The sequence below is a fragment of the Sphingobacterium sp. UBA7855 genome, from assembly GCA_002500745.1.
Lineage (GTDB): Bacteria > Bacteroidota > Bacteroidia > Sphingobacteriales > Sphingobacteriaceae > Sphingobacterium.
The window spans coordinates 115343-172750 of record DLST01000014.1; the positions used below are offsets into that span (position 1 = coordinate 115343).

54 protein-coding genes and 1 tRNA gene (1 of these 55 running past the window's edge) are annotated in these 57408 nt (G+C 38.3%); 27 read left to right on the forward strand and 28 right to left on the reverse strand.

Annotated elements, in window-relative coordinates:
* From B2107_RS12295 to B2107_RS12315, 5 genes are all read right to left on the reverse strand, one after another.
* Nucleotides 1-338, reverse strand: the start of a protein-coding gene (locus B2107_RS12295; protein WP_293955920.1) for a DUF6929 family protein. The gene continues 481 nt to the left of window position 1, outside the view; 338 of the gene's 819 nt are visible here — the first part of the coding sequence; it begins with the start codon at nt 336-338; the stop codon falls past the left edge of the window.
* Nucleotides 332-1024, reverse strand: a complete 693-nt coding sequence (locus B2107_RS12300; RefSeq protein ID WP_293955921.1) for a pseudouridine synthase — start codon at nt 1022-1024, stop codon at nt 332-334. The genes B2107_RS12295 and B2107_RS12300 overlap by 7 nt, the downstream gene beginning before the upstream one ends.
* A 1-nt stretch (nt 1025) precedes the next feature.
* Nucleotides 1026-1394 (reverse strand): hypothetical protein, encoded by a 369-nt coding sequence (locus tag B2107_RS12305; protein WP_293955922.1) that lies wholly within the window; start codon nt 1392-1394, stop codon nt 1026-1028.
* 145 nt (nt 1395-1539) lie between these two features.
* On the reverse strand, nt 1540-2031 hold the full coding sequence (locus tag B2107_RS12310) for a DUF4112 domain-containing protein (RefSeq protein WP_293955924.1): 492 nt from the start codon (nt 2029-2031) through the stop codon (nt 1540-1542).
* A 2-nt stretch (nt 2032-2033) separates the two neighbouring features.
* Complete coding sequence (locus B2107_RS12315) at nt 2034-2750, reverse strand: SIMPL domain-containing protein (protein ID WP_293955926.1); 717 nt, start codon at nt 2748-2750, stop codon at nt 2034-2036.
* A 162-nt stretch (nt 2751-2912) separates the two neighbouring features.
* On the opposite strand from B2107_RS12315, the gene B2107_RS12320 reads away from it, so the two are divergent.
* Together B2107_RS12320 and B2107_RS12325 are read left to right on the forward strand one after the other, a co-directional pair.
* Nucleotides 2913-3104, forward strand: coding sequence for a cold-shock protein (locus B2107_RS12320; RefSeq protein WP_209577023.1), 192 nt, complete (start codon nt 2913-2915; stop codon nt 3102-3104).
* Between the two features lie 200 nt (nt 3105-3304).
* Complete coding sequence (locus tag B2107_RS12325; RefSeq protein ID WP_293955927.1) at nt 3305-3499, forward strand: quinol oxidase subunit 4; 195 nt, start codon at nt 3305-3307, stop codon at nt 3497-3499.
* Nucleotides 3500-3561: 62 nt separating this feature from the next.
* Here the strand turns inward: B2107_RS12325 and B2107_RS12330 are convergent, their stop codons facing one another.
* From B2107_RS12330 to B2107_RS12340, 3 genes are all read right to left on the reverse strand, one after another.
* On the reverse strand, nt 3562-4065 hold the full coding sequence (locus tag B2107_RS12330) for a DUF805 domain-containing protein (RefSeq protein WP_293955930.1): 504 nt from the start codon (nt 4063-4065) through the stop codon (nt 3562-3564).
* Between the two features lie 250 nt (nt 4066-4315).
* The gene (gene recO, locus B2107_RS12335) at nt 4316-5038 is read right to left on the reverse strand and encodes a DNA repair protein RecO (RefSeq protein WP_293955931.1); all 723 of its coding nucleotides are present in this window, start codon (nt 5036-5038) and stop codon (nt 4316-4318) included.
* Nucleotides 5022-5273 (reverse strand): signal peptidase, encoded by a 252-nt coding sequence (locus B2107_RS12340; protein WP_293955932.1) that lies wholly within the window; start codon nt 5271-5273, stop codon nt 5022-5024. Before B2107_RS12340 ends, recO begins: the two co-directional genes overlap by 17 nt.
* A gap of 217 nt (nt 5274-5490) precedes the next feature.
* Between B2107_RS12340 and rpmB the strand changes: the two genes are divergently transcribed.
* The 7 genes from rpmB to B2107_RS12375 all read left to right on the forward strand — a co-directional run bounded on the left by rpmB (nt 5491) and on the right by B2107_RS12375 (nt 14044).
* Nucleotides 5491-5724, forward strand: a complete 234-nt coding sequence (rpmB, locus tag B2107_RS12345; RefSeq protein ID WP_046672597.1) for a 50S ribosomal protein L28 — start codon at nt 5491-5493, stop codon at nt 5722-5724.
* A gap of 75 nt (nt 5725-5799) precedes the next feature.
* Nucleotides 5800-5982: a 50S ribosomal protein L33 gene (gene rpmG / locus B2107_RS12350; protein WP_002998409.1), complete on the forward strand. Its 183-nt coding sequence runs from the start codon at nt 5800-5802 to the stop codon at nt 5980-5982.
* A 51-nt stretch (nt 5983-6033) separates the two neighbouring features.
* Nucleotides 6034-6195, forward strand: a complete 162-nt coding sequence (locus tag B2107_RS12355) for a DUF4295 domain-containing protein (RefSeq protein ID WP_070562566.1) — start codon at nt 6034-6036, stop codon at nt 6193-6195.
* A gap of 138 nt (nt 6196-6333) precedes the next feature.
* Nucleotides 6334-7296 (forward strand): signal recognition particle-docking protein FtsY, encoded by a 963-nt coding sequence (gene ftsY / locus B2107_RS12360; RefSeq protein ID WP_209577034.1) that lies wholly within the window; start codon nt 6334-6336, stop codon nt 7294-7296.
* An 18-nt stretch (nt 7297-7314) separates the two neighbouring features.
* Nucleotides 7315-8652, forward strand: a complete 1338-nt coding sequence (gene rimO, locus B2107_RS12365; protein WP_293955934.1) for a 30S ribosomal protein S12 methylthiotransferase RimO — start codon at nt 7315-7317, stop codon at nt 8650-8652.
* 362 nt (nt 8653-9014) lie between these two features.
* Entirely contained in the window at nt 9015-10604 is a 1590-nt protein-coding gene (gene bshC, locus B2107_RS12370) for a bacillithiol biosynthesis cysteine-adding enzyme BshC (protein ID WP_293955936.1), read from the forward strand.
* Between the two features lie 260 nt (nt 10605-10864).
* Nucleotides 10865-14044, forward strand: coding sequence for a TonB-dependent receptor (locus tag B2107_RS12375; protein WP_293955938.1), 3180 nt, complete (start codon nt 10865-10867; stop codon nt 14042-14044).
* Between the two features lie 161 nt (nt 14045-14205).
* On the opposite strand, the gene ctlX is transcribed toward B2107_RS12375, so the two are convergent.
* On the reverse strand, nt 14206-15156 hold the full coding sequence (ctlX, locus tag B2107_RS12380; RefSeq protein WP_293955940.1) for a citrulline utilization hydrolase CtlX: 951 nt from the start codon (nt 15154-15156) through the stop codon (nt 14206-14208).
* Between the two features lie 576 nt (nt 15157-15732).
* On the opposite strand from ctlX, the gene gcvP reads away from it, so the two are divergent.
* Both gcvP and B2107_RS12390 read left to right on the forward strand, forming a co-directional pair.
* The gene (gene gcvP, locus B2107_RS12385) at nt 15733-18606 is read left to right on the forward strand and encodes an aminomethyl-transferring glycine dehydrogenase (protein WP_293955942.1); all 2874 of its coding nucleotides are present in this window, start codon (nt 15733-15735) and stop codon (nt 18604-18606) included.
* Nucleotides 18607-18824: 218 nt separating this feature from the next.
* Nucleotides 18825-19652 (forward strand): N-acetylmuramoyl-L-alanine amidase, encoded by an 828-nt coding sequence (locus B2107_RS12390; RefSeq protein WP_293955944.1) that lies wholly within the window; start codon nt 18825-18827, stop codon nt 19650-19652.
* Nucleotides 19653-19856: 204 nt separating this feature from the next.
* On the opposite strand, the gene B2107_RS12395 is transcribed toward B2107_RS12390, so the two are convergent.
* The 6 genes from B2107_RS12395 to B2107_RS12420 all read right to left on the reverse strand — a co-directional run bounded on the left by B2107_RS12395 (nt 19857) and on the right by B2107_RS12420 (nt 27745).
* Nucleotides 19857-21170, reverse strand: a complete 1314-nt coding sequence (locus B2107_RS12395; RefSeq protein ID WP_293955946.1) for a nicotinamide mononucleotide adenylyltransferase — start codon at nt 21168-21170, stop codon at nt 19857-19859.
* 78 nt (nt 21171-21248) lie between these two features.
* Complete coding sequence (locus tag B2107_RS12400) at nt 21249-21791, reverse strand: NUDIX hydrolase (RefSeq protein ID WP_293955947.1); 543 nt, start codon at nt 21789-21791, stop codon at nt 21249-21251.
* Complete coding sequence (locus B2107_RS12405) at nt 21791-23527, reverse strand: phospho-sugar mutase (protein WP_293955948.1); 1737 nt, start codon at nt 23525-23527, stop codon at nt 21791-21793. Before B2107_RS12405 ends, B2107_RS12400 begins: the two co-directional genes overlap by 1 nt.
* 32 nt (nt 23528-23559) lie before the next feature.
* On the reverse strand, nt 23560-24243 hold the full coding sequence (locus B2107_RS12410; RefSeq protein ID WP_293955949.1) for a hypothetical protein: 684 nt from the start codon (nt 24241-24243) through the stop codon (nt 23560-23562).
* A 17-nt stretch (nt 24244-24260) separates the two neighbouring features.
* The gene (locus B2107_RS12415) at nt 24261-25025 is read right to left on the reverse strand and encodes an enoyl-CoA hydratase/isomerase family protein (RefSeq protein ID WP_209577049.1); all 765 of its coding nucleotides are present in this window, start codon (nt 25023-25025) and stop codon (nt 24261-24263) included.
* Nucleotides 25026-25060: 35 nt separating this feature from the next.
* A complete protein-coding gene (locus tag B2107_RS12420; RefSeq protein ID WP_293955950.1) occupies nt 25061-27745 on the reverse strand; it encodes a carboxypeptidase-like regulatory domain-containing protein in 2685 nt (894 codons plus the stop codon).
* Between the two features lie 122 nt (nt 27746-27867).
* Here B2107_RS12420 and purD point away from each other — a divergent pair, with 122 nt between their 5' ends.
* Complete coding sequence (purD, locus tag B2107_RS12425) at nt 27868-29142, forward strand: phosphoribosylamine--glycine ligase (RefSeq protein WP_293955951.1); 1275 nt, start codon at nt 27868-27870, stop codon at nt 29140-29142.
* A gap of 86 nt (nt 29143-29228) precedes the next feature.
* Nucleotides 29229-29300 (forward strand) — tRNA-Glu (locus tag B2107_RS12430).
* Nucleotides 29301-29409: 109 nt separating this feature from the next.
* Here the strand turns inward: B2107_RS12430 and B2107_RS12435 are convergent.
* Nucleotides 29410-30018, reverse strand: coding sequence for a hypothetical protein (locus tag B2107_RS12435; RefSeq protein WP_293955952.1), 609 nt, complete (start codon nt 30016-30018; stop codon nt 29410-29412).
* 319 nt (nt 30019-30337) lie between these two features.
* On the opposite strand from B2107_RS12435, the gene B2107_RS12440 reads away from it, so the two are divergent.
* Complete coding sequence (locus B2107_RS12440; RefSeq protein WP_293955953.1) at nt 30338-30670, forward strand: DNA-directed RNA polymerase subunit alpha C-terminal domain-containing protein; 333 nt, start codon at nt 30338-30340, stop codon at nt 30668-30670.
* A 217-nt stretch (nt 30671-30887) separates the two neighbouring features.
* On the opposite strand, the gene B2107_RS12445 is transcribed toward B2107_RS12440, so the two are convergent.
* On the reverse strand, nt 30888-31133 hold the full coding sequence (locus B2107_RS12445; protein WP_293955954.1) for a hypothetical protein: 246 nt from the start codon (nt 31131-31133) through the stop codon (nt 30888-30890).
* Nucleotides 31134-31488: 355 nt separating this feature from the next.
* Here B2107_RS12445 and B2107_RS12450 point away from each other — a divergent pair, with 355 nt between their 5' ends.
* The 3 genes from B2107_RS12450 (at nt 31489) to B2107_RS12460 (ending at nt 33382) form a co-directional block, all read left to right on the forward strand.
* Entirely contained in the window at nt 31489-32445 is a 957-nt protein-coding gene (locus tag B2107_RS12450) for a helix-turn-helix domain-containing protein (RefSeq protein ID WP_293955955.1), read from the forward strand.
* A gap of 208 nt (nt 32446-32653) precedes the next feature.
* Nucleotides 32654-32869, forward strand: a complete 216-nt coding sequence (locus tag B2107_RS12455; RefSeq protein ID WP_293955956.1) for a hypothetical protein — start codon at nt 32654-32656, stop codon at nt 32867-32869.
* Nucleotides 32870-33028: 159 nt separating this feature from the next.
* Nucleotides 33029-33382 (forward strand): hypothetical protein, encoded by a 354-nt coding sequence (locus tag B2107_RS12460; RefSeq protein ID WP_293955957.1) that lies wholly within the window; start codon nt 33029-33031, stop codon nt 33380-33382.
* A 60-nt stretch (nt 33383-33442) separates the two neighbouring features.
* Here the strand turns inward: B2107_RS12460 and B2107_RS12465 are convergent, their stop codons facing one another.
* The 3 genes from B2107_RS12465 to B2107_RS12475 are packed head-to-tail and all read right to left on the reverse strand — an operon-like array spanning nt 33443 to nt 38536.
* A complete protein-coding gene (locus B2107_RS12465; protein WP_293955958.1) occupies nt 33443-34819 on the reverse strand; it encodes a RagB/SusD family nutrient uptake outer membrane protein in 1377 nt (458 codons plus the stop codon).
* A 1-nt stretch (nt 34820) separates the two neighbouring features.
* The gene (locus tag B2107_RS12470) at nt 34821-38003 is read right to left on the reverse strand and encodes a SusC/RagA family TonB-linked outer membrane protein (RefSeq protein WP_293955959.1); all 3183 of its coding nucleotides are present in this window, start codon (nt 38001-38003) and stop codon (nt 34821-34823) included.
* On the reverse strand, nt 38000-38536 hold the full coding sequence (locus B2107_RS12475) for a TlpA family protein disulfide reductase (protein ID WP_293955961.1): 537 nt from the start codon (nt 38534-38536) through the stop codon (nt 38000-38002). The genes B2107_RS12470 and B2107_RS12475 overlap by 4 nt, the downstream gene beginning before the upstream one ends.
* A gap of 675 nt (nt 38537-39211) precedes the next feature.
* Between B2107_RS12475 and B2107_RS12480 the strand changes: the two genes are divergently transcribed.
* Nucleotides 39212-39583, forward strand: a complete 372-nt coding sequence (locus B2107_RS12480) for a hypothetical protein (protein WP_293955963.1) — start codon at nt 39212-39214, stop codon at nt 39581-39583.
* A gap of 161 nt (nt 39584-39744) precedes the next feature.
* Here B2107_RS12480 and B2107_RS12485 read toward each other — a convergent pair whose 3' ends face one another.
* Nucleotides 39745-40146, reverse strand: coding sequence for a hypothetical protein (locus B2107_RS12485; RefSeq protein ID WP_293955964.1), 402 nt, complete (start codon nt 40144-40146; stop codon nt 39745-39747).
* Nucleotides 40147-40210: 64 nt separating this feature from the next.
* Here B2107_RS12485 and B2107_RS12490 point away from each other — a divergent pair, with 64 nt between their 5' ends.
* Complete coding sequence (locus tag B2107_RS12490; RefSeq protein ID WP_293955965.1) at nt 40211-40372, forward strand: hypothetical protein; 162 nt, start codon at nt 40211-40213, stop codon at nt 40370-40372.
* Between the two features lie 291 nt (nt 40373-40663).
* Here B2107_RS12490 and B2107_RS12495 read toward each other — a convergent pair whose 3' ends face one another.
* From B2107_RS12495 to B2107_RS12515, 5 genes are all read right to left on the reverse strand, one after another.
* On the reverse strand, nt 40664-41641 hold the full coding sequence (locus B2107_RS12495; RefSeq protein WP_293955966.1) for a DUF5712 family protein: 978 nt from the start codon (nt 41639-41641) through the stop codon (nt 40664-40666).
* 5 nt (nt 41642-41646) lie between these two features.
* The gene (locus B2107_RS12500) at nt 41647-42201 is read right to left on the reverse strand and encodes a BfmA/BtgA family mobilization protein (protein WP_293955967.1); all 555 of its coding nucleotides are present in this window, start codon (nt 42199-42201) and stop codon (nt 41647-41649) included.
* Nucleotides 42194-42517: a hypothetical protein gene (locus B2107_RS12505; protein ID WP_293955969.1), complete on the reverse strand. Its 324-nt coding sequence runs from the start codon at nt 42515-42517 to the stop codon at nt 42194-42196. The genes B2107_RS12500 and B2107_RS12505 overlap by 8 nt, the downstream gene beginning before the upstream one ends.
* The gene (locus B2107_RS12510) at nt 42504-42782 is read right to left on the reverse strand and encodes a helix-turn-helix domain-containing protein (protein WP_293955971.1); all 279 of its coding nucleotides are present in this window, start codon (nt 42780-42782) and stop codon (nt 42504-42506) included. Before B2107_RS12510 ends, B2107_RS12505 begins: the two co-directional genes overlap by 14 nt.
* Nucleotides 42783-42922: 140 nt before the next feature.
* Nucleotides 42923-43669, reverse strand: a complete 747-nt coding sequence (locus B2107_RS12515; RefSeq protein ID WP_293955972.1) for a hypothetical protein — start codon at nt 43667-43669, stop codon at nt 42923-42925.
* A gap of 121 nt (nt 43670-43790) precedes the next feature.
* On the opposite strand from B2107_RS12515, the gene B2107_RS12520 reads away from it, so the two are divergent.
* The 8 genes from B2107_RS12520 (at nt 43791) to B2107_RS12555 (ending at nt 55371) form a co-directional block, all read left to right on the forward strand.
* A complete protein-coding gene (locus B2107_RS12520) occupies nt 43791-44486 on the forward strand; it encodes a hypothetical protein (RefSeq protein WP_293955973.1) in 696 nt (231 codons plus the stop codon).
* A gap of 622 nt (nt 44487-45108) precedes the next feature.
* The gene (locus tag B2107_RS12525; RefSeq protein ID WP_293955974.1) at nt 45109-46572 is read left to right on the forward strand and encodes a hypothetical protein; all 1464 of its coding nucleotides are present in this window, start codon (nt 45109-45111) and stop codon (nt 46570-46572) included.
* 13 nt (nt 46573-46585) lie between these two features.
* Nucleotides 46586-48793, forward strand: coding sequence for a peptidase domain-containing ABC transporter (locus B2107_RS12530; RefSeq protein ID WP_293955976.1), 2208 nt, complete (start codon nt 46586-46588; stop codon nt 48791-48793).
* The gene (locus B2107_RS12535) at nt 48783-50102 is read left to right on the forward strand and encodes an HlyD family efflux transporter periplasmic adaptor subunit (protein WP_293955977.1); all 1320 of its coding nucleotides are present in this window, start codon (nt 48783-48785) and stop codon (nt 50100-50102) included. Before B2107_RS12530 ends, B2107_RS12535 begins: the two co-directional genes overlap by 11 nt.
* Nucleotides 50083-51600 carry a hypothetical protein gene (locus B2107_RS12540; RefSeq protein ID WP_293955978.1) on the forward strand — a complete coding sequence of 506 codons (1518 nt, stop codon included), beginning with the start codon at nt 50083-50085 and terminating at the stop codon, nt 51598-51600. Before B2107_RS12535 ends, B2107_RS12540 begins: the two co-directional genes overlap by 20 nt.
* Nucleotides 51590-52666 carry an RNA ligase gene (locus B2107_RS12545; RefSeq protein ID WP_293955979.1) on the forward strand — a complete coding sequence of 359 codons (1077 nt, stop codon included), beginning with the start codon at nt 51590-51592 and terminating at the stop codon, nt 52664-52666. The genes B2107_RS12540 and B2107_RS12545 overlap by 11 nt, the downstream gene beginning before the upstream one ends.
* Complete coding sequence (locus B2107_RS12550; RefSeq protein ID WP_293955980.1) at nt 52659-53942, forward strand: NUDIX domain-containing protein; 1284 nt, start codon at nt 52659-52661, stop codon at nt 53940-53942. The genes B2107_RS12545 and B2107_RS12550 overlap by 8 nt, the downstream gene beginning before the upstream one ends.
* A gap of 1 nt (nt 53943) precedes the next feature.
* A complete protein-coding gene (locus B2107_RS12555) occupies nt 53944-55371 on the forward strand; it encodes a TolC family protein (protein WP_293955981.1) in 1428 nt (475 codons plus the stop codon).
* Nucleotides 55372-55437: 66 nt separating this feature from the next.
* Here the strand turns inward: B2107_RS12555 and B2107_RS12560 are convergent, their stop codons facing one another.
* Both B2107_RS12560 and B2107_RS12565 read right to left on the reverse strand, forming a co-directional pair.
* The gene (locus B2107_RS12560) at nt 55438-56007 is read right to left on the reverse strand and encodes a hypothetical protein (RefSeq protein WP_293955983.1); all 570 of its coding nucleotides are present in this window, start codon (nt 56005-56007) and stop codon (nt 55438-55440) included.
* A 41-nt stretch (nt 56008-56048) separates the two neighbouring features.
* Nucleotides 56049-56984, reverse strand: a complete 936-nt coding sequence (locus tag B2107_RS12565; protein WP_293955985.1) for a hypothetical protein — start codon at nt 56982-56984, stop codon at nt 56049-56051.
* Nucleotides 56985-57408: the final 424 nt, after the last annotated feature.

The following is a 57408-nucleotide window of genomic DNA, read 5'->3' on the forward strand; positions in this document are numbered from 1 at the left end:
GAAGAATAGATTTTACTGAAGTCTTCCTCGAGGACTGTTTTGCCGTCCCAAATAAAACGATGGTTTCTGTTTGGGGTAGAACCAGAACCATAAAGATAATAGCGACTTCCATCGAAAGTGATCGATTCCAAATCCAATTTAGCTGCTTTAGCAATGTTTTCCATCGGATCAGACTGGCGTAGTACCGTTTTAGACAACTTTTGGTCTGCGATGTGATAGCTGTAGATGTAATTGCTATTGTCAGAAACGATATGGATCTGCCTATCCTGATAGACAATACCAGAAGCTGCGGTGATACCGGATATGCTCATGAAAGCTTCAAGAATCAATTTTAACATACGTTGTTGAGATTTAGTATTTCCAATACGCGCTCGAAATCAGCTTGCAAGGTCGCTTTGATATGTACGTCATCACCCGATAAAGGATGTTTAAAGGTTAGCTCCGACGCATGTAAGAGCATGGTATCCATTTGGTACGTTTCTTTCCAAAACTTATTTTGTTTGTTGCATCCATGCGGGCGATCGCCGATAATTGGATGGAAGATATGCGCGAAATGGCGGCGTAACTGATGCATACGACCTGTAATTGGATTGGCTTCGACGAGACTGTATCGTGACGTCGGAAATTTTCCGAAGGGAACGGCAAGCTCGCTTTGAGCAAGTAAACGAAAAGATGTTTGTGCTTCCTGAACCGTACCATCGTCCCTTTTTAAGGGATAATCAATCAGACCTTCCGCTGGCGCGAAACCCCTGAGTACAGCGAGGTATTTTTTGTCGACCTTGCGCTCCTGAAAACTTTTTTGTAAATATTGGTCAGTCTCCTTATTTAGCGAAAATAGCAGTATGCCTCCAGTCTTCCTGTCCAAACGATGTGCCGGATAAACTGTTTTTCCTAGTTGGTCCCGAAGGAGCTGTAGCGCAAACTCTGAAGCATCGCGTGCGATAGAAGATCGGTGTACCAATAGTCCATGCGGTTTATTGATAGCAACGATAGATTCGTCTTCGTAAAGTATTTCTAAAGGCATATTAGATCTTTTTCAATGCAGCAATAATTTCGTCTGCTTTTTCATCAATTTTTGGGCTCAGCCAAATATGTTTGAAAGCTCCTCCACCTATGATCTGTTCGGTGCCCTGCCATTTTATTTTTGTTAAAGAAAACAAATAGTAGTTGTCTACCACGACCGAAGTTTGAATAAATTTATCGACAATGTCATTTCCGAAGAGCTGCATTCCCAAGCCAAAAAACTCTCTATCTTTGGCATGGAGCTGATTTTTTAATAATTGTTCGGCTTTCGCACGTACAATTTTTTCATGTTCCTCTTTGCTGGGGTTCGTCAAAATTGCGGCCAGCATGACGATGATCAAAATCAGTGCAAATATTCTTTTTTTACTCATTTTAAATTCGAGATTAAGTTTTGGATGTCATAACGGGATAACTATCGCCATCAAAATTATTAAATAGATATTAGATATAGGGCATTGTTTCCCCAGAAATACCAAGGATTCCATTTTAGCGGAAGAATGACAGGAATTGTTGGCATTAGATACCATTAAGCAGCGAAAAAGCCCAAGAAAAAAAGGTCCAAATAAGATATAACGTAACCGAAATGAGGAGTAAAAAAACAATTAGTATACTGATGATGATGCCAATGCCCGATCCGGTATGCTTTCCTTCGTAATAGTGTTGTCTGAGCAATTTGATGTTCTTTTCGTTGGCCTTGCTAAAGAAATCGAGCAAGTTTCCGAGTAGTGGAATGCTACCAAGAATCGCGTCCAGTGATATGTTCAAAAGCATCCGTATAACGAGCTTGGGGCTGGCACCGTTACGCCACATGGCAATTACAAGGATTAAAGATGTACCAAAGCCTGCTATCGCACCGCCTAGGGGAATAAGGTTTAACAGCGGATCTAGGCCAAACCGAAAGCCTCCAATTTTAAACTGATTATCCATTAACCAAGATATTCGGTCTATCCAACCGAAATCTTGGTCAATTTGTTTTAATTTATCTGCGGGAGTTTTCTCTCGATGCATGATTACAATAATTCGAACGAAGCGCTGATCTCACTTGTTACTTTCATTGGTCTGATATTTAAGTCAAGCCCGCCACCGTCAGCACTATCTGCTGATTGTTCCATTGCACCTTTATACATCGCATTGCGCATCATCGGCTGAACGCCAAAGATAATCTGCTGCGGTGTTTCAGACAATACAATAGCCTTTCCGATTTTTTGCCCTGCTGCTTCTGCTAAAATCTGCGCATTGACTTTGGCATCCAATACTGCTTTAGTTTTTAAGCTTTTTTCCAGTTCTTTTTTCTTCGAGTAATCATACTCACTGATATAAGTACTTTGGATACCCGCTTTGTCGACGCCATCTAGTAATTGATCCAAATTATTTAAGTTAGTTACCTTAATACGATATTGTCTAGAAAGCAGTATATCGGTGTCTTTTTTCTTTTTGTCCGGTACATTGTAGCTCCAGATGTTTTGGATGGTAAAATCTTCTTTTTTGACACCAGCTTTTGTTGCCGAATCAAACAGATCTTTTTCTAGTTTGTCTATTGCAACTTTTTTCTTGGTGTTACCGTTTTCATAAAACTCTTTTAGCGTCACATCGATATAGATGATGTCGGGAGTTACTTCTTCTTCTGCACGTCCCACCGTGGATACAAACTCTTTATTAACCATTTGTTGCGCATTTAATTGAGTCATAAAACCTAAAAAGGCAAGTCCTAATACTATTTTTTTCATATTTTTTGTCTTAAAGTTTTTCTAATTATACGATTGCTATTATCGCACTGCTACAAGATTGGAGCCAAAGTTGATGAAAAAGTTTAACGGGTAAAAAAAATAAAAAGGTTAAAATTTTTGATTTTATTTCTATACCTTTAGGGAAATTAATAACATAGTGCCATGCAAGAAGGTAAAGTAAAATTCTTTAATGAGACCAAAGGTTTCGGTTTCATCATCCCTAACTCAGGCGAGAGCGAAATTTTTGTTCACGTTTCTGGATTAGTAGACAAAGTTCGTGAGAATGATAGTGTATCTTACGAAGTTGAACAAGGCCGTAAAGGTCTTAATGCGGTAAATGTAAGAGTTATCTAATAAGATTGAAGATATATTTATTGTGAAAAAGCCTATGCGAAAAGCATAGGCTTTTTTATGCAGTTGTATTTCATGAGCCAGGATTGATATTATCCTTAGCATTGGCAATTCCAAGGAGTAGGTGCGGGAGCAGTTGTTATGGTCGGTTAAACATTTTGGACTGATAATTGTAACGAAGTGTTTAAAATATGGAGATTAAGATGAAACGCACTTTATTATTAATTTTTTCTGTCGTAATAGCGATTTCCATGTCGGCATGTTATTCTACTCATCATGGCCACAGCCATGGGCGAGGTCCGAAAAAAATGCCGCCAGGTCAGGCTAAAAAATACTACGGAGAGCAGTCTGCTCGTGATTTTGCTCCTGGGCAGCAAAAGAAAAAGCATAGACATTAACAACACAGCATAAAAAAAGCTTTCACAGGAATGTGAAAGCTTTTTTTATAAGGTTTTAGAATCTAAGCGAAGGGATCCTTGTCAGGTGCTGGCGGTGTTGGATTTGAAGGCTGCGAACTTCCAATTTGTGAACTTCCAAATGGGTCTTGCGTACGAGAAGAACCAAATGGATCTTGGCTTTGATTAAAAGGATGATTTATAGCATTTTCAGCGGCCTTAGGATCTGGTCCATATTGGTTAGATGCTTTGTCACCTTCCAATACCAATAAGTAAAGCAGATAAATCCAACCAATAAATGGAATCAAGGAGACTAATATAAACCAGCCTGATTTATTGGTGTCATGTAGTCTTCGGACTGTAACGGCTATCCCTGGAATTAGTAAAGCTAAACTTACTAAGCCTGAGACATACGTAAATAAGCTTGCAATTTGTCCCAATATTGCAAATACTGCGCTAATGATGAGATTTGCAAGGAAGAACATCCAATATTCCTTTCGACGGGCTCTACCCTCAAAATTGGCATAGTTGTCTCGAACAACTTTTAAAAAGGCTTCTTTAAGTTCCATATTATTAATACTTTTTTTGGTGAAAATTATGTTAGTAAACTATATGTTATTTCAGTTTTGTTACAATAAATGTACCAAGAATTTATCCAAGAAATCAATTATTATAGACAAGGCGATAGCTAACTGGAATGTATTGGCTAGATATTCAGTTTGTATTTTTGGTTTGAGATCTTTAATTACTCCATGAAAATTTTCATTTCTAAGGGATAAGGACTCGTTGGGTTATAAGGAGGGCTTGAATCGAAAACTCTTACCGAAAAATCTCTTCGAGAATGTAGAGCGATTTTATTTCTTTAAAATTTGTACGGTGCAAGCGATAGAAATCAAGTACTTTTTCCAACAAAAATTGTCTATCTGAGCTGGTCATTTTAATTCGCTCGCAATTTGAATATTCGGAATCAATTAAGGTTCTAAAAATTGACGTATGTGGTTCCTGTAAAACAAGCGGGTGTTCGGGGAGACTATTTGAAAAGGTTGCTTCGTAAAGATTGAAATAGGGGAGTACTTGTTTCGATTTGGCCGGATAAAACCCAAGGAAGCGTGTGAGTTTTATTAAAAAGACAAGATGAAAATTGGCGAGGTTTGAATGACTTTGATCCAGCCAAAGTATGGATTGATGAATAAATTCGAAAAGGTAGCTGTCATGTTCTTGTTCCTTCAGTATCTTATAAAGTATTTCATTCAGAAAAAGAGCCAGCGAACTTTTGACGATATCATAAGGTATTTCTTGCAGTGCGGGTACTTGACGTGCTTCAGAGATCCTTTGGAGTGAACCATTATCTTTATGCGTGGCGACTATTTCCAATAAATGTAAAGGTTGGAGAATATTGGCCTTGATTTTTGCTTTAGGCTTCCTTGCTCCGGCAATAAGATAAGATTGCATGCCAAAATGTTCGGTATATAGCTGGGCAACGAGACTACTTTCCGAATAGTTTGTTGTTTTTAAGACTACAGCTCTAGTTTTGTTCAGCATTCCCTTCTTTATCTTTTTTATGTCCTTCCTCACGCATCTCCATGAGGGCATCTCGGTCTACCTTACGAATCATGCGATAGATTAAAGTCAGGAATCCGACACTAAATACGATTACTCCAATCAGCATAGCGAGCTTATACCAGTTAGAGCGTTGTTCCATGAGATAATATCCCCCTATCACCAGTACGACACCGATAATTATTTCCCTTATACCCTTGCGAAGATATTTGTTCATAAATGTGAATTGTTGAAAACTATTTTTCTTTACAGAGCAAATATAATACAATAAAATCCTTTATTTTTGCCGATACCCTTCCTATGTAGAACTATTTTTAAAAATAATTCCAATTATCTTGTTGCTTATCTAAAAAAAAATATAGATATTTGCAAACTCTTTGCAGAGAGTGCAAAGGATTAACATATTGTAATAAAGACAACAAAAAAATAATATCATGTCAAGAATTTGTGATTTAACAGGCAAAGCGGCGTTAACAGGGAATAACGTTTCTCACTCAAACGTTAAAACTAAACGTAAATTCTATCCAAATTTACAAACTAAGCGTTTTTACATTCCAGAAGAAGATCGTTGGATTACGTTGAAAGTATCTACTTCTGCTATCAAGACTATCAACAAGAACGGGATTACAGCAGCGATCAATAAATTTATCGTTAAAGGCTCAATCTAATTGATTGTCGCGCCTGTTACATTAAGATTATTCATGAAATTTCAATCCTAATAGGATTCAAAATAAAGTAAAACAATGGCTAAAAAAGGAAATAGAGTACAAGTTATCTTAGAATGTACTGAACACAAAGAAAGTGGTCTTCCGGGAATGTCTCGTTACATCACTACTAAAAACAAAAAGAACACAACTGAGCGTTTAGAGTTGAAAAAATTCAACCCAGTATTGAGAAAAGTTACTGTTCATAAAGAAATTAAGTAAGTCACATATCTTGGCACTTGAAAGAGATGCTAAGTAAAATATTAATATACCATGGCAAAGAAAGCAGTTGCATCGTTACAAAAAGGTGGCGGTAAAGAATTTACAAAGGTTATTATTACTACTAAATCTGCAAAAACTGGCGCGTATACTTTCAAAGAAGGTATGGTTCACAACGATAAAGTGAAAGACGTAGTTGCAGCAGCTCAAAAATAACGAGTAGTATTTTCCTTTTTTAAAGTTTTTCTTTAAAAAGAATTCGATAAAAATAGCCGTTTTGGTATCCTACCGAAAGGGCTTTTTTTGTTTAGGACATTTGTTTATATTTGAACATCAATTTTCACTACACATTCCATGGGATTATTTGATTTTTTTAAGAAAAAACCACAAACACAAGAAGAAGAACAGGCCCTAGATAAGGGTTTGGAAAAAACAAAAGAAGGCTTTTTATCCAAGATTACAAAAGCTGTAGTTGGTAAGTCCACTGTAGATGACGATGTATTGGATAATCTGGAGGAAGTTTTGGTTACTTCTGATGTGGGGGTTACGACGACTTTAAAAATCATTGATCGCATACAGGCCCGTGTTGCCCGAGATAAATACGTTTCTACTTCAGAGCTAAATAATCTGTTGAAAGAGGAAATTCAAACGTTACTGGCAGAGAACAATAGCGCTGATTTCGAACATTTCAATTATGGTGAGCATAAACCCTATGTCATTATGGTCGTGGGTGTTAATGGGGTTGGTAAAACAACAACTATTGGCAAACTGGCTCATCAGCTGAAGCAAGCTGGCAGCAAAGTGGTTTTGGGTGCTGCGGATACCTTTCGTGCTGCGGCCGTTGATCAACTTAAATTATGGGGCGAGCGTGTTGGCGTTCGTGTTGTCGCTCAGGCCATGGGGTCAGATCCTGCTTCAGTGGCTTATGATACCGTAAAATCCGCTGTCGCAAATGGTGAAGATGTCTGTATCATAGATACGGCAGGACGGTTGCATAATAAGGTTGGCTTAATGAATGAGCTAACTAAGATCAAGAACGTTATGCAAAAGGTTGTTCCGGGAGCGCCACATGAAATCTTGTTGGTTTTGGATGCCTCAACAGGGCAAAATGCCATTGAGCAGTGTACACAATTTACGCAAGCAACAGATGTGAACGCCTTAGCTTTGACGAAGCTCGATGGAACAGCTAAGGGGGGCGTAGTTATCGGTATATCCGATCAATTTAAGATCCCCGTGAAATATATTGGTGTAGGAGAGAAAATTGGTGATCTTCAGTTGTTTAACAAAAAGGAATTTGTAGACTCCCTTTTTAAATAGAGTCTGCCTTCAAATCATATGAAGACAAAATACGCGAAACCAGCCCCGTCGGTTAATAAACCACGTGTCAATGTGGTCACCTTGGGCTGTTCGAAAAATATTCACGATAGTGAAGTTCTGATGGGTCAGTTGAAAGGCAATCAGATGGAAGTTGTTCATGAAGCATCAAATATACAGGCGAATGATATTGTCGTGATCAATACCTGCGGTTTTATTGATAATGCCAAGCAGGAATCTATAGATGCCATCTTGCAATATTCGGATTTAAAAGAACAGGGGAAAATCAATAAAGTAATCGTTACCGGCTGCCTTTCAGAACGGTATAAACCAGAGTTGCAGTCTGAAATCCCCAATGTTGATGCTTTTTTCGGTACGAACGATTTGCCGGATCTATTGTCTTCCATTGGTGCTGATTATCGGCACGAATTGCTTGGTGAGCGACTATTGACAACACCTTCTCATTTTTCTTATTTTAAAATTGCTGAGGGGTGTAACCGCCCATGTTCTTTTTGTGCAATTCCTTTGATGCGTGGTAAGCACATTTCCAAATCCATAGACGATCTGGTGAAAGAAGCTAAATTCCTTGCATCGAATGGTACCAAAGAGTTAATTTTAATAGCGCAGGATCTAACTTATTATGGCCTCGACATCTATGGAAAGCGCAATCTTTCTGATCTCATGCGTCATTTATCGGATGTCGATGGTATCGAATGGATCAGACTGCAGTATGCCTATCCTTCGGGGTTCCCAATGGATATTTTGGACGCCATGAATGAACGTTCAAATATCTGTAATTACTTGGATATGCCATTGCAACATATATCTGATCCGATGTTGAAGTCTATGCGCAGAGGTACAACAAAACAGAAACAGATTGATCTTGTCAATGCCATACGTGACAAAGTTCCGGATATCGCCTTGCGTACAACATTAATTTGTGGTTATCCAGGTGAAACTGAACAGGACTTTCAGGAGATGTTAGATTGGGTTGAAGAGACTCGTTTTGACAGGTTAGGTTGTTTTACTTATTCTCACGAAGAAAAAACACACGCACATACTTTGGAAGATGATGTACCTCAGGAAGTAAAAGAGGAGCGTGTCGAAGCGATCATGGAAGTTCAGCAAGGGATTTCCTATGATATCAATCAGTCTAAGGTTGGTCATACCTATAAAGTGCTGGTTGATCGTATCGACGGCGATTACTTTATTGGCCGCACAGAATACGACTCTCCAGAGGTTGACAATGAGGTCTTGATTCCTGCTGCAGATTCTTATGCACGTATTGGTGATTTTGTTCAGGTAAAAATCGACCGTGCCGAAGATTTCGATCTATATGGTGAAATTGTAAGGAAATAAGTTTAAAAGCTTATAGATGAAAATAGAAACAAATGGGCCTCCTTTATTCAAAGGAGGCCCGTTTGTTTCTAGACAATTGTCAGTAAAATGATATAATTTAAAAGCTACAGAAGCTTTTTGTGAAAATTCACTATTTTGTCGACGCAAACTCGATACATTTGTAAGCGTATAATCCCCATTTTAAACAATCTATAGCCGTTTAAAATCAGATTCAAGAAATCCCGTCGTTTTACGGGTGACTCAGCCTTCTGATTAAAATTGAAAATAGGTTCTATTTAACGAAAAGATGCACTGCCATGTCAGCTTCCTTTGGGGATTTCCGTTATCAATTAAGAACAGAGAATAATTAATAAAATTTGCAGATGAAGGCAACTTATATTGAATATAGTGAAACAAATAGCTTCTCCAAGACTTTATTAGCCTATTTGGCACATGATGAGGCCTTAGAACCTTTTGTTGGGAATTGGCCTACCTGGGCCGGTTTTGAAAAGCAATTGAACGAAAAGAAGAAATTTGAATACCGGGAGATTCTTGTTGAGCGTCTTAAAAAGCAATATGGTGAACTATTAAAGGATTCTCCTGCTGTAGCGGCCAATATAGCGCTGTTGCTCGATCAGAATTCTTATACCATCACGACCGGGCATCAGCTCAATATTTTTACCGGGCCTTTGTATTTTATTTTTAAAATCATGACGGCCATTCGTTTGTCTGAAGATTTGAAGAGCAGACATTCCGATAAAAATTTTATTCCAGTTTATTGGATGGCGACCGAAGACCACGATTTTGAAGAAATCAACCATACGAAAGTCTTCGGTAAGAAAATTAGTTGGGATACAGCCGCTGTTTCTGCTACCGGAAGAATGGATACAACGACGATTGTTGACGCCGTGAAGCAGTATACAAATATTTTAGGGCTTTCAGAAAACTCCACTCGGCTTACACGCATTGTGGAAGAAGCCTATTTGAACCATGATCGTTTAGCCGATGCAACGCGGTATATGGTCAATGAATTGTTTAAGTCATACGGCCTTTTGATTATTGACGCGGATGATCGGGCATTGAAGGAACTGTTTAAGCCGATTATTAAAGAAGATATCTTCTCTGAAAATAGCTTTAAGGCAATAACTTCTCGATCGGAGGAGTTGGAGTCAAAGGGTTTTTCTACTCAAGTACACGCACGTGAAATTAATTTCTTTTATTTAACGGATGAATTTAGGGAACGTCTCGTGCTCACTGCTGATGGCCGATACGAAGTATTGCATCAGAATATTTATTTTACAAAGGCGGAGTTGGAGCAAGAAATCGAGCATCATCCCGAGCGGTTCAGTCCCAACGTGGTTATGCGTCCGATGTATCAAGAAATTATACTTCCTAATCTTGCGTACATTGGCGGTGGAGCCGAAATGGTCTATTGGATGCAATTAAAGTCGAATTTTGACCACTATCAGGTCGATTTTCCAATTTTGATACCACGCAATTCAGCGATGATAACAGACGATAAAATAGCGGCTAAGTTATTTCGCGTTGATCTTACTTTCAAAAGTATCTTTCGTTCAGCAGAAGTGCTGAAGAAGGAATATGTACGGCGCCATACTAAAGAACGTCTGAATCTCAACGACGAATGGATGGAGCTGAATGCCATTTTTGGTAAGATAAAGTTGCGAACCCATAAAATTGATCCAAGTTTAGGGCCGAGTACGGAGGCAGTAAAAGCACGATTAAAAAAAGCGATCAATAATTTAGAAAAAAAGCTGTTGAAAGCCGAGAAGCGAAATCACCAACACGCTTTAACCGATATTGATCAAGTTAAGGAAAAACTCTTCCCGGGAGGAGGGCTGCAGGAAAGATCTGAGAATTTCGCTTTACTTTACGTTAAACATGGCGATAACCTCTTCAAGGATCTTTACAAGTACTTTAATCCATTGGATTTTAAATTCACAATTTTGTATTAGGAAGTCAGCTTCGGCTGACTTTTTTCTGTCGTATTTGATGAGATTGCCAAGAAAGAACTTTCATTTCAATTTCTGTTGGTATTAGCGTAAGGATGAAAATTTTATTGCATGTTCTGATAGCGGGTTGTTTTTCGGGAAACTGATGGCATTTCAGGTATACAAGTATTAAAATGTTTTGTTTATAATTTCATAATACTTCGTTTAGTTTCTGTTAATAGTTTCAATTTAGTTTTGCTTTCATTATAAAAATCAACAACTAAATGAAAGAATTTCTACTTACCACCTGTGTTGTTGCACTTGGAACTGGTCTTTATGCCCAAACGACGCAAGCAGGGTTTTCCGGAAAGATTACAGACGAGCGCAACAAAGGGGTACACGGCGCTTCGGTTGAAGTGCGTAATGAATCAACAGGCTTCACAACGAAGACATCCACCAATGCAAATGGCGATTTTAACTTTAAAGAGTTGCCTTTAGGCGGCCCCTATACCATCAAAGTCACTTATATAGGGTATGGGGAACAGGTTCGTTCGGGATTTAATTTAAATCAAGGCGATATTGTGCGCCTGATCATTCCTATCCAAAATACGTCCAATGTATTAGAAACGGTTGAATTAACAGGAATAAGTACCTTAAAGAATAAAATCGAGAACCTCGGTGCTGCTACCGCGGTTACTGCGAAAGATATAGCCAAATTACCTGTTAACGGTCGCAATTTTACTTCGCTGATGGATCTGTCTCCTTTAAGCAAGGGAGATAATATCGGTGGCCAGCTGGGTTCATCTACCAATTTTACCATTGATGGTATGAATGCGAAAAACCCGACTTCTGCAGGTTCGACAACCAGCCGTAGCGGCGCACCTTTCTCCATCTCGATAGAAGCAGTCCGGGAATTTAAAGTGGTTACCAATCAATATGACGTGACTTACGGAAGAGCGGGCGGCGGAACGGTAAGTGCGGTTACCAAACAGGGAACAAATCAAACGCACGGAAGCGCATGGCTTTATTCAAGGGCCGATTGGTTGTCCAGTCCATACGATATTAGGGGGAATAAACGAAATAATGATTTCTCAACGTATCAATATGGATTTACCTTGGGCGGGCCGATCATTAAAGACAAATTGCATTATTTTGTAGCTTGGGATCATCAGCGCGATGCCCGTCCCTTGATTATTGCCGATATCAATTCTGAAGCCGACGAGAAGAGATTTAATGTGACAAACTCCACCTTGGATGAATTTGTCTCTATTGGACGTAAAAAATACGGATTGGGCAATGAGCGGCAATATGGCGCATTTGATAAGAAGCGAGGGTCTGATGCGATTTTTGGACGAATTGACTGGCAGATTAATGAAAACAACCTATTGACGGTCCGAAACAACTTCACAAGTGACAACAATAAGTTAGGCTTACAAGATAATAAACCAATAACCTTGTATGAGTCTTACGGGAATGACAAAAACATTGATAATAGTCTGTTAGCAACTTTACGTACAACCATTTCGCCAAAGGTAACGAATGAATTGAAAGTACAGCATCTTTATACCTATCAAAAAAGTAGTCCCGGAGATCTTTTACCCAGTCAAAATATTCCCCGTGCAATTGTGGAAGATGCAGTCTCCAAGGTAGCTGGAGAAGATAAAAAGACCACACTGCAATTGGGGGGACATCGTTTTGCGCAGGAATCATTTAAAAACAATGTATTTCAGCTTGTTGATAATATTTATTATAGTACCGACAATATCAATTACACCTTTGGTGTCGATTTGATGTATACCCATGCAAATTCTGTTTATGGAAGTGAAGTTAATGGTCGCTTTCACTTTAGACCGAGTGACGGAAAGACAGCCATGCAAAACTTCGACGACATGAAGCCATATGCTTACTATCGTGAGGTTCCTTTGGTAAGTGACCCCGCTGTGGCCGGTAAAATATTCAATGCTGGTGTATATGGACAATTACAAACGAAGTTGGCGCAGGGATTGGATCTAGTTGCTGGCCTAAGATTGGATTACGGACATTATCCAACCTCTCCATTAAACGAGGAATTGCTGAAAGAAGTAGGGGTGCGTACAGATCACAAGTTAAAATCCTTTGTTGTACAACCTCGTTTCCAGATGACGTGGGATGTGAATGAAGAGCGAAAGGACTTTTTTCGTGTAGGAGCAGGTGTCTTTGCGTCTGATATTAACAATTATATGACAATCAACAATTTGACGTTTGATGGGAAGCATTTTGCGACAGTGGATGTTCGTGGCAGTGATGTGCCCACACCTGATTTTATGGGGTACAGAAAAGATCCGTCAACGACACCAACCTTAGCACAATTTCAGGTGCCTACAATCAATACCTATGGACCTGATGCGAAAATTCCAGTAGTATACAAGGCCAATGTATCCTATACACATTTCTTTACTGAAAAGTTGAAAGCGAGTCTTTCCGGGTATATGAATTTAGGGCGCAACAACTACATGTATGTAGATCGTAACATGGTTCGGGATCCGTTTTTCAGATTGACAAATGAAGATAACCGTGGTGTGTTTGTTCCCGCAGCATCGATTGTTGATGGAGCCCCAGATTGGAAAAAAGGCCGAATTTCCAATAAATTCGGACGTGTGCTGGAATTGAACTCTGAAGGAAAAGTGAATCAGTTTGCCGTTGTATTGGATGCGAGTTATCAATATTACAAAGATGGCTCTATATCCGTGAGCTATACCTGGAATGATGCTAAAGATAATACGTCTTTCAACGGAAACGTGGCGAATACAGCAACCTTGTCGTTGGCTGTGAAAGACGATCCGCGCGATTTGAGCAAGATGAGTTATTCCAACAATCAGTTCCGCAACAAGATTGTGATCTACGGTACTTTCCCAACATTTTATGGTGTCAGCGTAGGAGTAAGGTATTCTGGTATTGGCGGTACACGATATAGTTTATTGGCCGGTGGAAATATAAATGGAGACTTTGTGGCGGGCGACAATGATCTGGCCTTTATCTTTGATCCCAACAGTCCCAATACGCCAAAACAATTGATTACAGGACTGAATAATTTGTTGAATAATCCAGAAGCGAGTCAGAGTCTGAAAGATTTTATCAAAAAATATGAAGGAAAAATAGCCGAACGTAATGGTGGTGTAAATGGTTTTTACGGTTTGATTGACCTGAGAATTGCGAAAAAGTTCAGTTTATATAAAAACCACGCATTGGAAATATCGGGCGATCTTTTCAACGTTGCCAATTTATTCAAAAAGACTTGGGGCGTGAATGAGTCTTTGGGTAATCAAAATCTATATGCGTTAGGTGGAAAGGATGCCGCAGGAGAGAAATTGCTGCCTTTTGATGTTACAAAACAACAGTTTAATTATAATGTGAATAATTCTGGTATCGTATCACCTTCGGGTAACCCGTATCAATTCCAACTGGGATTACGGTATTCGTTTTAAAAGAATGAAAAATAAGAACACTATATTTTAGAAAAAAAAACGCACCTAGGAACTACTGCTCACTCCTAGGTGCATTCTATTTGTCTATTACCTCATGCTGATTAGGCAAAATAGGCTTGTTTAAAAAAAAAGCAGCCTATCTGCATCCATATGCTTGAGGGCTAGTTCAGGACCTTTTCTTTTGGAAGAAAAACTTCGGCCATCATGTGGCGTACACTTCCCCCACCACATGTTTCAATAACATGGAGATCCTGGTGAATAATTTTACCATGCTTTTCTAACTGCGCGGTTTGGTACAAAGTCAGTGAAGATAATGCCTGATTGCTCAGGACAATAAAACGATTCCCATATTTATTTCTCACTTGGAGGCAGTTTGCCGCAAAAGATTCAAGCTGGCTTTCATTGATCTCTATAATCTCCTTGCCTGTCTCCTTTAAACTCTTCAAGAGGGTGTCTAGCTCAGACGGATCGTCAATTGCCTGTGGACATAAGATGGCAAAATCTTCACCTACGGCGAGCACGACATTGGTATGATAGATGGGTTTCCGTTGTCCATTGACCGTTTGAAAAGCATGGAATACAACCGGTGTATAGTTTTCGGTCCTGCAATATTCATCGAGCATATCCCGGTCTGCCCTTTCCGACAAAGCGCAATAGGCTACACGGTTGGCTCGGTCGAGGACAAGTGCGCCGGTCCCTTCCAAATATTGTTTATTGTTTTCGGCATCACTCAAATCTTTGGTCAGTTTTACGTAATAGCCGTTCTGTTTCAATGGACCTTCGAAATCCAATAAATGTTCTTTTCGGCGATTTGGAGCGAACATGGGATAGAAGATTATTTTTCCGTCCTGATGAAAGGATACAATATTGTTGGGGAAGATACTGTCGGGACTTTCTGATTTTTCGTCGTCCTGAATGACAGTCACTAAAATTCCATGTGACTTCAATTCATGTACTAGTGCATCAAACTCTCCTTGCGCTTCTTTGTTGACTTCTTCTATACTGAGATTTTCGATATCCTTTTGGAAGAAGTTGTTGACCGCAGTCTGTTCATTTTTACGGAAGACAGCCGGCCTTACTAAAAGGACGCTGTCTGTTACCTGCTTTCTCATGATTTATAATCGTTATTTCGCTGTTATATTGTTAAATAGAAATGATATTCATTTTTTCTTTGAGCATTTATAATTTGTCAAAAGAGGGGCTTCCCACGTTGGATAATGTTTTCCTCGTTAAGATTTCTTGATAACGGAATACGTCGTAGATATCAGGATTTCTTGGCGAAAATTACCTATCGTTATTTCGAAGCCACTTTACAATTGGTACTTATACTAATTTATTGAAAATTCATTGGCATTGCAAAAAAGAATGGTAATGTAAAGGAAAAAACTCATGAGCGTCTCCCCATATAATCGCATTTTTTTTAAAATTGTAGCAAGTGATCGCGCGGTTATTTGTTATATTTATAATGATCAATCGGTATGTTTGTGTTTATTCCAAAAATAACGTAATCAAGACAATCGATTGCATTTTAATAGTCCAGTAAAACTGACTTTTTAACCACTTTTTCGCTTCGTTTTCAGTCATTTATTTTGCTATCTTTGCTCATCCAAAAAACGACTGTTTATAAGAGAGTTAATTGCCTAATTATAATGTCGCTAACTATCTATAAGCGTTAACTTTTTGCACACATGAGCAATATACACTTCCAAGAAAAATTCGAAAATCGCCACAATGGCCCAAGTCCAGTTGAAGCGAATGAAATGTTGGCCAAATTAGGCGTTTCGTCTATTGACCAACTTATTGACCAAACGGTCCCTTCTCAAATTCGTGCTCCAAAACCTTTAAATCTTCCTAAAGCATTGTCTGAGGTCGCCTATTTAAAGCGTATTGCGGAAATCGCTGAGAAAAATAAAGTTTTTAAATCTTTTATTGGTCAAGGTTACTACGATGTAATCCTTCCGGGCGTAATTCAACGAAATGTATTTGAAAACCCAGGGTGGTATACGCAGTATACTCCTTATCAGGCGGAGATTGCACAAGGTAGGTTACAAGCTTTATTGAACTTCCAGACTGTAATTTGTGACTTTACTGGTTTAGAAATAGCCAATGCTTCTTTGTTGGATGAAGCTACGGCTGCAGCTGAAGCCATGTTTATGCTGTATTCAGCTCGGAAAAATAAAGATGCTAACGTATTCTTGGTGTCGGACAATGCCTATGCGCAGACGGTTGATGTATTGAAGACCCGTGCCTTGTCTTTTGGTATTGAACTTAAAATTGCGGCTATTGCTGAATCAGAATTGACAGATGATGTATTTGCAGCATTTGTTCAATATCCTGCAGCGGATGGTTCAATTGTTGATTATAAATCATTTGCAGCTACAGCGCACAGTAAGAATATTACCGTATGTGCTGCGGCAGATTTAATGAGCTTAGCATTGTTAACCCCTCCGGGAGAATGGGGTGCAGATGTTGTTGTTGGTAATTCACAACGTTTTGGCGTACCGATGGGCTTTGGCGGTCCTCATGCAGCCTATTTTGCGACACGCGATAGCTTTAAGCGTAACATTCCTGGTCGTATTATCGGTGTTACTTCCGATTCGAATGGCAAATATGCATTGCGTATGGCTTTACAGACACGCGAACAACATATTCGCCGCGATAAAGCATCGTCAAATATTTGTACTGCACAAGCGCTTTTGGCGATTATGGCTTCTTTCTATGCCGTTTACCACGGCCCAGAAGGAATCAAAAATATAGCATCACGTATCAATGCTTTGGCCAATCTGTTGGATCAAGCATTACAGTCGTTGGGTTATACGCAATTGAATGCAGCTTATTTTGATACACTACGTGTAGACTTAGGTGCACATGCTGGTGCTTTGAAATCTGAGGCATTAAATAACGAGTTAAACTTCTATTATAATGGTTCGGAAGTTTCAATTGCTATCGACGAAACAACCACATACGAAGATATTAAGACGATCGTCAAAGTATTTGCTAAAATTCAAGGTAAAACATTGAATGACGTCGATTTCGATGCATTAGAAGAGAATTTAGGTTCTTCAATTCCTGCCGATTTAGTACGTACTTCTGCTTACTTAACCCATCCAAACTTTAATAGCTATCATTCTGAACATGAGATGTTGCGCTATATCAAATCGTTGGAAGCAAAAGATTTATCGCTTTGTCATTCAATGATTCCATTGGGTTCTTGTACGATGAAATTAAATGCGACAGCTGAAATGGTGCCAGTTACTTGGGCGAGATTTGGCGGTTTGCATCCATTTGCTCCCGCAGATCAAACTTCTGGATATATGCAAATGATCGGCGAATTGAATGACTGGTTAGCTGAGATTACAGGTTTTGCGAAGATGAGTTTCCAACCAAATTCAGGAGCACAAGGGGAGTACGCTGGTCTGATGGTTATCCGTGCTTACCATGAGAGCCGTGGTGATCATGGACGTAATATCTGTTTGATCCCTGCTTCTGCACACGGAACCAACCCGGCTTCTGCTTCTATGGCAGGTTTAAAAGTGGTCGTTGTGAAATGTGATGAATTAGGAAATATCGATATTCCAGATTTAAGAGCGAAAGCGACTGAACATGCTGCAAACTTGAACTCACTGATGGTGACTTATCCTTCTACACACGGTGTATTTGAAGAGTCGATCATTGAAGTCTGTGAAATTGTTCATGCAAACGGCGGTCAGGTTTATATGGACGGTGCGAACATGAATGCACAGGTTGGATTGACAAGCCCAGGGCATATTGGTGCCGATGTTTGTCACTTGAACCTCCATAAAACATTCTGTATTCCTCACGGTGGTGGAGGTCCAGGTATGGGACCTATCGGTGTTGCGAAACACTTAGTTCCTTTCTTACCTAATCACGAAGTGGTTTCGACTTCTGGTGAAGAGGGTATCTCTGCTGTTTCTGCAGCTCCATTTGGTTCAGCATCGATCTTGCTTATTTCCCATGCTTATATTTCAATGATGGGTGGTGAAGGCTTGACAAATGCGACAAGAACGGCAATATTAAATGCAAACTATATTAAAGCACGTCTAGAAAATGCATATCCGGTACTTTATTCAGGTACTAACGGACGTTGTGCACACGAAATGATCTTAGATTGCCGTGGATTCAAAAACTTTGGTATCGAGGTTGCAGATATTGCAAAACGTTTAATGGATTATGGTTTCCACGCACCGACAGTTTCTTTCCCTGTTGCAGGAACATTGATGGTTGAGCCTACTGAATCGGAGTCTAAGGCTGAATTGGATCGTTTCTGTGATGCATTAGTTGCTATCCGTGAAGAGATCGCTGCGGTTGAAGCAGGAGACGTGGACCAAGCTAACAATGTACTGAAACATGCACCACATACTGCTTCGGTTGTAACGGCAGATGAGTGGGATAGACCTTACAGTCGTCAAACAGCTGCATATCCGTTGGAATATGTTAGAGATCGTAAATTCTGGCCTTCTGTAGGACGTGTAAATGATTCTCAAGGTGACCGTACATTGATCTGTTCGTGTCCATCTATTGAAGAATACGCCGAAGCATAATTTCGGATACTATATGGAAAAGGGCAGTCCAAATGGACTGCCCTTTTTGTATGTAATTTGATATGTGCGCTCAAATAACAGCTTTAACTTTTGCGATAAGCAACCATTTTTGTTCCGCAGGAGAAGGAGAAGTTTTGCATCTGCAGCGCGACAGGATACGAGGAATAAATTTGGTTTTCTTGGCAAATTTGTCTTAGTTTGTGCTGAAACATTTCACTATGAACATACTAAAATTATCCATCAATTTTTGTGTCACCACAGTCTTCTTAGCCTCTTGTGCCGGAGGGAAATACGCGAAGACTGAAAAGGTATATAAGAAGCAGGCAAAAGAGTTTTCAAAACTATACAAACAATCCCCTGTCACCGGTCAATTGGAGAAGGTGAATGTCAACGATCAACAATGGATTGCATCGATTAATTTTGGTATCCGTAAACCCAATTTTGTCGTTATTCATCATACAGCTCAGGACTCTTTAGGACAGACCGTTCGCACATTTCATTCCGCGAAAGCAGGTGTAAGCTCCCATTATGTGGTCGGTAGAGATGGAAAAGTCGTGCAGATGGTCAATGATCTCTTTCGTGCGCATCATGCTGGATTAGGAAAATGGGGCAACGATACGGATCTTAATTCTTCTTCTATCGGCATTGAGCTGGACAATAATGGGACCACCGATCCTTGGACTGATGCACAGATAAATGCCTTGATGCAGTTATTGACTTATTTAAAGACGACCTACAGGATTCCGCAGGCCAATTTTATAGGACATATGGATCTGGCTCCAACTCGGAAAAACGATCCATCGCGTTTTCCATGGAAAAAGTTGGCCGATCAAGGCTTTGGTTTTTGGTATGAAGACTATTTAGAGACGCCTCCGGCAGACTTTAATCCAAAAATGGCATTACGTATCATCGGATACGACGTGAGCAATGTCGATGCGGCAATCAAGGCGTTTAAGATTCACTACATCCAGCAGGATGTTCATACCGCTTTCATGAGTGATCAGGATCTTAAAATACTCTATTCGATCTATAAGAAATTTTTGTAGGCAGCTAATACGCTATTTTTTAATTTTTAGACTGGATAGTAGGCTACTTTATCCAACCGGCCCGAATGACGTTGATGTACTCAAGCGTTTTGCTCATCGGGGGCAGCGGTAAATACCTTTACGGCCTTCATTGTAGGGCAAAAATAATATAGCCCAATTGAACAAATTGGGCTATATTATGAATAGTTAAAAGATACTGTGCGCTTATACGGTTTTTACAAATTTCTCGTCGTAATTTTCAATATCAATAATATAGCCATTTTTGATCAAAAATTCAAAAAGCGGTTTGGCTTCTTCGGAAACTGGCATATTATGCGTGGTAATAATCTTATTTTCTTTTTTAAGGAGGTAAGGATAGGCGTATAGTTTCACATTTTTATTGAACATTCCCGAAATATAGGAGAGAAGCTCATTGGTGTATAGTTCTTTATTATAATTATCGGAATTGAAAATATTCTTCAAATTGTAGACGTTTGTGGCAATACCGATGTGTTTGGGCTTAAAGTTACTTATAAACTCCGCCAAGTGATTGTTTCTTCTAAAGTTGCTGACAATGATATTGTTTCCGGTAGCACATAATTCATCCGCTCTAGAAGCAAATTCTTGCAAATCCTGATCTGTAATTTCATGCGTATCTTCCAAGACATTTCCCATGAGGACCTCAATTAATACAATAGTATCTGCATATGTGGCTCCCGTGTTTTTTTTGAACTGTTCAACGGCAAGATTGAAAAGATCAAAGTTTGGAAGAGATTTTTGACGGTATTTGGTACGGAGTATAATAATGTTCTTTTTGTACAGGTAATCTTTGATTTGTACAGCTTTGCCATCAGGTTGAAAAATTGCAGCTTTGGCAAATCCTTTTGCGATTAGATATAAGTTAATGAGCCGTTGGTTGACATTTTCAAAGAGTGGTCCATTGAGTTTAACCAAGTCAATTTCTACAGACCCAACAGAAAGGTTGTCAACTAATGATTCAATCATCGTCTGCACATTCTCCGCGTAGTAATAAGCAGCAAATAGTAAATTGACACCAATGATGCCCAATACCTTTTGTTGCAATTGGTTGTCGCTGTCTAGGAGTCTGACATGGACAATGATATCATTGGTAGGACCGCCAACTTCGTGTTGGAATCGAAGCCCTATCCAACCGTGAGGTTCATTGGTCTTGGTAAAATTGAGTGTCGTTACGGTATCTGCAAAGGCAAAGAATTTTTTGTTACAATATTTATCGCCGTGAAGTCTTTGCGTAAGAAGATTAAACTCGTGAGAGAGCATCTTTTTTACACGTGTTCTGCTGACATATCGCCCATCGGCCTCTTCGCCATAAATTGCATCACTAAATGCCATATCGTAAGCGGACATGGTCTTAGCAATTGTGCCTGAAGCGGCGCCTGCGTTGAAAAAGTTGCGTGCGACTTCCTGTCCAGCACCGATCTCTGCGAAAGTTCCATAAATCTCTGGGTTCAGATTTATTTTCAGTGCCTTTCGCTTAGTTTCAAAAATTTCTCTTGCCATGATGCAAAGGTACAAAAATCAAAAGGCTAGTGAAAATTAAAGTATGAAGGAAAAAAACAGAATAAAATTAGGCTTGTTTTATAACAAGCCTAATTTATTGAAAGCGTAGAATAAAGCGCTCGTGTGTAATGCCTGACTGAATTTGTTGTTCAATAGCATTTCTTTTGCCTCTTCGAGTGGGATAAGATAGACGTCGATTTCTTCGTGCTCATCCAATGCCTGTTCCTGAACTTTTTTACCTCCTGTCATTAGGTAGGTATAGGTAATATTACCACTAGTGGCGGGGTTGGCATAAAGCGTGGCGATCTCTTCCATCTTGTCAAATGCATAGCCTGTTTCTTCGAGCATCTCGCGCACAGCTGCATTCTTGGGATCTTCTCCGGGTTCTGTCGTTCCTGCTGGAATCTCCACTGAAATAATGCCTGCTCCGTGGCGGTATTGTTTAATGACCAGGAGCTCATTCTCCTCGGTAATTCCAACCATGTTTACCCAATCTGGATATTCCAGCACATAATAATGGTCGTTTATTCTTCCGTCAGGGAGCTCGCATGCATCTCTTCGCAAAGTTGCCCAAGGTTCTCTATAGATATATTCAGAAGATAATAGTTTCCACTTTTCCATTAGTTTACAATATCTTTCATCATACGGTCTACCTTCTCTTCTAAAGCTTTTTGTACATCGGCATAGTCTGCGGTATCCTTTAAGTTTTCTTTCACTGAACAGTAGAATTTGATTTTAGGCTCAGTACCCGATGGGCGCGCCGAAATCACGTCACCGTCTACTGTTATGAACTGCAGTACATCCGATTTAGGCAATGCGATCGCAGTTTCCTCGCCCGTACGCATATCGGTGGTTTGGGACAGTTGATAATCACGGATTTCCTTAACCTGAACACCTCCGAGGCTAGTTGGTAAATTAGCGCGTAATCCCGACATCATCGCCTGAATTTCTTCAGCTCCAGCTTTTCCTTTTTTTGTTAAAGAAATCAGTTTTTCCTGGTAGCAGCCAAATTCCTTATAGATATCCATGAGCACCTCATAGACTGTTTTGCCTTTTGATTTGAAATAGGCGGTCATCTCGGCCAAAAAAGCACAGGCGTTGGGAGCATCCTTGTCGCGTACAAGATCACCGACAAGGTAACCATAGCTTTCTTCCCCGCCCGCCAGATAGTTTGCTGAATCGCCTAATTTGGTCATCAGTTCGCCAATATATTTAAAACCAGTGAGCGTTTCATAACAGGGCACGCCAAAATGTTCTGCAATGTCTGCCTCCAGATTTGTTGTCACAATCGTTTTAACAATATATGGATTTGATCCCAGCTGCTTAAGATCACTTTTAGCGCTAAGAACGTAGTAGATCAATAAACTACCGATCTGATTACCGTTGAGCAGCTGAAACTGTCCCTTGTTATTTTTTACGGCAATTCCCACACGGTCAGCATCCGGGTCTGTTGCCAACACAAGATCGGCATCAATTTCTTCCCCTTTTTTCTTCGCCAAGGCCATGGCATCTTCTTCTTCGGGATTCGGATAGATTACGGTTGGAAAGTTGCCATCGGGCGTAGCCTGTTCAGAAACAACGGACACATTTTCAAAGCCCCAGGCTGCTAGCATTTTTGGGACTATGGTAATGCCCGTGCCGTGTATCGGAGAGAAAACAATTTTTAAGTCTTTTTGCGCTAATACGGCTTCAGGATGAATGCTTAATTTTTTATTGGCATCGATATAGATCTGGTCGATTTCTTCCCCGACGGGAATGATATTTTGCGTATTTCCGTCAAATTTGATGTCATCGACTGAACGGATTGCATTTACTTCCTCGATTACATTTTTGTCGTGCGGGGCAGTTAGCTGGCAGCCGTCATTCCAGTAGGCCTTATAACCATTGTATTCCTTTGGATTGTGCGAAGCCGTTAGCATCACACCGCTCTGACAGCCAAAATGACGGATGGCAAAGGACAACATGGGGGTTGGTCGTAAAGACATGAACAGATGCACTTTGATGCCGTTGGCTGCAAACACGTTGGCAACGAGCTGCCCAAAAGCCTGCGAATTATTGCGGCTGTCATAAGATACCGCTACCTTGATCTCCTGGTCTGGAAACTGTTTTTTGAGGTAGTTAGACAGGCCCTGCGTTGCTTTACCAATCGTATACTTATTCATCCGATTGGAGCCTACGCCCATAATGCCTCTCAAACCTCCGGTTCCAAACTCCAGATCTTTGTAAAAAGAATCGGTAAGTTCTGTCTCCTCATTACTGTCGATTAAATCCTGAACTTCCTGTCGAGTTCTTTCATCAAAACTTGGGGTTAACCAATCTTCGATTTTCTTTTGTATGTCTTTATCTAAATTTTTCATTATCGTTAAGTATGGCTAAAATGTACAAAGTATTATGCATCGCATCCGGCATAGGCGCGGTCTATCACTGTAATAAACCATTTTTCGCCTTCTTTTGTTACATGAAAAACAAATGGTTCTTCGTGCTCATCAGAAGTCATGATGGCTCTATAACTTCTGGATTCTAAATTTCTTAGGCGCTGCATTTCAGTATTATTTATTTTGGCATCAAGAATTTCATTCATGAATTTTGCCGTTTGCGACAATTCATTCGGTCGAGTTTTTCTATCATAATAGAATCCGAGTTTGTCCCATTTCATCGTACCACAATCAAAAATAGGTAGTTTCCCTGACTTCAATGGTCCCTTGTATATTAACTTTTCATACGCATGGTATTCCGGTACGGGTTTAGAAAAATTGAAACTGTTTTGATGTACATAAGAGTCTAGTGCGCCTGGGCGATAGATAATGTAAATCCCCAGTTTGGGATGTACATACGAATTTATTGTTTTGCTGTCTTGTTCTGAATAAGCCTTTGCAAGTTTTTCGAGCACTTCTTCCAATGTTTCTGAGTTCTGTTTCTTTACTTCTTTTTCAAGAGTATCGCGTTTTTGTATCGTATCCACAGGAACTGAATCCTGAATGATTTTTACAGCTTTATCTTCTTTTTTGTTATTTCTACAGGAGATAGTCGCTGCTGTTAGACAAATAAGAATAAAGAAAAAGACATTTCTCATGATGATTTTGTTTTAAATTACTTCTTTGAAGTCAAGTTTTCGATGATTGACTTTAAAATAGAGCGTGTTGACGGAAGCCACCACTGTTCGAGAATACGCTGGATTGTCTCTTCTCTATTCTCGCGCAATTTAAGGATTATTTCCTTTCGGAAGTTCAGTTTTGATGTCGTCCAGGTTTTTTGGTTGAACTGTGTGATCTGTTTTATTTTTTTTGTTGCTGTATTGAAGAGTATATTTGACGGAACAATATCGTCTACAAGTCCCTGATTTTTGGCTTCTACGGGAGAAAGCAATTTCCCTTCGAGCAAATTCTGATACGCATCCCTTTTTCCGATCCAAAAAGCATATAGCTCAAATATACTTTCGGGGACGATGAGCCCGACAGGAATTTCATTGAGGCCAATTACAAAATTACCTTCGGCCATAATCCGGTAATCGCAGCAAAGGGCGAGTACGCACCCTCCAGCAGGGCTGTGGCCTGATATTGCAGCAACGAGCGGTTTTGGAAAGGCAGCTAAAAGTGATGTCGCTTCTAAAAATAAATTCCAAAACTCCCTAATTTGTTCTTCATCATATTGGAATAAAGTGATTAGATCGAGGCCTGCACTGAAGAAGTTTTCCTTTCCAATCAATATGGTGCCATAGATAGCTTCATTCTGTTGGGATGCTTCCAGGGTATCGATCAGTTCCTTCAATAGTTGCGTGTCGATGGCGTTAGACTTTCCTCTGTCGAGGAAAATACTTAAAATATGATCGTCTATTGTAGTTTTAATATGTTGCATATTCTTGTTTTAATGATAACGATTTGTTTGCGCTGCTATTGTGGTTTTACCTCTATCAAATATTCGAAGTGCGCAATTTTTCCATCCATGTTTATTCCTTCTACAATTATTTTATATTTCCCCGGTTCATCCGATGTGAAAAATTCAAACTGTGTTTTTCCGTCTTTGGAAGTAATCAGATTGGGTTCCCAGGCGATTGTCGTTCTTAGATCACGTCGCAGTTCATTTTTGTTTGTCACATCGTATTGAGGTTTGAAAAAAGTTCGGTTTACATGTAATCCCTTGGGTAAAATTGTGACGATTCCTGTGGGGGTATACGATGAAGAAAGCGCATCACCCGATTTACTTGTTATCACAATCACACCATTTGCGCCATACATGCCATATATGGCCGTATTGCCGATACTACGAAGCACTTCTATACTTGCGATATCTGCCACATTAATCATATTAATTTGATCAGCTTCAATATACATGCCATCAAGGACAATTTGCATAGGGTTACCGCCATTCAATCCCATAGACCTTGTGCTATACGGAACACCATTTCGAAACATAACCCCAACTAATCGTCCAGAAAGGCATTGTTCCAGTGTTGTACACGCGGAAAGATCTTCAGCAGATATGACTTGATCGGCGTTTCCCGGACCATTCAGGTTTCGGGAGTTCTTGTCAGCTTTAGTTGTTCTTACCCTATTAACCTGAACCTCTTCCAATCGAATGCTCTTCTGGATAATGCCCGCTGCTTCCAATTCGCCAAGAAATTGCTGACTATTTTTTAGTTGTGTAAGCAGATTGGTATTGATGTCATTAATCAACAGTGGTTGATCTTTACTTTTATTTGGTGAAGGGTTAAGCGGTTCGTCGATGATAATATCCACTCTTTTTTTCTCCTTGGGACCATCGCCTGTTACAATAAATTTGACACTATCGGCAAAGAACAGCTCGTCAAAAGCAAACCGTCCATTTCCATCGGTCAGTGTATCTAAACTTAGCAACATGTTGCTTGTGGGTATAATGGTTACTTTAGCGTTTGGTACAACAGCTTTACGGGCCGTTTTCTTGACGGTTCCCGATACCGTAAGTCCTTTTTCTGGAAGAAACGATGTGGGCGCGGTATTTTCATAGCTTTTCCAATCCAATTTGCGCCAGCCCTGAATCAACATGAGGTTGTCCAAATCGTTAATCTTGATATTTGTTAAATCCTCGAAATAATAATTAGGGCGTTCGATAAAGCCGCGAAGATCAGCTTTCAGCAAGAGTTCAGAGACAATAGACGAATAATAGCGGTCTGTTGTAGAATCCACCTTATTCAGATTGACAACTGAAGCCGAGAGTGCTGCAACTTTTGATGTGTCACGATCGTCGTAGTGAACGTTGAGGTTTGCGATTACCTTATCGCGGGTCGTGAAGCTAGATTTATTGAGTGCTATTGAAACGGGCAGTAACGTTGATTCGGTATTGTAGTTAAATACAAGCCTTTCTGCAAGGGGCGCCATTTGCGCAGTCAATATGGTTAGTTGTAATACACCGGACGGAAGGTTTTTCTTCGGAATATTAAATAAGACCTCTGCTGCATTTAATTTTTGTTTGGCAGCATGGAAGACAAGACCATTATATTGGGCAACTAAATAAATTTCTTCGCCATTGACTAAATCATCCGTCGTGGAAAATTGGGCAGCAATCTTATCCTTTAGTGTTGAATTTACAGTTAGCACATATCCCGAGTTTAATACAGCGGGCAAAGAAGTGCTCGTTGAAGAGCCGTCTTCAAAAAATGCCGTGGCTATGTATTTTTTTCCTGTCTGCAGCAGTAGGGGGATACTTCCCATTCCCAATGAATTGGTTTCAAATTCGGCAATGGTCGTTTGGTTTTCCTCCTTTACGGTTATTTTTGCCTTTTTTCCTAAGCCTGTAGGTGTGAGTGTTTTGAAGCCTGTTTTGCATAGGATGTTATTGACGAATTCACCGCTCTCTGGGAAAATCTGCAGGCTATTTTGGCTGTTTGGGTCAGGGATGATAAAATTTTTTAAGACACGTCTTTTGTCTAGAGAAAGGAATTGTAATGATAGCGTTCCTCCCTTAAAGTCATCTTTCAATTCAAGTGCTATAGTGCCATTTTCATTTGATTTTAATCGCCCAGATTTTTCTTTGTTATTATTCTGTTGTAGGGTATAACTAATGTTGTTGTTGATTAGGGGCGCTCCTTGGATGGTTTTGAGATTGATCTGGAAGATGTTTTCAGTTCCGTTTTTAATGAGGGTGCTTTTCGTCATTACATTATCCGATCGGCCATTTGTGACAGGAATGACACGTTCATAGAAATTAGCTGTCGAGTCATTTTGCATCCATCTGGTGAATGACCTAATTCGATAGGATCCTTCTTCCAGTGTATCCGGCAAGTTGAGGTCTCCTATGCCGAGGCCGATTGTGACCGGAATTTTGATGCTTTTAATAATTTTATTTGTGGGTGAGATCAATTCTATATTGGCTATTTTACTGATATTGCTCAAATAGTTAAAAGGAGCTGTGGTGCAGTATAATTTGAACCAGATCGTTTCGCCTGCCGAATAGTCATTTTTATCGACATGGAGATAGATTTTTTCCTTCACATGATGTTCGTGGTAGGTTTCTAGCTTTTGTAGCGTTTGGTCGATCTGAGCCGGGGCCAATAAAGCGAATAACAGGAAATTTATTAAAAGCAGTAATTTAGGATACATATGACTAATGTTTCATGAAAATTAGAAAATATTTTTCCTTTAATCAATTTATAAATTAAATATTAGTCCCATTTAAAATCAACTGATACCTTAAATTAGCATAAAAAAAATATCTTTGTGTTATGAATATCCTAATAATCGGTTCAGGAGGTCGTGAATCGGCCTTTGCCTATAAATTGTCGAAAAGTCCACGTTTAGATCAATTGTTTATTGCTCCAGGCAATGCAGGAACGGGGGTGTATGGTCAGAATGTAAATATTAAGGTTACTGACTTTGCAGCTCTTGCTACCTTCGTTCTGGAAAATAATGTGCACATGGTGCTGGTAGGTCCGGAGGAGCCCCTGGTTAAAGGTATTCATGATTACTTCTTAAACCGGGAAGACTTAAAGCATATCCCCGTTATAGGACCGCAACAGGAGGGTGCTCAGCTGGAAGGCTCAAAAGATTTTTCAAAGCAGTTTATGGATCGCCATGGTGTACCTACAGCAGCTTCGAGGTCCTTTGATGCGACATCCTTGGACGAAGGGCTGGCGTATCTTGAAACGCAAAAATTACCTATTGTGCTGAAGGCGGATGGTTTGGCGGCGGGTAAAGGGGTACTGATTTGCGAGACCCTAGAGGATGCTCAAGCTGAGTTAAAGGCGATGATTGCAGATTCTAAATTTGGGGAAGCGAGCCGGGTTGTGGTTGTTGAAGAATTTTTAAAAGGAATTGAATTGTCAGTTTTTGTTTTGACAGATGGCAATTCGTATAAAGTGCTTCCTTCTGCAAAAGATTATAAACGTATTGGGGAAGGCGATACAGGTCTAAACACTGGAGGCATGGGGTCGATATCTCCTGTTCCTTTCGCGGATGAGACTTTTTTGAATAAAGTTGAAGAGCGCATTATCAGACCAACAGTAGAGGGACTTAAAAAGGATGGTATTCCGTATAAAGGATTTATTTTTATCGGTTTGATGAATGTGGAAGGGGAACCTTATGTCATCGAGTATAATGTTCGTATGGGGGATCCGGAAACTGAATCCGTATTGCCACGAATTGAATCGGATCTGTTGGATTTATTGGAAGGTGTTGCTCAAGGCAATTTGGATCAACGCTCTTATACCGTATCGCCTCAAACAGCCGTGACAGTGATGTTGGTTGCCGGTGGTTACCCCGGAGATTATGAATCTGGAAAAGAGATCACCAATATTGAAAATGTCAAAGAATCCATCGTATTTCAAGCAGGTACGAAGGAAGTAGACGGCAAGATCGTTACTGCAGGCGGACGTGTCATTGCTGTTACCACATTGCAAGATACGCTGTTTGAAGCCCTTCAACAGGCCACTGCAGATGCGGGCAGGATCTATTTTGAAGGAAAATACTTCAGAAGAGATATCGGTTTCGATCTTATTTAAAAAATATTAAAATAATTTTGGAATACTGATTTTAAGGTCTATATTTGCAACTCCAAAAACAACAATGTGATTGGAGTTGCCTAAAAGGCCCGTTCGTCTAGGGGTTAGGACGCAAGATTTTCATTCTTGAAACAGGGGTTCGATTCCCCTACGGGCTACAGATCTAAAAGTCAACACATAGAAAAGCCTGCAAATTAAATATTTGCAGGCTTTTTTGTTTTTCAGTTTTTTCTTGCAGAGTATACGGGTAGAAATAGCGGCCCTTCTCTAATCTCTTGAAAAGACCATTATTACCTTGGAACGAAAGCTATCCTTGCCGCTATAGCTGATTTCCTGCTGCAATTTTAATGAATTTTCATCGACGGATATATCCCACCAATCTATATCTTTCCTGAGCTTTGGGTAATAATCTGCGAGGGAATCGACAATTCCTGCCGCAGGGCTTCCCCATTTCTCTACCCATGCGGATGGGTCAAAAGTCCTGGCTTCCTTGAGCAAGAGACGGTTTCCTGCGAGCTGATAATAATATTTGCGGTAATAAATAGGTTCTCCGGTCTGGATGCTCCCATCTTTAATAATTACATCTGCGCCCGGGGCATTCCATTCTCCGCCACTACTTGAACCGATAAAATACGGTACCGTTAACCGAAGTGAAGCACTGTCACGCCCGTCAAAACTCAGATATTCGTAAGGGAGGTTATCTGTCCGAACATTACTGTTCCCATTCTTATCACCGGTAGAAAGGGTCGTTTCATAACTTTTTAACTTCCATTTTCCTTTCAGGCTGTCAGTCATGTCCTGCCCGGAATTTTCCTTTTTGCAGGAAACAAACAATAGGGGAAAAATGAACAAAAGGATCAATCGGTTTCTCTTCATGGCCTAATTACGGTTTGAATAGCTAAAATAAATAATTTAAAAATGAGTCCAAAATTTATGGAGATTTAGTTTTCGGGCTGCAGTAGTCGGGATAGAAGATTTTATCAATGGGGGGCACTTTTGATAGATATAATTGTGAAGGGATTGTCCGAAAAGTTTAATTAATCGAGCAAATCATACTCTTGGATATGGTCAAATGGCAGTTGGTCGAATAAATTTGGAATTATTATTCAAGTTGGCCTAATTTAAATGTTAATTTTTGAACAGGACAACGGTCATAACTGATAGCCATTAATACATAACGAAATAGCCTGAAACCATGAAAGAACATGAAATTGACATTTATCTGGATGGAGTCAAAACAAGGGTCGACCTTCGAAAGATGGATTACAATTCACTTCGGAACCTTTCCATGAAATTGCAGCGGATTTTAGGGGACAACATTTATATCCATGAGATGATCCTTAAAAGCGACCTTTACTATTTCCGGCAGGAGATCAGTGCAAAGACTGTGGGTGCTCTTCAAAGGCATGGGATAATGACAGTAGCTGAACTGATGGCCTGTTCGTATGAGAAGCTGGCAGATATGGATGGGCTGGGAAGCAAATCCCTTTCCGAAATTGTAGGGTTCATTAAGGAGCTGGGAAAATAAAAAGCTGTTGATTCCGGGTTTTGAAAACTCCCTTGAAATGCGTAATTTATTATTGTTTTTCAAACAATCCCCATAAACTAATCCTTAAGCGGCTGCCCCCAATAAGGTGGCCGTTTTATTATTCAGTCTTCCTAGTTAGAGTTGAATCAGGCAGAGCGAAAAATCGACTTTGGCGGACAATCTATATTTCCTGGTTTTCTTCCGCTTTATCCCTTCTTCATTTTTTCTCGGTATAGGAGTTAAAATTTGATTTTTCCCATTTGGTCAGGTCGTACCCCCTGCAATATGTACAGTAATATGCCCGCCGCTGTATGGGTCGTCCCTGCCGGTGCTTGATGCGGCGGCCTGTTTCGTCCCTTTTGAAAAGGTAGTTCCATTTAAGGTCGAGCATGACAAGCCGGGCCTCAATCCAGGAAGCAAATATTACCTTTCCGGTTTCCCTACATTTCTTATTGGTCCCCATAGAAATTGCTTTTTGTCTATCAATAGTATGGATGTTCAGGTTATGAACCTATATACTTTCCTCCATAATATTTGCCTATTTACAGGTATTTGAATGACACGTCATCGTACTAATTGGTACTTACAGCTTTCTAAAGCTAGCCAATTTGCTGCTGAAAATGAAGCGGGGAGTTATTAGGTCAGAAGAAAGGCTGTATGAAAAAGTCAGATATCGAGGAAATCGTGCAACTTATATTGGTTAAATGTCTGTTTATCGAAAAAATTTGCAAATGTAAAATGTAACATCCTACATTTAATGTATTTCGCGCTCCTAAAGCAGCCCAAATAAAACAGGAAACAATTATTTTTTTGCGTTTATGACGGACCATTTTGATATCATATTTCCCAGTGTGCCCCTTTCTGTACTTGATATGAACAGCTGCCCGGCAGACTGGACCGAAAGTGTTTTAAGGTCAGCAACATCGTCCTTAAAGTATTCTTTTCCAAAGGGAGAAGTTCTCCGTGGGAAACTACTTCTAAAAAAATACCATATTGAACTGATCCAGCTCCGTACGGAAGAAGCTGTCAGCCTTCGGTTTAAGGTAGACCAGGATAGGTTGTTCCTTTTATTTACGATACAGGGAAATCTCAGATTTTTGACTGGCGAAGGTACTGAAGTTATCACGGCCACCGAGAGCAGCTTTTACCCTTCACATAGCAGACAAGAGATATATGATGCGGATATCATGAAAGGATCTGTAGTGAAAGTGCTGGTTATTTCCTTTGATCCCCAGTGGGCAGAAAGAATTGTTCGTCCCTACAGGATGTTATGGGAAGCGTTAAGGGAAATTGCACGTTCCGACAGGCAGTTCAGTATCCTGCCGAGACTGAGGATCGGGAGAATGCTGAGAAAAGAACTCGATGAAATACTGGATTTCAATGATCAGAACATCGCGATCGTCAAGCTCAAAATGCGCAAAAAGATCGCGATGGTCTTAAAATGCTACCATGAAATGCTGGTCATCTCCGGACTGGACAGGATCTATCTGGCTGGATTATATATATTGAAAAATTTTACAGATCCAGAAATTGATATCCAGTCACAGCTAAAGGATCTACCGATGAGTGATAAAACTTTTCGCAGAAAGTTCAGGGTCATATTTGGAACAACACCCTATGACTATTGTGTCAGGCTCCGAATGGAAAAAGCCTGGAAGCTCATCAATGAACAGGGGCTGGCCAAAAAAGAAGTATGTTCCATGGTCGGCTACACGGATCTTGGCAGCTTTTCACGCACCTATCGCAGCTATTACAGAAATGAAGGACACCGCTAAACTCGTCTAAATCATTTCTAATGTATCTCTTTTGTTACCAAAAAAGGGAATAAACGGACATTTTTGATAAAAATCGGCCAAAAGTTGTCGGTTTTTTCCTTTTCTGTCCATTTCCGAAGCCTGAACTTTGTATTAAAGGTTTCTACCAGCTATTTTCTAGGAGAACATATCTCAGGAGATGCAAAAATAAAAGTATAAAAGATATACTATGAACAGGACTACAATAATAGCGAGAAGTAAGACAACAGATCGCTCAATGAGGATCGCGGAGCTGTTCCGTATGATACCGATATGGCAGGGGATTCGCACCACTGCGATATTTGGAGTGGTTCCGCCCAAAGTTCATGTTCGGAGAATATGGTACGCCAATAAATTTGCGCTGTTCACGGTTTATACGGCCCATTGGTTTCAAGGAGACCGGTAGGCCAATAAACAGGATCCCTCAACCGCATAACTGTGAGGCAAAACCGGAGTGCACAAACAATAACAGTATTATAAACTAAAGTTCGCACTCATCTTCAAGTGCATAATTTGCCTTATGGTTACTTTAAAAAACAACGGGCTACGTGCCTGTATAGCTTTAATGGTTATATTATTTGGTGTTTTCGTGGCTGTAAAAGCGATGGAAAGAAAAGAAGAAGTAAAAGCAGAGCCAAAGAGTCTGGTGAATCAGACCTGGTATTTTAACGGAACATCCAGTGACGATCCCACTGATGAATCCCTCTATGTTACCACGCCTCCATCGGATGGATGCATTACGCCATATCAAAAAATATGTGAAGTTCAGGCACCGGACGATGGTAACGGTCATCCGGACATGGATGCACCTGTTGGCAGCCAGACAGTTCGTGACCAGATAAATGCTGCGCAAGCCTCTCTGTCAAATCCCGGAGGACCATCGACCAATAGTACCGTGACTGCATTTAGGAAGAACTGATAGAAACTCTCCCAAATGAACAGATATAACGACTATGCGATGCCGCATAGTCGTTATTGATTACCGCGGGTTTTGCTCCATTCCGCTCATGGCTATAATTTCCTCCGGTATCGGATAACAATATAAGGCGTTATTTGGTAATAGTTCATACTGAATAATGTGTCCCTCTTTCTTAATTTTCCGTTTTAATATAATCCCTGCACGGTCAAATCTATTTCTTCTTCGGATATCCATCCATCTTACCCCTTTATATATCAGCTCCTTCCTTCTTTCCTCGAAGATTTTCGTCAATAGCTCAGATCTGTCCATTGCCGGAATAGCCATATACGTATCCTTTTTCCATCTGTTCTTTAATAAGGTGTTGAGGTAGACAAGGGACCCGGTGATATTATTTCTCCTAGCAAGGCACTCCGCTTTTGTAAGATAAAGTTCACCTACTGAAAGTCCTGCAAAAAAAGCAGCGGGTTCGCCGGTGTAAAACCCTTTAAAGGTAACGGTACCGGATCCATTTTTTGTAAATAGAATAGATTTTCGCAGATCATCGTCCGCATAGGATTCGAATAAGAGCGAATCAACAAAAGTACCATCGGTCTGCAGTAGTTGCCATCCTGTTGTAGCCTCAGCCAAATACATCATCTCGGTATTGTTTATCTTAAACGGATAAGTCGCCGACGCGTCCAGAGTTCCGTAATCCAATATCTCATTATAGAAATACAATGCACTATCGGCCATGTTTTCCGCATTTGGATAATCGGCCATCGATAGAAAAACCCTTGATAATGCGGCGTAGGCGGCACCTTTTGTTGCCCGTGTCTTATAGGCTGATTTTTCGGGCAGATAGTATGCGGCATTTCTCAGGTCAGCAATGAGCCTATCGTAAGTTGCCGACAATGTGGCCCGCTGGATCTTTTCGGTAATATCCGCAGAGTATTTCAGGGGTAGCCCCGGCAGTTCTCCATTTTCATCAGCACTGTAGGGCAAGCAATATAGCTGGGTGAGATAAAACAGGTAAAATCCCCTCAAAAAGCTCGCTTCTCCAAAAATGTGCCGGAAAGATGTCATATCATTACGCGGAACACGCTCTATATTCTCCAGTACAACATTAGATACCATTATTGCCTCATATGGCTTCGTCCAGCTCGAAAGATCCGTAGCTGTTACTTCTGCTCCCCATACGTAAGCCTGCTGCAGATAAGGCGGTGCACTCGCCAGCTGAGGTTCATCGATATAATAATCATCGGTACCAGTCTCGGTCATGCCTGGATAATTCTGGTTTATTATCGCCTCATTATCTAGAAGCGCCCTAAGATCTTCCAATGTTTCAGGAGTTGATAAACGGTAATCGGACTTTGCGTCCAAAAAACGGTTGCATGACGAAAAAGTTATCAATATCAGCAATAAAGAATATGCTGTTGTTAAAGTTGCTTCTTTTCTCATATCAAAAATTTAAATTGCCCCCGACAGTATAAGTCCGTGATGGTGGCATGAAGGAATAATCGGGATCGAGGGCTGTATCGGCGGCTTTCCACAACAGGCCAACATTATAGACATTCATATAGAGATTTAATTTTCTCTGACTGGATTTCCCCAATTTCAGCGCATATGAAAGCTGTATATCCTGCAAACGCACCAGATCCCCTTTTTGGATATTGGGCTCAGATGAGGCGTAAAAGCGGTCCCTTGATGAATTCGCGGGGTAAACCATGGAAGGAACAGTGGTGATTTTTTCGTCCCCCGGCTGTTGCCACCGTCTTTCATAATCCGCATGGGATACCCAGGAATTGAACAGGTTGGTATACATGATCGTTTCTTTCTGGAAATAGTGTCCCGCCTTAAATTGGAGATTAAAAGATAATCCGAGATCCCTGTACCTAAATGCATTTCTAAAAGATCCGTACCATGGAGGAAGGCCTGTTCCGAAATAATGGAATTCAGATAGGGGCGGATTCAATAACTGGGCATATGACTTCGACTCTTCTCCATCCAGAAAGCCTATAGGATCTCCACTTGCAGGATCCAGTCGGGAAAATCTATAGGCAAATACCGGATAGAGGGAATAATCCTGAATGGGGTTCATCGACCGTCCGGTATTGGTCACATATTGGGAAGAAACCATCGGAGCGCCATAGTAGCTGATTAACCTGTTGGTATTCCACGAAACAAGCAACTGACCGTTCCATCCCCAGTTTACCCGGTCGGCCCTTCCCCCCAGCTGCAGGTCAAATCCTTTGGAACCCAGTACGCCGATATTTTTGGTCATGGTGAAAAAACCGTGTGTTGGATCAATGTTATCCGGGGAAAGGAGGTCTGTTGACCGCTTCCAGTAATAATCAAAATCCACACTTATTGAATTATTGAACAAAGAGAACGAAAGGCCAAGATTGGTCTGCCTGACCTTCTCCCATTTCAAATCGGCGTTCGGCAGGGAGGTTACCCGTGCCCTGGCCAGATCTGAGGTCCATGTTATCGAACGCTGCTGATATTCGATCAGCGGTAGTCCGGAAGCCACACCTCCTGAATTTCCGCCAAAACCATACGTAAATGAAAATTTAAGCTTGTCGACCCATTTCAGGGCATCCATGAATTTCTCCCTGTCCACGATCCATGACAATCCGGAAGACCACAGGGGATTCCACCGGTCATTGGTGTTGACACCAAAAAGGTTTGCAGCATCTTTTCGTGCAGATAAGCTCGCTGTATATCTACCTAGATAGGTATATGATGCATTAAAATAGGTAGAAACAAAACGGTTCAGCAATTTATCTGTTGATTCATAAGAGGGGATTCTTGTATCGGCAGAAAGCCCGTCATAGATCGGTTTTGGTGATGCGTAGTCCACCAGCTGGAAAATCTGCTTTTCACTGTTATAACCATAATATCCCCAGGATCTCCCATTATCCGATCTTGAGGAAAGTTCACCTCCCAATATTGCGGCGACATGATGATCGCCAAACTGCCTGTCAAAATTCAGCTGGCCACGGAGCCGGTGGCTGACCATGGACTGCTTGTTCATCTTAATGATATCTCCCAAAGGTATTGCATACGCGGGCACACCGTTTTCTATTCTGGTATACCTGTTGATCAGATTGCGGGTATAATATGACTCCTGTGAATAGTTGGTCGTCCCGAGCCCTTGCTGATTCTCATAATTATAGAGCACACCGACTTGAAGTCCGTTAATTAGTCTGTAATTTAAATCCAGCCCAAGTTGAAGATGCCTGCTTTCTCCATCAATTTGCGAGGCTCCTATTTCCTCATAGGGTGTATAACTCCAGTCCTGAAGCAGTCCGTTTCCCACGGTATCCACATATGTACTGTTCAATTGATAGGGGACCGATAGCGGGGAACCCTTCTGGTCAAATAGTCTTGCATAAGGATAGAGCCGTGTCTTTCCCCCACTGATTGCAATGGGATTATTGACAAAGCCTGCGCTGGATTTCGTATTACTGTTGGTAAATGCCATCAGGGGCCGGACCGTTAAGGAAGCTGTCGGCCTGAAATCACCCTCCCAACGTACATTTAGTTTGTCATTACGGCTTCCTACCTGCTGGGGGAAAGCCAGCTGATAACCAAGAGCCACGCGTGAAATATTGTCCTTGCCACCAAAACTGTAGTTCATGTTTAACTGGCTTGTCACAGAAGGACGGTAAAATTTTTCACCTAGATCTTTTCGATAATCTTGGTTTCTATAGTTTTCTATCTGGGCCATTGCATCATTTATATCAGTCTTCCCTAGAGAAACCTGCTCGAGCAGACTCACTACCGGCGAGAAAACCAGTGTTTTTCTGTTCCTGTTTGCCAACGCATTTTTATAGAATCCCTTATCATAAAGGAAAAGTTCGACATCAATAAAATCACTGCTCGACATTATGGGAGCATAGAAGAGATCCGGTTTTTCCCCGACTATGGTATTAAAGGCGGCTTCCAGCCTGCCGTTCTGAGCGGGCTTTTTTAGATTGATCACGATCACACCGTTGGCAGCCCTCGCCCCGTAGATCGAAGTAGCTGCAGCATCTTTGAGAATATTTACAGATGCGACCTCCGCAGGATTGATATTGGAAATATCGCCTTCATAGGGGAAATTGTCGACTACGATCAGCGGCTGGGAAAGGCCGCTTGACAAGGTATTTATCCCACGTATGTTCACCTGTGGAGATCCGGTCCGGTTGTCAAACTGCAGACCGCTTGAAAGCCCTTCGATCTGTTGCAGCACATTGGTCGAAACCCTCCGGTTCAACAGTTTTTCATCAAGGACAACAAAACTGCCCGTAGCACGCTCTTTCGGAATCTTCTGATATCCCGTATTGATGGTCACTTCTTCGAGCATTCGGTTTTCCTGCTGTAATATTATTTCTATGGTGGGGATTTTGCTCTTTAACAAGGTATCTATAGGAGTATAGCCCTGAAGGCGTACTGACAGCTTAACGCTATCCGAAGAGCTTATGTAGGTGAATCTCCCATCCTTATCTGTCGCAACAGAGATGAAATTATTTCTGTCAGATATTGTAGCACCGTGCAAAGCCATTTTGTTCCGGTCCACGACACGCCCTTTGACAATATGTTGGCCCAGACTTATCTTTGTCAGGAAAATAAAAATCAATATGATAGAGGTATTTTTCATAGGTGATCTCTCCTCTCTTCTGATGGGATGGAAAAACTTTCATCCAACAGATTCATATTGGTCATGATCTTCACTATCCCCGAACTGCTTATCCAGACGTATAATGGATAAGCGGAAGCGCCAAAGAGATTGTACAGATAATCATCATAAATGATCGATTCAAACTCTTTCATCCCGAACTGGAGATATTTTTTGTCGCTGTAGAATTTTCTAAAGGCACCAATGTCATTCCACTTTGGTAAATTATTTACCATAACGACATGGATACGGTCTTTATAGCGCTCTTTGGCCTTTGTTATTGCGGCCTGGTCAAGGAGACAGGAAGAGCAGCCTATATACCAAAAATCAAGAATAAGTAATTTCCCTTTGTACATAGAAAGATCCCTGCTCACGGTGTCTCCACCGGAAAAGAAAAGATGCTTTCTGATCCAAAAATCCTCCGGTAATCCGCTACCTATGGATAGCTTTATTTCAGTGTCTACCCTCGCATCAGTCCGCTCTCCAGCGGACTGTGCCCGGGCATTACTAAACATTATGAAACAAAATACCGGTAATAAAAATACCTGCCGGACATATACCGGTTTATGTCTTAATATGGCAGGCGTTATAGATAGACATAGGGATATATAGTATATTATATAAACGCACAGGCGCTCCATGTAGCTGTAAAATAGCTTCATCTGTAAATAGGTTTATAACGTTCATAACTGTGTTATTTAAATTTGAACCTATTACGGGGCGCCCATCGTATAAGGTTTCTGGGATGCCAAAAAGGCTTGCAGTCCTATTCAGGGGCAGTAATAATATTTTTGAGGAATTGCTTTTTAATCATGCTCGTCTTGGTTATGCGAGCCTCGGAAAAAATGGCTGGGTCTTACATGCCATTGTTCTTTGGTGACAGCCAGGAAAATGGACTTACAGTAAGACCCATACCATTTCGAGCCATAAAGATATGGACTCTAATGGATATGGGCATAACCTTACTGCCTCGCCTTCCTGGCTGTCAAACTGTGAACTACGAGACTCTTTAGTTATTGCCTGCCTCATTTAAATTGTTTAAAATGAGGTGTTTATAACTTCTATATTTTCGAATATGAAACAAATATAACAAAAAGCATTGATTGATAGAAATAATTTTCATTCGATAAGTTAATATTAACATTCGATCACTTCTTAGTTTTTCCTTCTTGGTACTCCATATTTGTCTTATGAGTTTTCATTTAGGTAAGAAGGTCGAAGAAATTGCAAAATCCAAAGGATATTCCCAAACTGCGCTTGGGAAGAGAGTGAACATGTCGAAGCCGGGAATCGCAAGCATGTATAAAAGAAGTGGCATCGATACAGATTTGTTAATAAAACTCACTGAAGTTCTCGATTATGATTTCTTTAAACATGTGTATGAAAATGAATCGATGACAAAGTATAAGGAAGAGGAGTTGGCGCCGCTAAAATCAAAAGTTGAACATTTAGATAGCGAGAATATGCTTTTAAAGAATCTTGTTTTGAAGAATGATCAAATTACCGAATTGCAATTTAAACATATTGCGGAATTGGAAGAAAAGCTGTTGAGACAAAAATAATATTTAGTTCTGGTCCTTATCAAATAGATTTATAAAAGCCACCTAAAAGGTGGCTTTGTTTGTTATTTAACACTACTTATTTTAAAAAGCTAAACTCCCTATATACGGGATCAGTATAGACGTAATGTTAATTTAGATTTAATGTATAAGCATTCCTAAATTTATTGGTCGGTAGATCGAACCAATCTTTTATCCGCATTGCCATCTTTTGGAGAAGCGTTCTCCCAAATCATTTCCTTGCTGTTCAATTTTTTTATGCGATACTGTTCCGTATAGATTTTATTTTTATCATAAAGTGTCACTAAAGTCTTATCATTGCTCAATACATAGGTTCTGTAGATTGCAGTATCCCGATGTTCAAGCGCATTGTAGATGTTTTTGACACAGGTCATGTCCGAGTTGAATTTGTACGTAACGAAACCATCGTAGACAAAAGTAGGATTATCATTTGCAACTGTCCATTTGCCGATAAGGTTATCAATGGCGATCTTCTCATCTTTTTTGCATGAGTTCAGAACAAGAACAACTATGGCTGGAATTAAGACTTTGTAAATTTCTTTCATAACTAACGTTTAGGTTATTTAATATTGATATATCAAAAGAACGATTTTTTTACACTATGCTATAATGCAATTACCGATATATGTCACAGCTAAAATAGAAGTTACAAAAGCTCCCATTATAAGCGCATTAAAATTGGAACATACCATCCCATTGTCACCACTTAAGCGGCCAAAAGGCAAGACGGCACAATTGGGTCAAGGGCGCCAGCGAGGGATGCGTGCGTAGGGGCGTTTAGTATACCCTTGACCTTTGTGCCATCGTGGGTAAATTTGCATAAGCGGTAACGATGGATATCCATATCTCCGGTAATATGTAACAGTAGATATGTGTTTATATCTATTACTGTATATAAGTTTCTGTTTATATTCAGTAAACCATATATCTATCTACATTTACTGAGAAAATTAGATGTATCGGTTCGGGAAAGCAAGATCAGTGATTCTGCGGATGATTTTCTTTACATCCGCCCGATTATTATACAACGTCACTTCAATCAGAATTAAGGAGAAGAGTCTTTTATCTCCGCTGTCCCCGTTTTTTCTTTTTGCGCTTCCTTTTTCTTTCTTCTTCATCAGTGACCGTACTCTGTCCGCCAAATTCCTGAACGGGACCAAGAAGCACATCCAAAAGTCCCGGACCATTTTTGACAAATGAGGAAAATATATCGCCAAGTATGGTAGACCTGTCCTGAGCAGAGTTAGAAAGCAGCCTATCTGTCCAGCCATCTTCCATTTTTGGGATAGTCCCTCTTTCCAGAAGCCTGTCAAAGGTATGAAGCCGTGCCTTCTGTTCCGCATTACCATTTTTCATGATATTCGCATATTGCAAAGTTTCTTTCAGTTCTCTATCAGAACCAAACATCCTGTCAAAGACAGTTTCACCGCACTGCTTAAAGGCCATCTGGTCAAACTCCCCGAGCTTTTTGGAATGTTCCACATTCTTCCCCCGTGATTTGTTCTGAGGGCTCAGTTTGATACGGTTAGTAATGTCCTTTCGGCTTACAATGACCTGAATGTGCATCTGTGGGCCTTCCTTGCGCTGCCCCACTTTTCTCGTACCATTCTTGGTCTCCTTGTCCTTGTGGCTATAGTAGCGGTAGTTTTCCAGTTTGGCGAACCATAACAAGTCTTTATTGTTTTCTATTCCGGGGCGTTTAAAATTGCGGGCATATTCATCCATGATCCGTGCCGCATATTCCTTTAATTTTTCTTTTGCACCGTCCTCACCATAAGTAGCGAGCAAGAAATCAATCTCTTTTCTGCTGGGACTGATATTGAGCAGGAAGAACTTACTGTCCTCCCTGCCCAGTTTGGCAATATTGCCATCAATCCCGATGCGCACTTCATGGGGTTTAATATCGCTCCGTCCACCATTGAACCAGCATTCCTGTTTTTTATTAACGGCTAGGCGGTTTTCTTTTTCCAGATAGGCAACAAGATCGCTAAAACTACCTTTGTTGTTTCCTGTTTCGGAATCCGTGATATTGATATACATAGCGGCTAAAGCTTATCCAGTGCTTCCCTGACCTGTCTTGCCAGTTCCTCTTTTTTTGCGGCAGATACTGGCCGGCCCAGTGTTTCCCGCTGGACAATATAATGTTCCAGGATCCTTCTGAAACCATCTTTTAATTCCTGCCTCTGTGTAATGCCCAGAAATATCTTTTTAAGGGCTTTATCCAGACTCCCGAGATATTCCGTATTCGCTTTCAGAAATTCAGATGCCTGCTGCTGTTCATCGGAAATCAGATCAATTAAACTGGATTGCTGTTTGGTGACAGCGCCAAGTTCGTCCAGCATGGAATACAGGGGAACCAATAGGTCGGTCTCCTGTTTTCGGATAAAGGAAAGTATACGGCTTACCCCGCTGGAGAGTTCTTTTTTCAGCACCTCATCATTCTGGTCAGCAGGATCTTTCTTGCTCCTGTAAAAATAATCGACCATCTCCATTACCAATTGCCGCTTGGTCCTGCCCAGTTTACGGGAGAGCAGTGCCAGACGGCTATCCACTTCTACCGGGAAGCGGACTGACCGTGTGTTTTCATCCTGTTTAGCCATTACGATCGGAATTATTGTCGATGATAAACCGGAACCTGCTGTCCTTTGTCGGATGCCAGGAAGGAATGTAATCCACATATCCATAAAGGATGAGATCGGAAAGGCATTTATGATAGGTCGCAATGGACTTTATATGGGAAAAATGCATCAGCTTTTTACGGCTGGAATGAAAGAAATCCCAGGGACGTTCTTTCTGGTGATAATAGAACATTGCCAGGAGCAGTCCGATATGCGATGGAAGCAATCTGCTATCTTTCGCAGTTTGTTCCAAATATGAGCTGAAGTAATGATCCTGCATACTGTTATCCATTGCCATTACCGCCTTCCATCATTTTATCGACATCGCTGCTGCGATAGTACATACTGCCCCCGATCTTTTTAAAGGAGAGGATGCCTGTTACCCGCAAGTTCTGCAAGGTTCCGGGAGAAATGTCCAATTTCTTTCTGACTTCCCTGCTTCGGAGCCATTCCTTGTCTCCGCTGTTCCCCGAGTTTTCTCGTTGTAGGACTTGTGTGATCTCTTCTAACAGTTCTTTTTTGAACTGCTGTAAGTCTTCTTTTGTCAGGATGTTAAATACCATAGCATACCAATTTTGTGAATAATATGGGCGTGGCTTCTCTGCCTTGCTGCTAGCACAAAATTGGATGCCGAAGGAGCAATATGGATGACCATTGGACTCCGTTGGTCATGTTCAACATTCGAACAGGATAGCTATTATGCCTATTTGATGGGGATTATCTGGAACGGTTTTTTGTCATCGGGGATTTTGACGCCTTTCATGGAATCTTTTGGATCTTTCTGTACAAAATAATTCCGGACGGTATTGACCGGTATATCCCTGCCATTGTAGACGAAATATTTCGATATCATTTTGTAATAAGGGCTTTCGTGGTCGCTAACCAGTAACTTTCTCCCACTGGGAAGCGTCAGGTTTTTCATCTGTTGGAGCAGGTCGATAAAAGTGGAAAGATGCTCGTCCTGTACCATCGGTTTGACGGATACCTCGTATTTTTCAAGATCGGCCAGTTTGTTTCTCAGAATTTCGAGTTCTGACTGCAATCCCGAGATCTGTTCATCCTTTTCCTTAATCAGCAGATCATTTGGCCTTATGTTCCATTTGTCTCGTGGAGCGAGAAAATCCAAAAATTCATTCAGTTTTCTGATGTTAGAAATATGGAGGGAATGCTTTGAGGAGAATGGATCCTGTCCCTTAAAATAATCAATCCTATCGGAAACAATATGCCACACATGGGAAAAGAAATCTTTTTCCGAGCGGTTTCCGCCGGAAAGGTAATAATCCAGATGGTACTGATAATAATCTTGAAATACATTCTCTTCCAGATCATAGACCTTCAAAAGAAAATGATTGTCTTCATACCCTATTTTGAGGCCCAAAATGTTTCCTAGTTCAAAAGCGTGCGGATTTAAGTCAAATGCTTTTCTTGCTTTAAAGTAAGTTGCTGTCATATAACGAATTTAATAAAATCATCACAATGGATGTGAATCAATTTTTTGGATATGAATATTATTATTTGAGGTTACTCAACTAATAGTGAACAATGATTAAATTTGGTAAACTTCCAATATTATGCATGATTTAGATAGATTGAAAACTTTGATCGGACTGTACCAGAAGGAGGCTAAGGACCTAAAAAAGTTTATTTCTACCTGCCTTAACGATTGGGATTATATGATAGCAGATCATTATGCACAGAGGCTGGGGCAGGTCAATAGGGAGTTACAGATATTGCAGACAATTCTTGATCCCAACTATGGCGATAAACAGATCCTGATTAGACAGATTGCCCATTATAAAAAGAATCGCTCATTGCCGGGCCAAAAAGATTTAAGGGAGCTTTACGGACGGTGGATAAGAGACGCTGAAGAAAAATTGAAGTGGCTGAACAACCTTACTGTCCCAGAATCTCCATTTTCAAAGACTTTGGAGGAAATACTGGAAAAATTGACGCGAAAGGAAGTTCGCAAAGTCGTACTGATGCTCAATAGTGAACATGATCTTGGGATCATAATTACCAGAGGGAGAAAGTTAATGCTACGTATTCCTAAAATAAAAACTCTAAGAAGCAAATCTGCGATCTGGGATTATCAGATAGATCTACTAGAGAAAGTGGGTTTCCAATGGGACTCAAAAGAAACGTTGTTGTCTCTGGAATTGGAACCTAACAACTCAACCAAACCGGTTATGGAATACCTGTCAAGGATTGTGTTCAAAGTTTTCACGTTTGAGGAGATGAAAGGAAAAAGCTATATCAGTTATTGCTAAAAGACTGCTTATATTCAGATAGCCAGATATATATTTATCTATATTGCTAGCACATTGGATATATAGCCTATGGATTTGTTTGCCTAGCGTATACAATCATTCTAAGTATACTGTCCGGTATACTAAAAAGAGACTTAATGCTATCATTAAGCGAAGAGAGTATCCCCGGAGGATACTCTAAACCCCATTTGCAGGACATGGGGCAAGAAAAGTAGGGCTCTGCCCAACTTCTGCTTGCTCCGATGTCTTGTCCTGGCATAGGTTTACAGATGGTCTAATACGGTTCTTACTTTACAGGAAAAATTTAGACTGAAGAGATTAAACCAGGTTCAGAAGAATATCCACAATCTAAATCTTAGTAAACAGGAATTTGAGAAGCTTATACAGCGCTGTCTACCCCAAACTTAAAAATGTGTTGTACAGAAAATTTTGGTTTACAAAACTATATATACGCCTTTTAATGTGTTTATTCTATTAATTTTTTTAACTTCGCGAAATATTATTAAAAGCTAAAAATAGCTAATTTGATTTTTTTGTTTGTAGTGGTGATTCAATTATGGATGAAATTACCGATTTATTAGGAATAGTATTGATTTAAGGGAGAACAAATTTTATATTTCAAATGAATAAAATCTGTTTTATAGAAAGTTTTTGCGAAATATATTTTCCTCTTGTTAACTCAGTGTTATTTTTTGGTAGTTCGCTTAAACATAAAGGTATCTCAAATGATTTAGATCTGTTACTAATAGATGAAAATATTCAATATGTTTCAAGGCAGACTATATTCTATAGAGAGAAGTATGTAAGTGTTATTAAACTACCATACTACCAATTAATTAGTATTCTTTCGGAGGACTATGAAGACGGGATATTGAGAAACATATTTGAATCGGGCTATATTGTTAAAGACAGTAATCGAATGTTAACCATTTCTAAAAATTTAATAAAGAACCATTATCCGGAACGAGATCAGTTGATCAGAAAAGAGACGTTAAATTGTATAAACAAAATACAAGACCTGCGCATTGGGTTAGAAAACGAACATAGATCAAAATTTGAAAAATATATTATTCTTAACGAATTAATTTCGAATTTAATGAAGTTCATGGCATTAAATGATGGTAAACTTCATTTGAAAGACGGAAAGCACCTTGTAAGGTACCTCGAGAAATTTCATCCTTTTCACTGCAAAATATTAAATGACTATACAGAGAAAATAATAGGTCCCTTAACCGAATCAAATATTAATGAATTTGGCAATGTTTTAAATATTTTTGGTATACCAATAGTAAATTCATATAGTAACGAAAATATAGAATCAATATACTTTCTAGGTGAAACAATAACACTTTTTATAGAGAATTTTCATGATTTTAATCAGGCTGTAGAATTATATTGGGTACTAGTACAAAAATACAGACCTGACAAAATCTATTTTTATAATATTGGGATTAATTATATCGAAAATGAAGGCACATATTTCGTCGTAAGCGGTCTAAAAGAAGCTGATATCAATTCAATCCGAGCTGGTATTTTAAAACAATTTCATCAATATAAAGTCTATTTTCCCTACAACCCACTTTTGGCTAAAAATGTAATTAAATCAGGTGGGCGAGGCAATTTAGAAATCTTTGAAAAAGTATTTGAAACCTTTCAACATGAAGTGATCCATCTAACTGAGGTGTATTGCGAGGAGCATATTCTGTTGATCTGCGATTTTTTGGAGAATTTTGAACACCTAAGCGTTAAAATTCAAGACTTTTTAATAAATAAACGTCTTGAATTAGAGCTTTCGGGAGATCCCTTAGCTTTAAATGTGAAAAAAAAGCAAATAGAATTAGATCTGCGAAATCATATAGAAAATTATTTAAGAAAATATGATTTAAAAGTACTGCATAACCGAGATCGAAAAAAACTCTTTTCTGAGGGTCAATTAGAAGCAATCTTGAAAATTGACGATATTTTTCTGCTGCAATTTATAGATAGAATTTTTTCTTTACGTTTTATAAAAGAAAATGAGAAGATAGTCTTCTTTTTATTCTATGAAACACTAACAAGGAAATCAACCTCTGCTTATACTATCTAACACTTACAATCTTATGTTTAATAGTTTCCCCCATTTCAATCAACTGGACGCAAAAGACTGTGGTCCGGCCTGTATACAGATCGTTGCAAGACATTATGGAAAATTTTTCGACTTGGATTATTTAAGAGAAATAACTAATGTCAGTAAAGAAGGAACTTCAGTATATAATTTATGTGAATCGTCTGAGGCAATAGGGCTCAAATCCATGCCAATTCGGACTTCATTTACGAATTTTAGAGAAAAAGTTCCATTACCTTGTATAATTCATTGGCGTGGCTATCATTACATTGTCGTCTATAAAATTACAAAGAATTATGTTTATGTTTCTGATCCTGCAATTGGATTGATGAAATATACCATTCGAGAATTTGTAAAAGGATGGTTAAAAAAGGATGATAAATCCAAACAGTTTAAAACAGGAATATTAATTGCTTTAGAGCCGACTGATGCTTTCAATGATGTTAAAGCGTCAAGGGAAACACCTAGTTTTATATATATATTTAACTATCTAATACTTCAGCTTTCCCCTTATAAGAGACAGTGTCTTCAATTGTTATTTGTAATATTTTTAATTACAATAATACGTTCTGTTTTTCCTATCATTACTCAATCTATAGTTGACACAGGTATCGTTGCCAAAGATCTCAACTTTATTACTCTGCTTTCAGCTGCGACCGTCATACTTGTTATAAGTTCAAGCATAGGTACTTGGATAAGCCAATCTTTGAATATGCATATTGCCGCAAGGATTAAGATTTCACTATTATCCAATTATATTTTGAAATTATTCAAATTACCGGTTACATTTTTTGAAAATAAATTAGTTGGAGATGTTTTACAGCGATCTATGGATTATGAAAGACTCCAAAATTTTATAATGAATTCCGCTTTTGGAATAATTCTTTCATTGCTCAATATTATAGTGTTCGGATCGATACTATATTTCTATACTCCCAGCTTGAGTATAATTTTTCTATTTGGGTCAATACTTTATATTTTGTGGACATTTCTATTCTGGAATGTGAGAAAAAAAATGGATATAAGATATTTTGATTTGTTAGCAAAGAATAATAGTCATTGGATAGAGACTTTGACAAATATCCAAGATATAAAACTAAACAATTACGAAAAAGGTAAAAGATGGAAATGGGAAAAATTACAAATTAAGCTTTATGAAACTAATATTAAGCTTTTAAATGTTAGCCAAATTGAAAAAATAGGTGGTGATTTAATTAATACATTAAAAGATGTTATACTGACATATTTTACAGCATACCTCGTTATAACAGGAGAAATGACAATAGGTATGATGGTCGCAATTCAATTTATCCTTGGTCAGTTACGAGCTCCCCTTGCTGAAGTCATCCAATTTATTACATCTTATCAATCTGCTTATATAAGTTTCATAAGGATGAATGAGGTAAACCAAATCCGAGAAGAACAGGATCCAGAAATTCTAAATAATTTATTTTTTCCATTAAATAAGGAGCTTATCGTAAACAATTTAAGCTATCGGTATACAGGTCAAAATTCGCCCGTTCTCCTAAATCTATCATTTGTTGTTCCAGAGGGAAAGTTTACTGCAATAGTGGGTGAAAGTGGAAGTGGAAAATCTACGCTACTCAAAATTCTAACACGACTATATGAGCCATCTGCGGGAGAATATCTTTTAGGAAAGGCTAATATTAGCAATGTAAGTCTAAAGTTATGGCGAGACAATATTGGTGTAGTGAGTCAAGAATGTAGCATGTTTAATGACAGTATCCGTAACAATATAATATTAGACCTAGAGTTTGATAATGATAAGTTCTATAAAGCCGTTTCTTGTTCCAATATTTTACCTGATGTGGAAAGAATGCCGAAAGGTTTTAACACAATGATTGGGGAAAATGGAAAAGGTTTGAGCCAAGGACAAAAACAGCGAATTATGATTGCAAGAGCTCTGTATAGAGAGCCCGATTACCTTTTCTTTGACGAAGCTACCAACGGACTGGACTCCATTAACGAAGTTAAGGTTCTTTCAAATATAAACCAATTCTATCCTGGAAAGACCATAATAATAGTTGCTCACCGGTTGTCGACTATCAAGTCGGCTGATCAAATTATTGTTTTGAATAAAGGGACTATAGTGGAAATAGGTAAACACGAAATCCTGTTAAATAATAAGAGATATTATTCTCAATTATATAATACACAGATGCATAATTTTTATGAAAAGTAATACTGGACACTCCGAAGAATTTAGGCATATTTTAGGAAAATTTCCCAAGAAGACAAATCGTATTTTAGCGGTTATACTTTCTTTTATTGTTGTAATATTGGCTATCCTGCTATGGGTAATTAGATCTCCTGAAATTTTAATGGCGAAGGTACAGGTATCTGCTGAAAAAGCCCCCATAATTATAATTTCTGAAAATGAAGGACGGATACAACTTTTAAATTTTCCGCAAAAAAAACTAGTTAGCAAAGGAAGGGATTTGGCTATTATTGAGAACGGTGGTGACTATATAGAAATTCTTAGACTTAGGGATTCATTACTAAAATACCAAAAAGAAATTTTTGATTTGAAATATTCAACACTTGATTTTGCTTTAGGCTATAATTTAGGAGAAGTCCAGTCACAATATTTTGAGTTTATAAATACTTTATTTGATCTTGAAAATATTCAAAACCAAAACGAATATGATATAAAAGTAAGTTTACTTGAAAAACAAATTAAAGAATCAAAGAATTATGTAGCAGGTTTGGGAGGACTTTCTAAGATTAAAAAGAGACAAATAAATATTATTAGGGAAAAATTAGATGACGATTCAGTCCTTTATACCAAAAGTATGGTGTTGAAAGAAGACTACCAAAATGTAATGATAAGCTACTTAAAAGAGAACGAAAATTTTGAAAGAGTGCTACTTGACAGTATTCAAACCATAAAATCAATAGCAGGGCATCATAGCGATATAGCTTTATTTTCTAAACAGAAAGCCAATGCTAATTCTGTTGCACAAAGAAAGGTTCTAAACTCCTATTTGAAACTATTGTCAATTATTAAAGATTGGGAGAGAAAATATGTTATTAAATCACCAATTGAAGGAGAGATCGATATGATTGGATTTGTTTCATCCAGCCAATTTATTAAAAGAGGTGACCCTCTATTTTCAGTACTGCCTAGAGATAATAAAATCATAGCATATATCCAGGTTCCTAGTAACGGGGCGGGGAAATTGGAAGTTGGACAAAATGTTCAGATAAAATTAGATGCTTTTCCATTTCCTGAGTTTGGAAAATTAGTAGGGAAGGTTGAAAACATATCATTGATACCACAAGAATCCATGTATTTTGTTAGAGTCTCTCTGCCTGAAGGAATGAAGACAGATATGGGAAAAATTATTTCATTCGGAAGTAATATGGAGGGAGAAGCGGAGATATTGACAAAGAACAGAAGGCTTATCCATAAATTTTACGATAAAATATATGGAGCTCTAACAATGAACAATAAAATTAAAGAGAAAAAAAATGAATCAAATACCCAATAATATTGCTGATCTCACTAAAGAGATTATTAATGAAAGGCTTAGTCATTTTAATTATATTGCCCTGAATAATTATTACACTGCAAAAACAGGTGATTTGATTATTTTGTCAGCGATCTCTGAAACTACAACTTCAGTTCATATTGAGGTAATTAATAGGGGTAAAGATAAAATATTAATTTATTTTCTTCCAAGGCCTGATTTTTCGAATTTTCCAGAAGCCTTTGAATTATTTAAAAAGCTAATATTAGATGCTTGGATTTTGAAGGATAAAAATTTATTGCTTACTAATCTGAAAGTCTCCTGTCAATACCTTTTTGAGCGAAATAGTGTTAAATGTGATTTTGCCCATTATGAAAAAATGAAGTGGGAAATTTCCGTTTTATTGGAAGAATTAAGGATAATAGATTCTATCCATATTCGATTCAAGATACTGGAGAAATTAGTTTCGGTATTTGATAAAAAAATACCCGATTTTTTCATTCCTGTATTTATTGAAATGACACCTAATAAAACTCCTCTGACACATCTTATTAACAGATTAGGAACTTTGTCTTGTCTAGAGTTTTGTGAAGAAATTTATTCCTTACTATTGCCTTTTGGGGGTAGACCCTATTTACTGGAACCTAATGTTCAATATATTGATGGTCTTTCCATTGTTATCAATTCAGGTGAAGTTGACTTAAATGTGTTTTTGACTTCTATATACTTAAATGTATTGAATGAAATAAAAAGATTTACATATTATATAGAAGGCTTTTATTGGGAGAGAACAGAAAACAGAAAATATACGTTGAGTATTATTATGGGCAGCCATAGTGAACAGAAGCAAGATTTGAAGACAATTTTAGAACTGAAATTCAATCCTAGCCAGATGAAAATCTTAGCTTTTAAGGCTCATACTATTTATGATGTCTTAAATCCTTATTACCAACGAACAATAAATAGACTATCGTCATATTTACTTGATTTAAAATTTAACGAAGATTTGGAACTAAATGAGAGCATTATGCTCTCATATGCAATAGAATTTTATATATCCGCATCGTTAAAGATTGGTTTAAGCCGAGATGATTTTTTTAATCTGAATAGGGGCATTGCCAAGAAATGGAATTTACTTGTGATGAATACGGATGATTTCTTTGAGGAAGACTATGTGGCAATAAATATAATGTATGAGAAGTTTGATCGTACATATCAGCTTACAGAGAATAGTATTTCATATAATTTTGGGCGGAAATTGGAAGAATGGAGCAATCTGGATGATTCCTTTGATAGTGAAATAACCGTTATGATTAGTGATTATGAGAGGCTTAAAACAGATAAATATTTTTTAAACATACTTAGATTACTTTTTCCTCATAATAACAATACGGGTAATAATAATAGATTTATTTTTATGGAGGGACTCTTTTACAAATGCTTTGGAACCTTTGGCCTATCTATAGAAATGAAGTTATATGTAGTTTATTTAGTAAATAGATTAGCAAATGATTATTAATATAGAAGAATTAAATCAACGGATAAAGAATAGTCATATCACGGTTGAGAAACATCCAACACACGATATTTACATATATGGGTATCATAAGAATCCATTGGAGAGAATCAAAAATAATTGGAACGAATATAGTAAAATGTGTCGGGGACTAATTTTGGATAGCTCCGGAAGAATTATAGAAAGACCATTTTCTAAATTTTGGACTTTTAGAAATTATTTATCAAAAGATATAATTCTCCAAAGTGAAAATCGCGTTCTGAAACTACCAGATTCTAAACCGAAAATTTTTGAAAAATTGGATGGCACAATGGGAATTCTATATTGGATTGCTGAAGAACCTTTTATTGCAACTCAAAGATCGTTTTCGAGCATGAAAGCCTTGCGTGGAACTGAGATAATTCAAAAAAAGTACCGCGATGCATGCAAACGATTAGATAGGAAATATACTTATGTTTTTGAAATAATATATCCCGAAAACAGTTTAATCGTAGATTATGGTTCGACTGAAGATATTATTCTTATAGGGGTAATAGATAAGGAAACAGGATATTCAATTAACGAAATAGAGTCATTAGGATTTATTACAAAAACAGACTTAACTGCCAAATATTCACATATTACAAATATTAATGAATTGGAAGCTCTGAATATCCCAAATCTTGAAGGCATAGTTGTCGAATACAATGAAGGTGTAAGACTGAAGATTAAATTTCCTTGGTATAAGAAAATTCATTCAGAACTACAAAAGCTGATAAACGCGGAGTTTCAAAAATTTGAGAGTATAGCTAGGCTTAAAGAGTACTATCAATATGAAAAATTTGACTTGACCACAGAGGAGGTAATAAGCGCCTGGAAGAGAAATGAATTGGAACAATTATATACTAAGTTTACTATTAACCAAATTGATGATGGGGCTTTTATTTGGGCTGAAAATCAAATAAAAAGATATGAAAAAGAGGGAGTCGTTAATGTCCAATCTTTTCAGAAGAGTTTGGATAGCCTCCGGGTTCCAGACAATAGATTGTGGAATTGGAAAGAAAGATATCTAAAAAATTACTATGATTAAAAAAAGTGCTGGCCTAGTAATTATAAAAAACGAAAAGATCCTATTAATAAAACCTAGAGGAATTGATTCAGATAGACATTGGTCAATTCCAAAAGGATATATTGAAAGCGCTGATGAGAATATAATCCAAACAGCTATTAGGGAAACTTATGAAGAAACAGGAACTTTAATTCCCTTCGAAAAGATTAATGTTGGAAGAAGATCTCTTATAACCTATTTAGATGCTCAGAATAGATTATCAAAGATTATATTCTACTTTGTTGTTGAGATAAATGACGAAGAATATTTTCATTATACAAGTACAATAGGAGCTGGGTTAAACGAAGAGGTTGAAAAGGTGGAATTTCTCAGTTATAAAGAAATTCGTGAAAAAATTTATTACAAACAGCTTTCGGTTGTGAATTTTCTAAAAAGAGACCGTTTTAATCTTAAAGACTTACAAAATCTATTGGATGAAGGATATATAAAGAAAACTAAACATCCCAAATTTCCACTTTGGATATATAACTATACAAATAAAACCAAAACTCTTCGGAATTGGAATTACACAACACTTAACGCTCGTGGGCTAATATTGGATATCGAAGGTAAAATAATAGCAAGATCATTCGAGAAATTTTTTGAATATGATCAATTATATATTGAAATTAAAAAGATATTACCTAAACCGCAGCAATGCTTTGAAAAGTTGGATGGTGCATTAGGTATAGCCTATAAATATAATAATAGCATATTTATATCAACTAAGAGTAGTTTCAATCACTATTTGGCGATTCTAGCAAATGATATTTTGATAAACGATTATAATCAATTCAATATAATAGACGATCAACAATTTTTATTCGAGATAATAAGTAGATATTCTTTTTTTACTTTAATTAATGGTTTAGGGAAAACCAAATTGTTTTTGATCGCACCAATCACATCAAAAAATAATATTGAATATAACTTCGAATCCCCAAGAGCAATTAAAGAACAGGAATTAGAGAAAAAGGAAGAAAGTGAAGGTGTTGTCTTGATGTTGGAAGACCAAACGCGAATTAAAATTAAGACAACATATTTTAAGAAAAGATATGATGAGATTTTAAAGTTAAAGAAGACACTTTTTTTTGCTGAAGATTATAACTATCAACACAATTTATCATTCGGGGAGAGAGATTATATGTTGAGATTTCAAAATGGTTTGTTCAGTTATCTATATATGCTATATACACAAACCTCTGCGAAGGATAAGTTAAATGAATTTATTTTAAAAAACTACACAAGCTGGTTTTAATATGAATCGTAAACAAATATATTTACTTTTGAGCTTTTTAATTCCTTTTTATACGTTAGGACAAGGCTTTGGAGACACACTAACAATTGATCGCGTGTTTGAGTTATTAGAAAATTCCGAGCGAGTTAAGAGAATTAATAATTTGGCCCAAATCAAGTTGCTGCAGTTCCAAAATTTTAACGCACAATTTCTCCCCTCTGTTGACCTTGAAATAAATACTCCTTATCAGAGGTCAATTCAAGACGTTATGCAACCAGAGGGGGAAGTGTATCCAATAGAAAGATCCTATTTTAATCCTAGTACAACATTTAACATTACACAGAGATTACTCGGAACTGGGGGAGACTTGACAATTTCAAATTCACTTAGCATGTTGCGAAATATAAAATATTCGTCAACAATGTTTTCTTCAAATTGGATAAATCTATTCTATAATCAGCCAATTTTTGGTTTTAATGAGTACAAATGGAACAAAAGAAAAATGGAGATAAATAATAAGCTCGATTCAATAGAAAATCTCAAATCTAAAGTGAATCTTCGAATGGAAGTTGCTGATAGTTATTTTGCTGCTTACGGAATACAGCTAAAACATAAAATTACTTTAAAGAATATTGAAAATACGATTGAATTACTAAGTATTCTCAAAGAGCTAAAAAATCGAGGTAAGGTTTTAGACTCGGAAGTAAAACAAACTGAAATAGCATTGCAGCAAGACTATAAAAAACAAATTACCAATGAGTATGAACTAAAAAATCAAATTATGAAATTGGAAGAAATTCTTAATATCCACATTGGTAAAAACGTAAAATTTGAATCTCCAAAAGATTTCATTCTTGATATAGAGAAGAATGCAATAGAAGCTATACTTCTAAGAAATGATTTTGAGTATACAGCCCGTTTAAAGTATTTACTTGCCGCGGAAAAAATTGATAAGACAAAAAAGGAGGGCCGTGTCAATGTACAAATGCAATTAGGGATAGGTGTAAACAGTTCTAATAAAAATTGGGAAAGACTCTATGATAACCCGTTGATGAGACAAAATGCATCACTTACGGTTAAAATTCCTTTATTATCTTGGGGGACACTTAAAAATAATCAAAAAATAGCTGCGTTAGAAACGGAAAATATTCATAGAGATATGAACGAGTTAAAATTTTCTATAAAAATGGAGGCAGCTAAATATTTTAATCTAATTAATCTGAATAAAGCAAATATATCAATTGTGAAAAAGGAGGTGGATTTGCATTTATTTACAAATGATTTAATGCTAAATCAATTGAAAATAGGGAAGTGCACTGTCCTAGACTATAAAAAACAATTGGAAAATTACGAAAATTCTCTTCTCTCTTATTACAATTTGGTCAATGAGAAATATATATTAAAACTGGGGTTAGCGAGTTATTTGAATACTAAAGAAAGTCCTATGTAAAAAAAATCTTTGTGATTTCTGCCGATGGTATATAAAATATACCATCGGAGGAATAATTATTAATTCCTAAAAGGAAAAAGGGTAATATATTATCATTGGTTCACTGTATTTTTCAATATCTAATGAGGATTTAAGTAAAATACATTCATTGATTTTTTCTAGGAGTGAGCAGCTGATATCCTTAATAGTTTTATCAATTTTTAGGGGGGCGAGATTATTTAACGTTATGCCAATATTTTTATGGATATCTAGTTCTGAGATTGTTTTTGCATCTGTGAAATATACCCAATCGTAAATTCTTAATCCATTATTTTTATTTCTAATTTCAAGATTAACAATTTTAATACTGTCAATTTTGACTTTTTCATTGGTAAAAATCAAAACATCTGCTATCCCACTAAATTTATCTGTAATTTTCTTGTTTAGAGGTAAACTTAAGCGGTCTCTCACCGGATCAGGATTTATATTGCAGGCATTTTTAACATAAATAGCTTTATTAAAGCCCCAATGTCCCTTAATCATACCATATATCCGCTTCCTTATATCCTGTTTTGGAAGGGTCCCAAATTGAGCGTAACAAAAATTCGTAATTAAAACGAATTGTAAGGCTATAAAAATTTTGCGTGCAAGATTCATTTTTTTATTGTATCGTTGAATAACTAATTGAGCTATATGAATTATTCTGCAAGCCAATAATTCCCACCCTTCGGCACGCTTTTAATGTTTTCTATTAAGGAGTTTAGATCTGTTACTGAGTCACCCCAATAATAGTATCTTGAATTATCATAAATGTCCTTAGTTGCATTTGTCACGTCATAAAAATGTTCGACGAACCAGTTTAATACTTCTGTGGTTATTTTACCTCCATTTTCTATAAAACTATTAAATTCTGCTGCAAATTCATTTTCATAAGCTCCTTTTATGGATACTGACTCTTCTAAAATTCCAAGTTCTGCAAGTACTTTGGCTTCATTTATAAAGGCTTCAGCTTCCGCAAAGATATTTACTCCCGGTTTTCCATTGTCATCCAAGAATGATCCTTTCGCGAAATCTTGTCCAGCGTGTGTAAGTTCATGAGCAAGAAGTCCAACCATTAAACTAGCACTTTTGGGACCATCACCTGTCATATATGATGTATAAAGGACATTTGAATTGGCATCATATTGATTAGTATGTTCAGAAGGAACAATTGATAATTTTTCACCAGACTGGGCAATATTAGTTAGTATCATCATTCCAGTATTTGTTGATGCCATTTTTTCTAATGCTGTTTTCATTATTGAAATATCTTCTCCGTTAAAGAATTGATGGAATGATATCACACCTTTCGATATTAAAGTTTCGACAACAGCTACCGGATCAGCTCCCATTCCTGCATCGAAATCTCCACCTGAAGTTCCATCAAAATAGTCATCTAACATATATTCTCTCCAAAAATCTTGATCCTGATCTCTCCCAGGTCCATCAACCTCTCGATATACATTTGCTTCATCTAAAGTATAATGTTTTTCTGCATACCCATTTCCACCTATAAATTTTTTTGATTCAGTTTCAGAAATCGATTGGAAAAAAGTTTCTAAACCAATTAAATTTAATCTCGTTGTTCTTTTCATATCTGAATAATATCATTTATTGTAATGTAACAAATATAGCGAATTTTATCTTAATTATTTCTCTTTAGTAAATTCAATCAATATATTACATAATTATTCTTAGTTGTGTCCTGAACGATAAAAAAAATAACAAAAATCAAAAAATATAACCTAAGGATTGACTTTAATATCAAAAAAATTAATGTTATTTGTATCAGGTAATATGATCCAACAAAGTTGAATAGTTATGTAGTTATAATAAATATAAAGCAAATGAAAACATTAGTAGAGCTATGAAAGATGCGCTTAAGAATGTAGAACTTCATTTTGAAAATGGAAAAATTGCCTATAGTGAACTTAATAATATTAGATTTAAGTATCTAAGTTGTCAGCTTAAAAAAGTAAAATCAAAGTATAATTGTTGTTTGGACTTGCAAATAAAATC

Coding starts and splice junctions, on each gene's coding strand:
- B2107_RS12530 (WP_293955976.1), top strand. CDS start 46,586: ATGTTTAATAGTTTCCCCCATTTCAATCAACTGGACGCAAAAGACTGT.
- B2107_RS12485 (WP_293955964.1), bottom strand. CDS start 40,146: ATGAAAGAAATTTACAAAGTCTTAATTCCAGCCATAGTTGTTCTTGTT.
- B2107_RS12420 (WP_293955950.1), bottom strand. CDS start 27,745: ATGTATCCTAAATTACTGCTTTTAATAAATTTCCTGTTATTCGCTTTA.
- B2107_RS12465 (WP_293955958.1), bottom strand. CDS start 34,819: ATGAGAAAAGAAGCAACTTTAACAACAGCATATTCTTTATTGCTGATA.
- ftsY (WP_209577034.1), top strand. CDS start 6,334: ATGGGATTATTTGATTTTTTTAAGAAAAAACCACAAACACAAGAAGAA.
- B2107_RS12515 (WP_293955972.1), bottom strand. CDS start 43,669: ATGACAGCAACTTACTTTAAAGCAAGAAAAGCATTTGACTTAAATCCG.
- B2107_RS12445 (WP_293955954.1), bottom strand. CDS start 31,133: ATGGGGACCAATAAGAAATGTAGGGAAACCGGAAAGGTAATATTTGCT.
- B2107_RS12455 (WP_293955956.1), top strand. CDS start 32,654: ATGAACAGGACTACAATAATAGCGAGAAGTAAGACAACAGATCGCTCA.
- B2107_RS12525 (WP_293955974.1), top strand. CDS start 45,109: ATGAATAAAATCTGTTTTATAGAAAGTTTTTGCGAAATATATTTTCCT.
- B2107_RS12330 (WP_293955930.1), bottom strand. CDS start 4,065: ATGGAACTTAAAGAAGCCTTTTTAAAAGTTGTTCGAGACAACTATGCC.
- B2107_RS12490 (WP_293955965.1), top strand. CDS start 40,211: ATGCAATTACCGATATATGTCACAGCTAAAATAGAAGTTACAAAAGCT.
- B2107_RS12390 (WP_293955944.1), top strand. CDS start 18,825: ATGAACATACTAAAATTATCCATCAATTTTTGTGTCACCACAGTCTTC.
- gcvP (WP_293955942.1), top strand. CDS start 15,733: ATGAGCAATATACACTTCCAAGAAAAATTCGAAAATCGCCACAATGGC.
- rpmG (WP_002998409.1), top strand. CDS start 5,800: ATGGCTAAAAAAGGAAATAGAGTACAAGTTATCTTAGAATGTACTGAA.
- B2107_RS12520 (WP_293955973.1), top strand. CDS start 43,791: ATGCATGATTTAGATAGATTGAAAACTTTGATCGGACTGTACCAGAAG.
- B2107_RS12450 (WP_293955955.1), top strand. CDS start 31,489: ATGACGGACCATTTTGATATCATATTTCCCAGTGTGCCCCTTTCTGTA.
- B2107_RS12305 (WP_293955922.1), bottom strand. CDS start 1,394: ATGAGTAAAAAAAGAATATTTGCACTGATTTTGATCATCGTCATGCTG.
- B2107_RS12555 (WP_293955981.1), top strand. CDS start 53,944: ATGAATCGTAAACAAATATATTTACTTTTGAGCTTTTTAATTCCTTTT.
- B2107_RS12475 (WP_293955961.1), bottom strand. CDS start 38,536: ATGTTTAGTAATGCCCGGGCACAGTCCGCTGGAGAGCGGACTGATGCG.
- B2107_RS12435 (WP_293955952.1), bottom strand. CDS start 30,018: ATGAAGAGAAACCGATTGATCCTTTTGTTCATTTTTCCCCTATTGTTT.
- B2107_RS12320 (WP_209577023.1), top strand. CDS start 2,913: ATGCAAGAAGGTAAAGTAAAATTCTTTAATGAGACCAAAGGTTTCGGT.
- B2107_RS12480 (WP_293955963.1), top strand. CDS start 39,212: ATGAGTTTTCATTTAGGTAAGAAGGTCGAAGAAATTGCAAAATCCAAA.
- B2107_RS12550 (WP_293955980.1), top strand. CDS start 52,659: ATGATTAAAAAAAGTGCTGGCCTAGTAATTATAAAAAACGAAAAGATC.
- B2107_RS12560 (WP_293955983.1), bottom strand. CDS start 56,007: ATGAATCTTGCACGCAAAATTTTTATAGCCTTACAATTCGTTTTAATT.
- B2107_RS12540 (WP_293955978.1), top strand. CDS start 50,083: ATGAATCAAATACCCAATAATATTGCTGATCTCACTAAAGAGATTATT.
- B2107_RS12440 (WP_293955953.1), top strand. CDS start 30,338: ATGAAAGAACATGAAATTGACATTTATCTGGATGGAGTCAAAACAAGG.
- B2107_RS12410 (WP_293955949.1), bottom strand. CDS start 24,243: ATGAGAAATGTCTTTTTCTTTATTCTTATTTGTCTAACAGCAGCGACT.
- B2107_RS12505 (WP_293955969.1), bottom strand. CDS start 42,517: ATGGCAATGGATAACAGTATGCAGGATCATTACTTCAGCTCATATTTG.
- B2107_RS12355 (WP_070562566.1), top strand. CDS start 6,034: ATGGCAAAGAAAGCAGTTGCATCGTTACAAAAAGGTGGCGGTAAAGAA.
- B2107_RS12405 (WP_293955948.1), bottom strand. CDS start 23,527: ATGAAAAATTTAGATAAAGACATACAAAAGAAAATCGAAGATTGGTTA.
- B2107_RS12340 (WP_293955932.1), bottom strand. CDS start 5,273: ATGAACAAATATCTTCGCAAGGGTATAAGGGAAATAATTATCGGTGTC.
- B2107_RS12300 (WP_293955921.1), bottom strand. CDS start 1,024: ATGCCTTTAGAAATACTTTACGAAGACGAATCTATCGTTGCTATCAAT.
- B2107_RS12460 (WP_293955957.1), top strand. CDS start 33,029: ATGGTTATATTATTTGGTGTTTTCGTGGCTGTAAAAGCGATGGAAAGA.
- ctlX (WP_293955940.1), bottom strand. CDS start 15,156: ATGAGAAAGCAGGTAACAGACAGCGTCCTTTTAGTAAGGCCGGCTGTC.
- rpmB (WP_046672597.1), top strand. CDS start 5,491: ATGTCAAGAATTTGTGATTTAACAGGCAAAGCGGCGTTAACAGGGAAT.
- B2107_RS12310 (WP_293955924.1), bottom strand. CDS start 2,031: ATGCATCGAGAGAAAACTCCCGCAGATAAATTAAAACAAATTGACCAA.
- bshC (WP_293955936.1), top strand. CDS start 9,015: ATGAAGGCAACTTATATTGAATATAGTGAAACAAATAGCTTCTCCAAG.
- B2107_RS12500 (WP_293955967.1), bottom strand. CDS start 42,201: ATGGCTAAACAGGATGAAAACACACGGTCAGTCCGCTTCCCGGTAGAA.
- B2107_RS12375 (WP_293955938.1), top strand. CDS start 10,865: ATGAAAGAATTTCTACTTACCACCTGTGTTGTTGCACTTGGAACTGGT.
- B2107_RS12325 (WP_293955927.1), top strand. CDS start 3,305: ATGAAACGCACTTTATTATTAATTTTTTCTGTCGTAATAGCGATTTCC.
- B2107_RS12565 (WP_293955985.1), bottom strand. CDS start 56,984: ATGAAAAGAACAACGAGATTAAATTTAATTGGTTTAGAAACTTTTTTC.
- B2107_RS12315 (WP_293955926.1), bottom strand. CDS start 2,750: ATGAAAAAAATAGTATTAGGACTTGCCTTTTTAGGTTTTATGACTCAA.
- recO (WP_293955931.1), bottom strand. CDS start 5,038: ATGCTGAACAAAACTAGAGCTGTAGTCTTAAAAACAACAAACTATTCG.
- rimO (WP_293955934.1), top strand. CDS start 7,315: ATGAAGACAAAATACGCGAAACCAGCCCCGTCGGTTAATAAACCACGT.
- B2107_RS12545 (WP_293955979.1), top strand. CDS start 51,590: ATGATTATTAATATAGAAGAATTAAATCAACGGATAAAGAATAGTCAT.
- B2107_RS12510 (WP_293955971.1), bottom strand. CDS start 42,782: ATGGTATTTAACATCCTGACAAAAGAAGACTTACAGCAGTTCAAAAAA.
- B2107_RS12535 (WP_293955977.1), top strand. CDS start 48,783: ATGAAAAGTAATACTGGACACTCCGAAGAATTTAGGCATATTTTAGGA.
- B2107_RS12495 (WP_293955966.1), bottom strand. CDS start 41,641: ATGTATATCAATATCACGGATTCCGAAACAGGAAACAACAAAGGTAGT.
- purD (WP_293955951.1), top strand. CDS start 27,868: ATGAATATCCTAATAATCGGTTCAGGAGGTCGTGAATCGGCCTTTGCC.
- B2107_RS12400 (WP_293955947.1), bottom strand. CDS start 21,791: ATGGAAAAGTGGAAACTATTATCTTCTGAATATATCTATAGAGAACCT.
- B2107_RS12470 (WP_293955959.1), bottom strand. CDS start 38,003: ATGAAAAATACCTCTATCATATTGATTTTTATTTTCCTGACAAAGATA.
- B2107_RS12415 (WP_209577049.1), bottom strand. CDS start 25,025: ATGCAACATATTAAAACTACAATAGACGATCATATTTTAAGTATTTTC.
- B2107_RS12395 (WP_293955946.1), bottom strand. CDS start 21,170: ATGGCAAGAGAAATTTTTGAAACTAAGCGAAAGGCACTGAAAATAAAT.